48 protein-coding genes, 1 tRNA gene and 1 pseudogene (1 of these 50 running past the window's edge) are annotated in these 57,671 nt (G+C 60.4%); 4 read left to right on the forward strand and 46 right to left on the reverse strand.

Translation table 11 applies throughout. The annotated features are described in order from the left end of the window. From ONB25_01180 to ONB25_01405, 46 genes and pseudogenes are all read right to left on the reverse strand, one after another. On the reverse strand, positions 1–677 hold a 677-nt coding region (locus tag ONB25_01180; protein ID MDZ7391501.1), incomplete at its 3' end, for a formylglycine-generating enzyme family protein. A gap of 218 nt (positions 678–895) precedes the next feature. Continuing rightward, positions 896–1,822 (reverse strand): aminotransferase class IV, encoded by a 927-nt coding sequence (locus ONB25_01185; GenBank protein MDZ7391502.1) that lies wholly within the window; start codon positions 1,820–1,822, stop codon positions 896–898. Between the two features lie 140 nt (positions 1,823–1,962). Then, positions 1,963–7,041 carry a lamin tail domain-containing protein gene (locus ONB25_01190; GenBank protein MDZ7391503.1) on the reverse strand — a complete coding sequence of 1,693 codons (5,079 nt, stop codon included), beginning with the start codon at positions 7,039–7,041 and terminating at the stop codon, positions 1,963–1,965. Between the two features lie 53 nt (positions 7,042–7,094). Then, positions 7,095–8,363, reverse strand: a complete 1,269-nt coding sequence (locus ONB25_01195; GenBank protein MDZ7391504.1) for an adenylosuccinate synthase — start codon at positions 8,361–8,363, stop codon at positions 7,095–7,097. Positions 8,364–8,491: 128 nt separating this feature from the next. Next, positions 8,492–8,830 (reverse strand): STAS domain-containing protein, encoded by a 339-nt coding sequence (locus ONB25_01200; protein MDZ7391505.1) that lies wholly within the window; start codon positions 8,828–8,830, stop codon positions 8,492–8,494. Between the two features lie 33 nt (positions 8,831–8,863). Then, complete coding sequence (gene secF, locus ONB25_01205) at positions 8,864–9,805, reverse strand: protein translocase subunit SecF (protein MDZ7391506.1); 942 nt, start codon at positions 9,803–9,805, stop codon at positions 8,864–8,866. 36 nt (positions 9,806–9,841) lie between these two features. Then, complete coding sequence (secD, locus tag ONB25_01210) at positions 9,842–11,917, reverse strand: protein translocase subunit SecD (GenBank protein MDZ7391507.1); 2,076 nt, start codon at positions 11,915–11,917, stop codon at positions 9,842–9,844. Positions 11,918–12,043: 126 nt separating this feature from the next. After that, positions 12,044–13,594: a citrate lyase subunit alpha gene (gene citF / locus ONB25_01215; GenBank protein ID MDZ7391508.1), complete on the reverse strand. Its 1,551-nt coding sequence runs from the start codon at positions 13,592–13,594 to the stop codon at positions 12,044–12,046. 19 nt (positions 13,595–13,613) lie between these two features. Further along, positions 13,614–14,801, reverse strand: coding sequence for a citrate lyase acyl carrier protein (gene citD, locus ONB25_01220; GenBank protein ID MDZ7391509.1), 1,188 nt, complete (start codon positions 14,799–14,801; stop codon positions 13,614–13,616). A gap of 33 nt (positions 14,802–14,834) precedes the next feature. Next, positions 14,835–15,395, reverse strand: coding sequence for a BMC domain-containing protein (locus ONB25_01225; GenBank protein ID MDZ7391510.1), 561 nt, complete (start codon positions 15,393–15,395; stop codon positions 14,835–14,837). 22 nt (positions 15,396–15,417) lie between these two features. Then, positions 15,418–16,725 carry a 4Fe-4S dicluster domain-containing protein gene (locus tag ONB25_01230; protein ID MDZ7391511.1) on the reverse strand — a complete coding sequence of 436 codons (1,308 nt, stop codon included), beginning with the start codon at positions 16,723–16,725 and terminating at the stop codon, positions 15,418–15,420. Positions 16,726–16,742: 17 nt separating this feature from the next. Continuing rightward, complete coding sequence (locus tag ONB25_01235; GenBank protein MDZ7391512.1) at positions 16,743–18,317, reverse strand: N-acetylmuramoyl-L-alanine amidase; 1,575 nt, start codon at positions 18,315–18,317, stop codon at positions 16,743–16,745. 19 nt (positions 18,318–18,336) lie between these two features. Further along, on the reverse strand, positions 18,337–19,203 hold the full coding sequence (locus ONB25_01240) for a rhomboid family intramembrane serine protease (GenBank protein MDZ7391513.1): 867 nt from the start codon (positions 19,201–19,203) through the stop codon (positions 18,337–18,339). Between the two features lie 15 nt (positions 19,204–19,218). Beyond that, positions 19,219–19,869 (reverse strand): porin family protein, encoded by a 651-nt coding sequence (locus ONB25_01245; GenBank protein ID MDZ7391514.1) that lies wholly within the window; start codon positions 19,867–19,869, stop codon positions 19,219–19,221. 76 nt (positions 19,870–19,945) lie between these two features. Continuing rightward, entirely contained in the window at positions 19,946–20,749 is an 804-nt protein-coding gene (gene thiD, locus ONB25_01250) for a bifunctional hydroxymethylpyrimidine kinase/phosphomethylpyrimidine kinase (protein MDZ7391515.1), read from the reverse strand. 20 nt (positions 20,750–20,769) lie between these two features. Then, positions 20,770–21,786: an AmmeMemoRadiSam system radical SAM enzyme gene (gene amrS, locus ONB25_01255; GenBank protein ID MDZ7391516.1), complete on the reverse strand. Its 1,017-nt coding sequence runs from the start codon at positions 21,784–21,786 to the stop codon at positions 20,770–20,772. Further along, on the reverse strand, positions 21,783–22,340 hold the full coding sequence (locus tag ONB25_01260) for an epoxyqueuosine reductase QueH (protein MDZ7391517.1): 558 nt from the start codon (positions 22,338–22,340) through the stop codon (positions 21,783–21,785). The genes amrS and ONB25_01260 overlap by 4 nt, the downstream gene beginning before the upstream one ends. A 1-nt stretch (position 22,341) precedes the next feature. Then, on the reverse strand, positions 22,342–23,382 hold the full coding sequence (locus ONB25_01265; GenBank protein MDZ7391518.1) for a 1-acyl-sn-glycerol-3-phosphate acyltransferase: 1,041 nt from the start codon (positions 23,380–23,382) through the stop codon (positions 22,342–22,344). A 401-nt stretch (positions 23,383–23,783) separates the two neighbouring features. After that, positions 23,784–26,474, reverse strand: a complete 2,691-nt coding sequence (locus tag ONB25_01270) for a T9SS type A sorting domain-containing protein (protein MDZ7391519.1) — start codon at positions 26,472–26,474, stop codon at positions 23,784–23,786. A gap of 510 nt (positions 26,475–26,984) precedes the next feature. Then, positions 26,985–28,331 carry a TonB family protein gene (locus ONB25_01275; GenBank protein MDZ7391520.1) on the reverse strand — a complete coding sequence of 449 codons (1,347 nt, stop codon included), beginning with the start codon at positions 28,329–28,331 and terminating at the stop codon, positions 26,985–26,987. 49 nt (positions 28,332–28,380) lie between these two features. Beyond that, positions 28,381–28,893, reverse strand: coding sequence for a biopolymer transporter ExbD (locus ONB25_01280; protein ID MDZ7391521.1), 513 nt, complete (start codon positions 28,891–28,893; stop codon positions 28,381–28,383). Between the two features lie 21 nt (positions 28,894–28,914). Further along, on the reverse strand, positions 28,915–29,370 hold the full coding sequence (locus ONB25_01285; GenBank protein MDZ7391522.1) for a biopolymer transporter ExbD: 456 nt from the start codon (positions 29,368–29,370) through the stop codon (positions 28,915–28,917). A gap of 3 nt (positions 29,371–29,373) precedes the next feature. Then, entirely contained in the window at positions 29,374–30,009 is a 636-nt protein-coding gene (locus tag ONB25_01290; GenBank protein ID MDZ7391523.1) for a MotA/TolQ/ExbB proton channel family protein, read from the reverse strand. 65 nt (positions 30,010–30,074) lie between these two features. Next, a complete protein-coding gene (locus ONB25_01295; GenBank protein MDZ7391524.1) occupies positions 30,075–30,443 on the reverse strand; it encodes a hypothetical protein in 369 nt (122 codons plus the stop codon). 10 nt (positions 30,444–30,453) lie between these two features. Next, positions 30,454–33,381 (reverse strand): tetratricopeptide repeat protein, encoded by a 2,928-nt coding sequence (locus tag ONB25_01300; GenBank protein MDZ7391525.1) that lies wholly within the window; start codon positions 33,379–33,381, stop codon positions 30,454–30,456. 3 nt (positions 33,382–33,384) lie between these two features. Next, positions 33,385–34,761: a tetratricopeptide repeat protein gene (locus tag ONB25_01305; GenBank protein MDZ7391526.1), complete on the reverse strand. Its 1,377-nt coding sequence runs from the start codon at positions 34,759–34,761 to the stop codon at positions 33,385–33,387. A gap of 43 nt (positions 34,762–34,804) precedes the next feature. Further along, complete coding sequence (locus ONB25_01310; GenBank protein ID MDZ7391527.1) at positions 34,805–35,824, reverse strand: V-type proton ATPase subunit G; 1,020 nt, start codon at positions 35,822–35,824, stop codon at positions 34,805–34,807. 206 nt (positions 35,825–36,030) lie between these two features. Then, positions 36,031–38,211 carry a hypothetical protein gene (locus ONB25_01315; GenBank protein MDZ7391528.1) on the reverse strand — a complete coding sequence of 727 codons (2,181 nt, stop codon included), beginning with the start codon at positions 38,209–38,211 and terminating at the stop codon, positions 36,031–36,033. Further along, positions 38,196–39,242, reverse strand: coding sequence for a tRNA (adenosine(37)-N6)-threonylcarbamoyltransferase complex transferase subunit TsaD (gene tsaD, locus ONB25_01320; GenBank protein MDZ7391529.1), 1,047 nt, complete (start codon positions 39,240–39,242; stop codon positions 38,196–38,198). The genes ONB25_01315 and tsaD overlap by 16 nt, the downstream gene beginning before the upstream one ends. A 41-nt stretch (positions 39,243–39,283) precedes the next feature. Further along, the gene (locus ONB25_01325; protein MDZ7391530.1) at positions 39,284–40,219 is read right to left on the reverse strand and encodes a CdaR family protein; all 936 of its coding nucleotides are present in this window, start codon (positions 40,217–40,219) and stop codon (positions 39,284–39,286) included. A 514-nt stretch (positions 40,220–40,733) separates the two neighbouring features. After that, positions 40,734–41,477 (reverse strand): DUF3307 domain-containing protein, encoded by a 744-nt coding sequence (locus ONB25_01330; GenBank protein ID MDZ7391531.1) that lies wholly within the window; start codon positions 41,475–41,477, stop codon positions 40,734–40,736. A 2-nt stretch (positions 41,478–41,479) separates the two neighbouring features. Continuing rightward, on the reverse strand, positions 41,480–41,923 hold the full coding sequence (rplI, locus tag ONB25_01335; GenBank protein ID MDZ7391532.1) for a 50S ribosomal protein L9: 444 nt from the start codon (positions 41,921–41,923) through the stop codon (positions 41,480–41,482). Between the two features lie 18 nt (positions 41,924–41,941). Further along, the gene (gene rpsR / locus ONB25_01340) at positions 41,942–42,166 is read right to left on the reverse strand and encodes a 30S ribosomal protein S18 (protein MDZ7391533.1); all 225 of its coding nucleotides are present in this window, start codon (positions 42,164–42,166) and stop codon (positions 41,942–41,944) included. 46 nt (positions 42,167–42,212) lie between these two features. Beyond that, positions 42,213–42,770 (reverse strand): single-stranded DNA-binding protein, encoded by a 558-nt coding sequence (gene ssb / locus ONB25_01345; GenBank protein MDZ7391534.1) that lies wholly within the window; start codon positions 42,768–42,770, stop codon positions 42,213–42,215. A 115-nt stretch (positions 42,771–42,885) separates the two neighbouring features. Beyond that, complete coding sequence (gene rpsF, locus ONB25_01350; GenBank protein MDZ7391535.1) at positions 42,886–43,356, reverse strand: 30S ribosomal protein S6; 471 nt, start codon at positions 43,354–43,356, stop codon at positions 42,886–42,888. A 46-nt stretch (positions 43,357–43,402) separates the two neighbouring features. Further along, positions 43,403–45,436 carry a sodium-translocating pyrophosphatase gene (locus ONB25_01355; protein ID MDZ7391536.1) on the reverse strand — a complete coding sequence of 678 codons (2,034 nt, stop codon included), beginning with the start codon at positions 45,434–45,436 and terminating at the stop codon, positions 43,403–43,405. A gap of 46 nt (positions 45,437–45,482) precedes the next feature. Then, positions 45,483–46,061 (reverse strand): aminoacyl-tRNA hydrolase, encoded by a 579-nt coding sequence (pth, locus tag ONB25_01360; GenBank protein ID MDZ7391537.1) that lies wholly within the window; start codon positions 46,059–46,061, stop codon positions 45,483–45,485. A gap of 25 nt (positions 46,062–46,086) precedes the next feature. After that, positions 46,087–46,713, reverse strand: coding sequence for a 50S ribosomal protein L25 (locus tag ONB25_01365; protein MDZ7391538.1), 627 nt, complete (start codon positions 46,711–46,713; stop codon positions 46,087–46,089). Positions 46,714–46,752: 39 nt separating this feature from the next. After that, complete coding sequence (locus ONB25_01370) at positions 46,753–47,694, reverse strand: ribose-phosphate pyrophosphokinase (protein MDZ7391539.1); 942 nt, start codon at positions 47,692–47,694, stop codon at positions 46,753–46,755. 60 nt (positions 47,695–47,754) lie between these two features. Continuing rightward, positions 47,755–47,826, reverse strand: a tRNA-Gln gene (locus tag ONB25_01375). A 28-nt stretch (positions 47,827–47,854) separates the two neighbouring features. Next, on the reverse strand, positions 47,855–48,154 hold the full coding sequence (locus ONB25_01380) for a SpoVG family protein (GenBank protein MDZ7391540.1): 300 nt from the start codon (positions 48,152–48,154) through the stop codon (positions 47,855–47,857). 64 nt (positions 48,155–48,218) lie between these two features. Then, positions 48,219–49,121: a 4-(cytidine 5'-diphospho)-2-C-methyl-D-erythritol kinase gene (gene ispE / locus ONB25_01385; GenBank protein MDZ7391541.1), complete on the reverse strand. Its 903-nt coding sequence runs from the start codon at positions 49,119–49,121 to the stop codon at positions 48,219–48,221. A gap of 221 nt (positions 49,122–49,342) precedes the next feature. Further along, positions 49,343–49,618 (reverse strand): annotated as a pseudogene (locus tag ONB25_01390) (BMC domain-containing protein). Positions 49,619–49,646: 28 nt separating this feature from the next. Beyond that, complete coding sequence (locus ONB25_01395) at positions 49,647–49,943, reverse strand: BMC domain-containing protein (protein MDZ7391542.1); 297 nt, start codon at positions 49,941–49,943, stop codon at positions 49,647–49,649. Positions 49,944–50,053: 110 nt separating this feature from the next. Further along, a complete protein-coding gene (locus ONB25_01400; protein MDZ7391543.1) occupies positions 50,054–51,742 on the reverse strand; it encodes a M2 family metallopeptidase in 1,689 nt (562 codons plus the stop codon). An 85-nt stretch (positions 51,743–51,827) separates the two neighbouring features. Further along, positions 51,828–52,391, reverse strand: a complete 564-nt coding sequence (locus ONB25_01405) for a manganese efflux pump MntP family protein (GenBank protein MDZ7391544.1) — start codon at positions 52,389–52,391, stop codon at positions 51,828–51,830. Positions 52,392–52,623: 232 nt separating this feature from the next. Here ONB25_01405 and ONB25_01410 point away from each other — a divergent pair, with 232 nt between their 5' ends. The 4 genes from ONB25_01410 to ONB25_01425 all read left to right on the forward strand — a co-directional run. Further along, positions 52,624–53,070 carry an Hsp20/alpha crystallin family protein gene (locus ONB25_01410; GenBank protein ID MDZ7391545.1) on the forward strand — a complete coding sequence of 149 codons (447 nt, stop codon included), beginning with the start codon at positions 52,624–52,626 and terminating at the stop codon, positions 53,068–53,070. Between the two features lie 22 nt (positions 53,071–53,092). Continuing rightward, positions 53,093–55,471, forward strand: a complete 2,379-nt coding sequence (gene lon, locus ONB25_01415; protein ID MDZ7391546.1) for an endopeptidase La — start codon at positions 53,093–53,095, stop codon at positions 55,469–55,471. Between the two features lie 126 nt (positions 55,472–55,597). Continuing rightward, on the forward strand, positions 55,598–57,016 hold the full coding sequence (locus ONB25_01420; GenBank protein MDZ7391547.1) for a UDPGP type 1 family protein: 1,419 nt from the start codon (positions 55,598–55,600) through the stop codon (positions 57,014–57,016). Between the two features lie 23 nt (positions 57,017–57,039). Further along, positions 57,040–57,671 carry the 5' portion of an AsmA family protein gene (locus ONB25_01425; GenBank protein MDZ7391548.1) on the forward strand. The gene runs 2,662 nt beyond the window's last position, so the window shows 632 of its 3,294 coding nt (coding positions 1–632); the start codon lies at positions 57,040–57,042; its stop codon lies off the right edge, out of view.

The raw sequence follows: 57,671 nt of genomic DNA on the forward strand, positions 1-57,671 counted from the left end.
TTCGCCGCTGCCCCAGGACCCGCCACGCCGCGGCCGTAGTACCAGGACCCGCCACGCACCACCCGCCAGTCCCCAGTCCTCGGCGGCCGCAGTTTGCCCCGCCGATAGCGGTCGTACGCCTCCCCATCATACCAATCCGCGCACCACTCCCACACATTGCCCGCCATCTGGTACAGACCCCACGGACTCACACCCTCCGGATACTCCCACACCCCCGCGGTCGTCCCCCCGCCACGAGTGTAGTCGTTCCGGCACCGGCTCTTGTCCCACTCGTTCCCCCATGGGTACTCCCGCCCGTCCACCCCCCGCGCCGCCTTCTCCCACTCCAACTCCGTGGGCAACCGCAGGCCCGCCCACCGGCAGTAGGCCAGCGCATCCTTATAGCTCACGCACACCACCGGGTGGTCCGCCTTCTTTTTGGGAAACGACCGCCCCCGCCACACCGGCTCACCCCAGCTTGCCTTATCCGGCGGGCGGTGGCCGGTCTCCTCGACAAAACGCAGGTACTGCCGGTTGGTCACCGGGTGCAGGGCGATGTAGTAGGCAGGCAGCACCACCGGGAAGGGGCCGCCGCCCTCGTCATCACCGGGCCCCCCGGCCAGGAACTCCCCCTCTGGGATCAGAATCAGCAGGCTGCCGTCCTTTTCGTTTTCGATGAGCAGCGGTGGCTTGTCCATCGTCCTGTGCCTCTTGCTACGACCATTCATGCAAAAACCTCTCGCAAAGGCGCCAAGGGGCCGCAGAGCTACCAGCCTCCCCACCACCCTTCGCGATGCCCCCTCTGCCCGAGCCTGGAGTCCCCCCTGCCCGAGGCTGGACAGTGGCGAAGACCCAGGTCATTAGCCTCCGTGTGCTCTGTGGGGAGCCTCTCCCTGCCCCACTACCCCTGCCGCCGTCACGGTCTAGCGCCCGCAGGGAGCACTTTCTCGTAGAACGCCTCCTGCAGGCGGCGCGTGATTGGCCCCGGCACCCCCGTGCCTACTTGCATCTCACCGATCTGCACAATGGGCGTAATCTCCACCGTCGTGCCGATGAGCATCGCCTCGTCGAACTGCGCCAACTCCGAGCGGGGGACCTCCACCTCCTTGGCAGGGACGCCCAGTTCCTCGCATAGCCGCAACACCACCGCGCGCGTCACCCCCGGCAGGATGAGGTTGGAAAGCGGCGGCGTGTAGAACGTGCCGTCCTTGACAAAGCCGACGTTGCAGTGCGTGCCCTCGGTCATGAAGCCGTCCCGCGCCCACATGGCTTCCACTGCCCCCTGGTCAATGGCCCGCTGCCTGGAGAGCACATTGGGCAGCAGCGCAATGGACTTGATATCGCAGCGCAGCCAGCGGATGTCCTCCTCCAGGATCACCTTCACCCCTTGTTCGATCTCCTCCCAATGCGGCTTGAACGGCGAGGTGCTGATGTACACGGTGGGCGGCGTGCCGGCCGGGGGAAACCAATGCCGCCGCGGACTGTACGCGCCGCGCGTCACCTGCAGGTAGGCAATCGCCTGCTCTTGGTCGTGATTGTTCTCCTCCACCAACCGCTGGATGATGGCCGGAAACGCGCTGAGGTCCGGCGCCTGGATGCGCAGCTCGCGTAGCCCGCGCGCCATACGCGCAAGATGTGCCTCCGTCTGGAAAAAGACCCCGTAGTAACAGCGGATGACCTCATACACGCCATCGGCAAACTGAAAGCCCCGCTCGTAAGGCGGAAGGCAGACCTCGGTTTCCTGCATGTAGTGACCGTTGTAGTAGACGAGCATAAGGGTTCCTTCTTCCAGATCGCCGTCCTCAGCTGCCCGGGCTTTCACACTTGCCGAAGGAGCTGCCATGAGATGCGCATTCGCCCCGCGCGTCGCACGTCTCTTACCGTCAGGGGATGTTCCCCAGCGGGGCGAGGTCAACGGCCTTGTAGATTTTTCACCCTAACGGGGTCTTCGTCACTGCACAAGCCTGCGTCTTCGTATCTGTGCTACAGCCTCCCCGCGAGGACCACCGTGGTGCGCGCAGTCTCTACCACGCCGGCCGAGGCGTTGAGCGCTTCGAGATAGACCACATAGACGCCGATGCGCGCCTGCTGGCCGCGGTCGTCTCTGCCGTCCCAGACTATGGCATTCGTGGCGCCAGTAGGTTGATTGCTGGCCAAGAACCGGACCAGCCGGCCGGTGACATCGTAGATCTTGATGTTGACCGCCGCGGTCGTCATGGGCAGGCTAAACGAGATCACGGCAAAGTCGTCGCGGCCATCGCCGTCCGGCGAGAACGGGGAAGGCGACACGCTGAGCGTGGTGCGTGCTGGCACCACGACGGTGAGGATGCTGTTCGCGCGTCCTGGGGTGGCACCGCTTTTGTCCACGCACGAGCTCCAGTTGGACTTTTGCGCTGAGGGCAGGTTCGGGTTGATCCTCTCCAACGACACACCGCTGCCGCCTCCCCAGCTCTGGTCATAGGCGACGCTATCGATGACTGTGCCTTGGGGGTCAAAGACGACCACTGCATCGCCCGAGGCAGAAAGCGCGGGCCAGGAGGGCACTACCAGGAGCGGGCAGGACGGGGCCAGCTCCCCACTTTTTGCCAGCGAGGAGTCCTGCGCGAGGACCGCAAAGCCGCCAGGAGGCACCACCACCGGTGACCGGCTCACCAGCCGCCGCTTGAGCACATCTGCGTCCGAAAAGTACCACTTCTCTAAGCTGACCGGCGCCTCACTGCGGTTGAACAATTCCACCCATTCGCCCATGCCACTGAGTGGCGAGTACATGATCTCGTTGATGATTAGTGTTCCCCTACCAAAGCCCACCCCCAGTTCAGCCAAAGCAATATCGTTTTCGTGTCTCTGGTCACCAGAGCAGGTCACCCTCGCCGCGATGCGCATGAGCCCTGAGGGAGGCTCGCGCCATTCCACTTCTGCGATCGTGCACTCGTCCGCAAGTAGCCTGGCCAGCGTGACGGGCTCTCCCAGCCGCTCTTCAACGTCGAAAATGGTGTCTCTGTTGGCGTCCCAGAAGAACTCTATCCGCGGTTGCTCTGCGGGCTCCCGCCCCAGGTTACAGACTGTGACGCACATGGTCACGTTCTCACCGGCGCGCGGTTGCTCCGGTGCAAAAACAAGTCCTCCCGGTGGTATGCCCAGGTCTACCTGAGCCGGACTGACGCTGTTTTCGCGGCCAGGGGTGGCACCTTCTGGGTCCGCACTGAGCCGCCAGTTTGCGCTGTCGCCCGAGGACCACTCGTACCGCACCCGCTCCAGGGAGACCCCGGTGCGCATCCCCCAGCGGGAAAAGTAAAGGACGCTGTCAATGACCGTGCCTGCCGGGTCGTAGAGGCGCACCTGGTCCTGGTCGTTGTTCAGCGCCGCCCATCCCTGCTTTACCGTCAGCAGCGGCGCTGGCAGCGCGCCGTACTGGAAGCGGAGGGCGGAGTCGGCCGCCACGATGGCAAAGCCACCCTGGGGCACGTGCACGTGCGTGGTGCCGAAGAGGCGCGGGCCAGAAGTGGCGTCTCCTAACCCCCAACCGTACAGGTCCAACTCTCCGGGGCCGGCATTGTAGAGCTCGACCCACTCGCTCTGTCCAGGGGAGGGGGCATACATGATCTCGTTGACCAGCACCTGACCCACAGGGAAAGCCACGGTGAGGTGCGCAAAGCAGCGGTCGTTTGCGGGCCGCGAGTCACCTATGCACCTTACCTCCACGGCGACGAGATGCACCCCTGGGGGCACGGCGGACCATGGGCAGTGCACCTGCAGGGTGTCTCCTGGCTGCAGTTTACTTATCACCTGCGCCGGTGCCAACCGCTCTTGCACACCGAGCAGCGAATCCGCATCAGCATCCCAGTAAAAGGTGACCTCCACGTTCTGCGCCGGCTGGCGCCCCACGTTGTGGACCAGAGCGGCAAGCCGCAGCGACTGCTGCGCTTTCGGGCGGCTAGGTTCCCACTGCAGGGACCCCGCAACCACTTCCACATCAATGGCCGGCGGGCTGATGCTATTTTCCCGGCCCGGCGTCGCACCTTCCGGCGCCGTGCTCAGGCCCCAGTTGTTCCGGTCCTGGGAGGCCCTATCGTAACGCATCCGTTCCAGGGAGACCCCGCTGCGCATTCCCCAGGTGGAGAAATACTGCACACTGTCCACCACCGTCCCGACCGGATCGTACAGGCGCACCGCGTCGCGGTCATTGTTAAGCGTGGGCCACCCCCCGACCACCGTAAGCACGGGTGCGGGCAAGAGTGGGTGCTGGAAAAGGAGCGAGGAATCAGCCGCCACGACGGCGAACCCTCCCTCCGGAATGCGGCAGTGTGCGGTACCAAACAGTCGTGAGCCAGACGATGCGTCTCCCAAGCCCCAGCGGTAGAGGTCCACCTCCCCGGGACCGGCATTGTACAACTCCACCCATTCCGGCTGCCCTGGAGACGGGGCGTACATTATCTCGTTGATCAGCACCTGGCCCACGGGAAAAGCGACCAGCACGTCCGCAGAAGCCCAATTGTTCCCTGGCCGCTCGTCATTCGCGCACTCCACCGTCATGAAAATGCTGTGTGCCCCGGGGGGAAGTCCCTGCAACCCAAACGTCACGGTGCGGCTTTCGCCAGGTCTTAGCTCCTGGAGTACCTGGGGCACGCCTATGCGCTCTGAGTCCGCCAGCACTGCGTCGCCGTTTGCGTCCCAGTAGCAGCTGACCTCGACCACCGCCACATTTTGGCGGCCTACGTTGCTCACCGCCGCGCTTATGGTCACCGGACTGTATGCACGGGGGACACGGGGGTCCCATTGGAGCGAGCCGGAGACCACCTCCACATCCACGGCCGCCGGACTGACGCTGTTTTCCGCCCCGGGCGTGCCACCGCGAGGATCGCGCGAGGAGCGCCAGTTGCTGGCGAGGTTGGATTGTTCTTCCCACCGGACGCGCTCTAAGGACACGCCAGTACCACCTTCTCCCCACGATGCACTGTAGGCGACACTGTCGATGGTGGCCCCGGTCAGATCGCGAAGAACCACCAGATCAGCGTCATTGTTCAGCGTCGGCCATTTGCTGCCCAGCGTCATCAGCAGGCCGCTGAATTGTGAAAAATCCTGCTTCATCGTCGTGTCTTTTGCCAGGAGCACGTATCCGCCTGCTGGCACCAGGACGTGCCGGTCAACGATGCGCACGGGATTCGCGATGTTCTCGTCACTTATGGACCATTCCCAGAGGTCGACTTCGCTACTGTCCGGGTTGAAAAGCTCGATCCACTCGCTAGCGCCGGCGCGCGGGCGGAACATGATCTCGTTGACCACCAACGTGCCGGCAGGAAATGGCACCCTCAGCTCGCCCGTTGCTGCGTCGTCCGAGGTATCTGGATCGAACACTTCGACCAGCCGAGCCATGATACGGTTCAGTCCGGAAGGCAGCGGCCCCAGCGCAAGACTGCACACCAGAGAGTCGCCGCCTGCCAAGCCGGCCAGCTGACAGCCGATGCCGAGAAGCTCATGCGCCGACGGCTTCGTGTCATAATCCAGGTCGCGGTAGAAAGCCACCGCACCCGCGTCGACATCCAGGAGGCCATAGTTGTACACCCACACCGAGGCGCGCACGGGCTCACCGGGCGAGGGTTGACTCGGAGAGAACTTGACCCCTTCCGGGGCCAGTCCGACATGTCTATCCCGCGGGCGAACGCTGTTCGGCGCATTGGGCGTGCCACCCAGGGGGGCTCGACAAGAGCTCCAGTTCTTGCGGCTATTAGTAGGCCAATCAGGCCTAATCCGCTCCAAGGACACACCTGTCTCACCGCCCCAAGAAGCCGAGTAGACAAGGCTGTCGACGGCGAACCCTGCGGCATCCCAGATCACCACTGCATCGCCGGTGTTATTGAGTGCTGGCCATCCCCGCCTTGGCACCAGCACCAGGCCCGTCATGGTTGGAAACAACGCCTTGATTAGCGAATCCTCGGCGACAATGGCAAATGCACCTGGCTCAAGGTATGTGGGCAACTCGGTGAGCGTCGTTCTGCTGGTGGTGCGCGAATCGCTTAGGGCCCAAAGGCGCAGGTCAATGACATCCTTGCTTCTATTGAAAAGCTCAACCCACTCCGGCTCGCCGGCGCTCGGTCGATACATGACTTCATTGACCACAACCTCGCCTGGCCAAACCCCCACCTTGAGGGTGATGCGCTGCTCATTGTTCTCAAGCACCGTCTCACCCTCCGCCTCTGTCCGCGCAATGAGCAGGTGCACACCGGCCGGCACCTGGTCCCAGGTGAACACTGCGATGGCGCTATCTCCAGGAGACAGGGGAGCGGCAAGTGCAACAGGAGATGCCATCATCTCCCCTTCGGTGCCCACCCCATCTTCGTTTCGGTCCCAGAAGAAGGCCACTTGGCAACTGGGCAGCACAACGCGCCCAGCATTGAGCACTACGGCGGTCACCTCTACCGATTGCCCTCGCCGAACGCGCGCGGGTGTGCAGCTCATCCGCTTGAGCACCACATCCACATTGCCGAGGCTCACGCTGTTGGGGGCGCCCGGCGTCCCACCCTGCACCCGACTATCCGCCCAGTTGTTCAGGTCATCGCCGGCATCCAGATCGATCTTTTCGTCGGAATGACCTGGCACGTTCCCCAAGGTGTAGCGATAGACCGCCACCGTGTCCCCTGCGGCGTTGGTCAGGATAACCGGCTCACGCTTGGTATTTGACCACCCGCCGCTGCCGAACGCACTGTCGTCGATCTTGACTATGAGGGCTTCTGGAGGGATGACCGCATCATAGGTCGTGGAGTTGCCAAAGTAGCTGCCGTCTAAGATGACCGCGTACTGTCGCGGGGCCAAGAGCAGACCCCGTCCCGCATCAACGATCTTGTCCAACTCGAGACTGTCGCCGATGGCCCACCCGGCCAGGCTTACGGTGTCGGTTGTACTCCGGTTGAAAATTTCGACAAATTCGTCGTGGTTCTCATCTGTGGCGGGATCATACATGATTTCTGAGAGGACTACCTGCGCCTGACCCGGATGCGGGACAGCGGCAAGCCCTCCCAACAGGGCAACGAGGGGAAGAATGCGGAAACGATGAGATGCAGCCACTGCTCTGCTCCCCACTTCAGTCGGTGAACGGTAGCTGCCCGCTTCAGCTATGCTCAGCGGAATATGGTCTGTTCTCGACCTTGGCCTATGGATACAATCCGCACTGCGGCGCCAGTCTGTTCTGCAATGAACTCCAAGTAGCGCTGCGCATTGGCCGGCAGATCTCGGTAGCGTCGCACCGCGCCCAAGGGCGTCTGCCAGCCCGGCAATGTCACGTACACAGGCTTGGCCCTGCTAAGAGCCTCGATGTCGGCGGGAAAATCAAAGGTGTGGTCTCCGCCGATGTCATAGGCCGTGCACACTTGGATCTTTTCCATACTGTCCAGCACATCGAGCTTGGTCACGGCCAGCTCGGACACGCCATTGATGCGCACCGCATAGCGCACCGCCACCAGGTCGAGCCATCCGCAGCGTCGCGGCCTTCCGGTGGTGGCGCCGTACTCTCTGCCCAATTCACGCAGACTTTGCCCTTGGGCGTCCGTGAACTCGGTAGGGAGCGGGCCGTTGCCCACGCGGGTGGTATAGGCTTTACACACACCCACCACGCTGTCGATTGCGGTAGGCGGCACGCCCAAGCCCGTGCTGGCGCCGCCACTCACGCAGCTAGAAGAAGTCACGTACGGGTAGGTCCCATGGTCGATGTCGAGAAGCGTCCCCTGGGCCCCTTCAGCCAGAATCCTTTTGCCGTCCGCCAACGCTCGATGCAGGAGCACACCTGTGTCCGTGATCATCGGTGTGACCCGCTCCACAGCGGCAAGGTAGGAATCCAACGCAGAAGAAGACATTGCACCTGTGCCGTAGAGGGCCTCGGTCACTCGGTTCTTGTGCTCGACAAGCTTTGCCAGCTTCGCGCGGAAGTCCTCCACGTGCCGCACATCGCCCACGCGCAACCCCAGGCGTTCCATCTTGTCCGCATAAGCCGGGCCGATGCCGCGCAGGGTGGTGCCGATTGCTCCGGAGTTGTTGCGCTCTCGGACCTGCTCATAGGCCAAATGACAAGGCAAAATGAGGTGTGCGCGGTCGCTCACCCACAGTCTCCCTTCAACGCAGACGCCGTGGGCCCTGAGCATGTCCACCTCGCCTTGGAGCGCCACCGGATCTACTACCACGCCGTTACCGATGACGCACACCACCTTCTCGCGTAGGATACCACACGGCACAAGGTGAAGGACGATCTCCTGGCCATCGACCACCACGGTGTGACCGGCATTAGGGCCCCCGTTGTACCGAGCTACAATATCCGCTTCGGCGCTGAGCAGATCGACGATCTTTCCCTTGCCTTCGTCCCCCCACTGCGTGCCAACAATAACTTTGACGCTCATGAGTCCTCGGCCCTGCTTCTGGTGCCGCGCACCGGGGAGTCATTCACAAGGAAAACTCCGAATCGGCGCCTTGCCGATTCGGAGTCATAACCCACCCGAGTCGCACCCCGAAGCCTCTGTGCTCCGGTTTACGAAAAACTCTGTACCGCTTCCTCTACAGAAGCGAACGTCTCAAAGACGTTGATCACTCTGGTGATGGTCATCAAGCTGCGGATACGCGGGGTGATGCACGCCAGCTTCAGCTCGCCGCCGTTGTTGCGCAAGGTGCTTGCGGCGCTGATAAGGATACCAAGACCTGAGCTATTCATCCACTGCACCTGGGACAGGTCCAGCACCACGTTCTTGGTACCAGCGTCGATAAGCTGGTGGACCTTTTCATTGAGCAGCCCCGCATCTGGCCCACCCATGATTTTGCCCGCCAAAGAGAGGACCGTGACTGCGCCTCTCTTAGTCTCGGCTACGGTCATGTTCTTGTCCTTCCCCGCGATTCGTCAGTGTGTTCAAGCGCGCGCCACTTCTCTGCGCGCCTTGCGCCGCTCAAGCAGCCCCTCCCAGGCCACCACAATGGGGCTCGCGATGAAGATGGACGAGTAGGTGCCGATTGTGACACCCACCAGCAGGGCAAAGGCAAATCCATGGATCACTCTGCCTCCGGCGACAAAAAGCACAATCAACACCAACAGGGTGGTCAGCGCGGTGATAACAGTCCGACTCAGCGATTGATTGATGCTGGTGTTCACGATGGTAAGAATGTTTTCCCGACGCATGAGCTTGAGGTTTTCACGGATGCGGTCAAACACCACAATCGTGTCGTTCAGCGAGTAGCCGACCAGGGTGAGGAAGGCAGCGACCACCACCAGCGAGATCTCCATGTTGAGCAGGGAGAAGATGCCCAAGGTGACCAGCACGTCATGGAAAAGCGCCACGACGGCGCCCACCGCAAAGCGGAATTCAAACCGCCAGGAGATGTACACCAGAATGAGCAGGAGCGAGATGAGGATTGCCAAGATCGCCGCCCTGCGCAACTCGGCGCCAATCTTCGGCCCCACCGACTCGATGCTCAGGACCTCGTGGCTTTTGTCCGGCAAGTCTTTCGCAAGCTGCGTGCGTATTCTCTCTACTACCTGCGCGCCAGTCAGCTCTCCCTGCTCGACGCGGATGAGAATGTCAGTGCCGGCACCGCCACCGCGCAACGATGGAGAGGCTTTTATCTCGGCGGTCCCAAAGCCGATTTTCGCCATGGAGTTGCGAACCTCACCCACACTCACAGACTCCTTGAATTCAAGCACGATCGATGTGCCCCCCAAGAAATCAATGCCGTAGCGCGGGCCCCCATGGGCAATCAACGAGATGATCCCGGCGAGTATCAATACTCCGGAAAAGGTGTAGGCCGCTTTGCGCAGTCGCATGAAGTCGATGGAAGTCTGACCGAAAAGCTGCATCGAATCTCTCCTTTTCTGCCCTGCTGTCACGCACTCTTAGATGCTGAGCTTGGTTATAGCGTAGCGGTCGGTGATATAGTCAAAGAACATGCGTGTGACCACAATGGCGGTGTACATGTTAATGATGAGGCCGATGGACAGAGTGGTGGCAAAGCCTCGCACCGGCCCGCTGCCGAATTGATACAGCACCACGGCGGTGATCAGAGTGGTCACGTTCGAGTCCAAGATCGTGCGGAAGGCACGTGCGTACCCAGCGTCGATGGCCGCCTTTATGGTCTTGCCGGTACGCAACTCCTCCTTGATTCGCTCAAAGATGAGCACATTGGCGTCCACTGCCATACCCACGGTGAGCACGATGCCGGCGACGCCCGGCAAGGTCAGCGTGGCCCGCAGGCCCGCCAAGGCCGCGATCAGGAAGAAGATGTTCAAGGCCAGCGCCACATTAGCGATGACGCCCGACATGCGGTAATAGAAGATCATGAAGAGCACCACCAGCGCGGCGCCTACAATGGCGGAGAGTTTCCCTTTCTCGATAGAGTCCTGGCCCAGGGACGGCCCGACGGTCCGCTCCTCGATCACCTCCACCGGTGCAGGCAGCGCACCGGCGCGCAGCACTACGGCCAGATCGCGCGCCTCTTCGCGCGTAAAGTTTCCTTCGATGCGCCCACTCCCGCCTGGGATGCGTTCCTTGATGCGCGGGGCCGAATAGACTTTCCCGTCCAAGACAATAGCCAGGAACCTCCCCACGTTGGCCCCAGTCACTCGGCGGAAGATCTTTGCCCCCTCGCTATTCAGCTCAAAGTGCACTTCCGCTTGTCCCGCGCGCACCGAGGACTCTCCGCCCCCAAAGGCGACGTCGGCAGTCTTGAGGTAGGCACCCACCAGCTCCGGCTCCTTTTTCACAAAGTAGAGCTGATAGAAGCGCTGCCCTCGCGACACGTACGGCTGCGCACCCCACAGGAACTCCCCGTCTCGCGGAATGATCTTCTGCACCTCAGGCATCTGGAGGATGCGCTTAATGGCGGCAACGTTCTGCTCGGGCACGCTGATCTGATCGGTTCCCTCCACGTAGCGCAATAGGGAGAAGAAGGGATACTCCTCAAAAGTCTGCTGGTCTACCACCACGGTGCTCTCTGGCTGAGCCCCTTTGGCAGCCGTGTCCGCCTTCTCTTCACCGCCGAAAAGCTTGCTGAGATCGATTTCCTGTTCCTGCGCTTTCTTCCCTTCGGGGAGTGTTTTTGCCGTGTCCGCCGCAGCAGCGGCAGATAGCTCTCCCACCCCGCCTTTAGTGCGCATCCGCTTCACGGCCTTGTCGATGTCCTGGAGGAGGGAAAGCGTCACCTCTGGCTCGCGCAAAAGCTTGAACTCCAAGAGGGCGGTGGTGTTGATAATGCGCTTGGCGCGCTCTATGTCCTGAACCCCGGCCAGCTCAATAACGATGCGCTTCTCACCCTGGGGGGCGATCACTGGCTCAGACACGCCAAACTGGTCAATACGATTCCTCAGCACCTCCAGGGTGCGGGCGATGCCGTCCCTGGCCTCATCCCGCAGCTCCTTTATGATGACATCGTCGCTTTGACCCCGCTTGCCGTAGTAACGGTTAAGTGGTATGTTGCGCGCCTTGAACTCTTCTTCCAGCACGTCAAAGAAGTCGCGGTTCTCGGTTCGTGCGCGCTTGTCCACGATGGCCAGAATCTCCGTAAAGCGATCGTCGCGGTCGCGGGCCAAGGTGCGTGCGAGCTGGTGCAGGTCGGCCTCATACACCAGATAAGTCCCACCGACTAGGTCCAAACCTTGACGGAGCGCCTTTGGCTCTAACTTGTCAATCTTGCTCCGCAGGGTAATCAGCTTGGCGCTCAGTTCACGCGCCTCTTGTCGCGCCTCCTGCCCCGCGTTTGCAGTGGCCGCGCTGACCCGCGCCTCAAGCTCACCCACCCGCAACGCGCTGAGCAAATCACCTTGGGCTACTCCGACAAGCTGACTCAAACGAGCGAGATAGGCGTTCTGCTTTTTCTCCAAAGAGCCCACCCGGAAGGTGGGGTAAAGCTGGTATACGGCCCAGCCCAATAGGACCACCAACAGCACAAGCTTGAGCAGGTTCTTCCTGCGCATTGAAAGGTTACCTCCCAGAAACAGGTATCAGTGCCATATTAGTTCTGTGCACCGCGGCACGTGCCGCGCGAGCTTCAAATATAGACCATTCCCACGTAAAAGTCAAACGGAAAAAGGCGTTGCCGCTCACGCTTTAGGGACTAACTGCCGCACCGCGTCGATCACCGTGCCGTCGCGGAACTCGATAAGCGCCACAATGCGGTCGGTGAAGGTAGGCTTCTCCGGCTGACCGGTCATGTCGATGGCCATGCGGTAAAGCTTCTCAATGGGCACGATAGGCAAGGAGCTCCGTTTCAGCCGCTGCAAAAGGTCTTTGCGCCGCGGGTTGATTGCGATCCCACGCTCGGTGACGACGACATCGATCATTTCGCCCGGCGCCGTCACCGTGACCACCTTGTCCACAATGATGGGCACCCGCCCGCGCACAAGCGGGGCAGTGATGATGGTAACCTCAGCGTCGGCTGCATCGGTGAAGCCGCCTATGCCGTGGAGGAGCCAGCCATCCGAGTGTGTGTTCACGTTGACGTTAAAGTCCAGATCGACCTCCGTGGCCCCCAAGACCGAGACCTTCACCATTTGCGCGAAGCACCCCTTCGTGTGGTAGTTGTAAGAGACGAAAGGATTTGTCTCGATGTGCCGCGGGTTATCCCGAAGGGACTGCACGCCAGCGAGGTCAAAGCTTTGTCCGTCAAGGATGAAATGCGTGAGGCCACGGTTGAGCAAGTCGACCATGTATTGCGTGGAGCCGCCCCGTACAAAATCCGCTACCACGTGGGCCCGCGCCATGTGCTCGGCCATGTATTGGACAAAGGCCAAGGAGACCCCACCAGCGCCAGCCTGGAACGAGAAGTGCGGCTCGTACATGATGGCGCTGTCCACCACTAATTGGGCGGCATATTTGGCAATCAGTAGCCGCGTGGGGCTGCGCGTGATCACTGTTGTACCGGAGACGATGCGCGATGGGTCTCCTATGGCTTCCACCTGCACCACATAGTCCACGTTGCCACCTTGAATGGACCATGGGTAGCAGGGGAAAGGCACAAGGTTGTCCGTGATGACCACCACCTTGTCGGCATAGAGCGAATCTGCCAGGGCAAAGCCGAGCGGCCCGCAGGCCGACTTGCCATACAAGCCATTGGCATTGCCGTGAGCGTCCGCCGCCGGCGCAGCGATAAAGGCCACATCGATATGCAGATCCCCGTCCTGGATGGCGCGATAGCGACCGCCATGCGAGCGGAGCACGCAAACGCTGGGCATCTTGCCCAGAGAGCAGGCGCGCCCTACCGGCCCGTTCATGGACCCCTCCACGCGGCGCACTACGCCTTTTTCGATATGGCGCACCAGGGGCTCATGGCAAGGGAAAAGGGCGGAGGGTGCCACCACCAAGTCCTTGAGCCCACGACGTGCCAATTTGTCCATCACCATGTTCACCACGTAGTCTCCGTCGCGGAGGTGATGGTGGAAGGAGACAGTCATTCCGTCCTTGATATCGCAGGCGTCGATCGCCTCGTCCAGGGATTTGAGCAGCTTGTTGCGGAACTGGCTCGCGGCACGTATGGGAGCGCCAGCCGTGCGCCCGCCGCCTTTGTCGGCGTGTGCCCCCTGAAAAGGCCTCAGTTTTCTCCCCTCCACCTCCGTAGGTACCAGTCGGCCAATTGCGTTTTCTACCAGGTCCATACGTCAACCTCGCTTGTGCTCACTCGACCAGGCCCAGGGCTTTTGCCAATTGGAGGGTGCGTCTGGCGCGGGCCACCACAGGGGCATCGATCATCTTGGTGCCAAGGCTAGCCACTCCTGCGCCGCGGCGCTCAGCCTCCTCCAGAGCGGCAATCACCTGTTGCGCGTGCGCAATCCGCTCCGGGCTGGGCGCGAATGCGCGGTGAATCGGCTCTATCTGCGCCGGGTGGATCACGCCTTTGCCCTCGAATCCCAGCGCAATAGCCTCCTCGGTGCTCTTGACCAGGCCCTCCACGTCAGCCACGTCCGAAAACACCGTGTCTAGCGCCTGCACACGCGCCGCCTTGGCGGCCAGCACCAACAGACTCCGTGCCACAAAGCTCTCCTTGCCTTCCACGGTGCGCTCGGCGCCGATGTCTGCACTAAAGTCCTCCGCGCCAAAGCAGAGGGCCACCACGCGCTGGCTCGCGGTGGCAATCTCGTATGCGTTCAGCACTCCACGCGCCGTTTCGATGAGAGGCATAAGCCAGATATTTCGGCGCAAGCGGTGCTGTCGCTCCAGCGCTGCCACCCTCTCTTCCACCTCCACTACGCTGCTTGCCGCCTCGCATTTTGGGATGAGAATAGTGTCTGGCTCCGCCGGGACCACCACTTCGAGATCCAGGGCCCCAAACTCGGTGGCGAGGGGGTTGATGCGCACGATCCGTTCGGCAGCGCCAAAGTCAACCGCCAAAAGGGTATTGCGCACGAGTATGCGTGCGGCACCCTTGTCTTGGGGTGCCACGGAGTCTTCAAGATCTAAGATCACACTGTCGGCGCCAAAGAGTCCTGCGTTGAGCATGAGGTCAGGGTTGTTGCCGGGCAGATAGAGGCGGGTGCGCCGCAAACGGTCCTTGGCCACTTGCCTGCGCGGAGCGCGTCGCGGCGGCCACACGCCGGGTCCGGCCACCGGAGAGAGCGCCCTCACCGCCGCCTCCACCCGCGCCATGATCACATGGTCCAGCGCGCCCTTGTCGTCCACCTGCACATGGGCATGGCGCACGCCCAACTGCTCCAGAGTCCCAACAACCGTGCGCCGAATCTGTTCCCCAAATGTGCCCAGCACTGAGCTTTGCAGGTCAATTCTGATGCCGCCCCTGCGGCGCATAGTCAGCGTGAGCAGGAGGTCGCTTTTGTCGCTTCGTCCAACCTGTACCTGTTTTTCCATAGTCGCGTCTCTCGCTCCTCAGATCACCGCCAGTCATAGCAAGCTTCGGGCTAATTCCGGTTTGGGAGCCGGGATGACGACAGTGCGCATCAACAGTCCTTTCGGCTGCACCACGGCAGCACCTGCCTGGACTGCGGCGCGCGCCGCCGCCACCTCGCCGGTCAGGGTCACAAAAGACTTGCCCCCCAGCCCTACGGCCAGACGGACCTCGATGAGCACCACCTTAGCTGCCTTGGCGGCCGCATCGGCTGCCTGAATGCTGGACGCCACCGAAAAGGTCTCGATGATGCCCAGCGCCTCCACCTCGTCTACCGCGGAGGTGGCATTGATGGCAGGGAACACACCGGGGTGCACGCGCGGCAGGACCATCTCGTCCACTACCGTTTCGGCGCCTCGGTCCACGCCGGCCCGCACGCTGCTGTGCACCGCCGCCACATCGCCACGCACCAGGCAAATGTACTTGCCAGGACAGACGGTCTTGGCCACCAGCAGCTCCACCTCGCTCACCTTAAGCATGGCGTCGGCCGCTTCGATCCCCACCGCAATGCTATTGAATTCAACCAGCCCAATACAGTCTTTCGCCACTTCCGCCATCGCAACTCCGGTTTAGTTCCACTCACTCCGTGGCGATTGTCACCACATGACTGTCGACCTGGACTACGCGACCTGAAACTGAGGCGTGCACACATGCGCCCAACTCGTCGCGCAAGACCTGGCCAACGAGTTCTCCTTCCCGCACCTTTTGCCCAATTGCGACCACCGGTCGCGCCGGCGCGCCCGCATGTTGCTTCAGAGGAATATGCACCTGTCTGGGTACGATCATCGTTTCGCAGTAGCGCGCTGGTCGGTAGTAGGGTGTAAGGTCAAAGCGCGCCATCAGGCGGTGTGTGGGGATTCGGCCGGTCCCCACAGGGACACGCGGCTGGACTGTCCGCTGCCGCGGTGCCATCGTTCCCAGGCTGCGGAGGTGTTCTTTTACCGCGCGGTTGACCATCCGCGGTGAGAGCCCCATGGGACAGGCGTATTCACAGGCCCCACACTCGGAACAGAGCAGTGCCATCCTCGCCACCTTGGTGTCGGTATGCGAGCCCAGTGCAGCGGCCCGCATCACCCGATGGGGCTCCAGCCCGTGCCCCAACAGGTAACGATTGCAGCTCTCGGTGCACAGGACGCACTGCGTGCAGGCAGATCGCGCGTTCCGCAGCTGGTGCTCGAGCCTCTGGCTGCGCTGCTGGACGTACACGTGCTGCCTGGGTAACACAATGACCGCTGCAGTGGTCTTGGCAATGGGGGTTGACGAATCTTCCGTCAGGCAGCCCATCATTACGCCGCCAAGGAAAAACACCGGATCCTCACACATCACACCACCGCACACGGGTAACAGCTCGCGCACAGGCGTACCGATGGGCACCCGAACCACCCGCGGTTCCGCGACGCACCCGCCGACGGTCAGCGTCCGCTGTGTGACCGGCGTCCCATCCCAGGCCGCGGCCACGTTCCGCAGCGTCTCGACGTTTTGCACCAGCACACCCACCTGAACGGGGAGTCCCCCCTCGGGCACCAGTCTCCCTGTGGCAATGGGTACTACCTCGTGCTCGTCTCCGGCTGGGTAGCAGTCCGGCAGCTTTACCACTTCCACGTCCGCAGGCAGTTCCTTCGGCAGCAGTGCCAGACTTTTGCCCTTGATGGCAACGAGAAGTTTCCGTGCGCCAGTTGCCTGGGCCACCAGCCGTAGTCCACGCACTACACCCGGCCACTCGCGGCTGATCACCTCCTGGTCATTGCACAAAAGCGGTTCACACTCGGCGGCATTGGCGACCACGCATTCCACCTGGCAAGCGAGTTTGCGGTGGGTGGGGAAGCCCCCGCCGCCTGCGCCTACCACTCCTGCGGCAAAAACTCTGTCAGCCAACGCGCCCGCCACGCCTCAAGCCCTCCGTCTCAGCGCTGCTTTGCATCCAGAGTGGTGGTTCGGTGGGGCTCCGCTGAAACGGGCATCTCGTAAAGTTCCTTAAAGCGCTTGATCCCCTCAAAAATACCGCGCGCAATCCGTTTCTGTTCAGCCCTATCGCGCAAAACCTTCTCCTCCTCACGGTGGGAGATGAAACCTATCTCCACCAACACGCTTGGCATAGAGGCCCCCACCAGCACGTAGAATCCCGCCTGCTCCACACCCAAATTGGGCCTCTGCGTCCACCGAGCAAGGCCGTTCGAGATGAGACCTGCCAGCTCTTCGCTCTCCCGCACGAATTCATTGTGGGCCATGGCGGCAAGGATGAAATTCGGGTTACCGAAATCACCGTAGCCGTTGTGCATCGACTCATACTCTTTGATCACTTCGTTCTCCCTGCGGGCCACTTCCAAGGCCTCTTCGGTCTTTGCCGGGCCAAGGATGTAGACGGAGAAGCCGCGCACTGTGGGCCGGCGGTGGGCATTAGCATGAACGCTCACAAATAACTTACCATTGTGGCGGTTGGCAAGAGCTGTGCGTTGCTTGAGGGTGGGATAGGTATCGCCGGTCCGGGTCATATACACCGTCAAGCCCAGCTCATCCTCCAGCATGGCTTTTAGCTCTTTGCATGTAGACAACACCACATTCTTCTCGTAGAGGCCCGTCGGCCCGATGGCGCCGGGGTCCTTCCCGCCGTGTCCCGGGTCCAGCACCACCGTGTCGATGCGCCACTTTTCGCGCGCTGCCCGGAGACCAGCGATGAGGTCTGTAGAAAGCGTGTCCTGCGTGGGCAGTGAAATCCATACCTCGGTCTGTCCTTCTGGGAAGAGCACCTCACGCTTCTTCGGAATGGACCTCAGTCGCAGCGCCAATCGCGCCACCTCAGAGGAAAGCTGCGATGCATACCACTCCCTCACCTCCTTCGCCCTGTCCTCCAAATAGGCGGAGGAACTGTCCACCACCCCTCCATAAAAGTCGATGTACAGCCATCCGTTTCCGGTAAGACTCGTATAGACGTCCGAACTGGCGAACCGACGGGTGCAAGTGACGCGTACTAACATGCCATTCGCCTTGGATTCCACCACGGCCCCAAGGACAACTGCTCCTTTGCTGGCGATGGTCAAAAAGCGTCTCTGTTCGTCCCACTTCACAAGCTCGGGAGACGAGTCCGCCAGCACCTCCACAAAGTACGGCAACGGCACGTACAGTTCCCCACCCTGCAAGAGGGTTTCCACTGGCATTTGCCGCACCCTACTGCCTATTACCACGAAGCAGTTGAACGGTGAGACCGTCAATTCACGTGTGCCCACGTAGGCCACTGCCTTGTTGGCCTTTTCGCTCTTGACGACGCGGCCGCCGAGCGTGGCCACCAGCTCTGCGAGGGGGACATAGGTGCATCCGTCCTGCACGAGTGCCGGGAGTTCCCGAGCACTTGTGCCGTCCTCATACCGCACCCGCACGCTCTGGGGGTCTCCAGGCGAAAGTCGCACAGGACAAGAAAAAAGTGCCATGGCGATTAATGCCCCTACCATGGCACGCCTGATCGACGCGCGACTCAGCCTCAAGTGAGCCACCCTCACCCTCTCACTCCTGCGTCAGATAGCGACTGGCCTGCTTGAGTTCTTTTTTTTCCTTCGGCGTAAGCCTCTCGTACCCAACTTCGTTGATCTTGTCAAGGAGCATATCCACCCGCCGACGATAGTGCTGCATGCGCTCCCAACGCCGCCTCTGGGCTTCGGCCTTCCTGCGCCACCACCAGCGCCTCAGGGACGCCAGCGGGTTGCCAAATACCCTGCCCCGCCTGAGGTATAGATACCCGACCACCATGCCGCCCAGGTGGGCAAGATGAGCAATGCCGCCTTCCCGCCCGAAAAGGCTGCCAATGCCGCCGAGGAGGGACATGCCACCAAACAGGAGCACCAAGTACTTGGCCCGCACCTGGATGGGCAGCACAAAGAACAGAAACATGGTAATCACGCGCTCAGGAAACAGAAGCCCATAGGCCATGAGCAGGCCATACACCGCCCCAGATGCCCCCACCACCGGCAGCACCGAGCGGTGAAGAAACAGTACATGGAACAGTCCGGCACCCACCCCGCAGGTGAGATAGTAGCTGAGCAAGCGCCGCGCTCCCCACACTCGCTCGAGCTCCGAGCCGAAGACCCACAGGAAGAGCATGTTGATTAGGATGTGGAGGAGGTTCCCATGCAGGAACATGTAGGTGAACAGTTGCCAGACCCACCCCTTCCCCACCACCCAGGCAGGAACCAGAGCCAACACTGCTTCCACGGGGGATATGCGTACCGGGGATACAACAGACGGCTGCAGCACCGCGTTGCCCACCTGCTGGAGAAGAAACATGCCAACGTTCGCAGCCAGCAGCCATTTGACCGCTGACGGCATAGCCGTCATCGCAAGGCCAACCCGCGATGTCCACCGGTCCTCATACATGGAGCGCAAGACCCCTTACCACAGGCCCATGGTCACGGTCACGCGGGCGCCAATGCCGGAAAGGTCCACTTGCTCCCACACCGGCAAGCCGGCGGGTGTCTTGGTACGGTTGCGCGACACTTCGGCGCTGGAGTAGAAGATCTCACCGGTCATGTCCGAACGCCGCCCCAGCCTGAACATTATGCCTCCGCCCACCTGCCAAGTGAAGCCGCTATAAAACCGCGTCTCCGAGACGCCCTGCGCAAAGTTCTGCTCCTTGTTCCATAGGAGCTCATACCCCAGGCTGCCGCGCAACAAATAGGCATGCTGGCGGCTGGCGCGCATCTTCACCAGCAGCTCGGCAAGCAAGGGCAGGATGGTCGTATTGTAGTCGACTTCCTTTTGCACGGTTGTCTCGCTAAGCCCGCTCTCGTACTCCGTAGTGGCCACTTCGCTTGTCTTCACATAGTGCCGACGGAACAGATCGGCCGCCACACCGATTGAGACAGCCTCATCAACCTCCGCACCCAGCGAAGCGCCAATGGCGAATCCAGACTTGGCATCCTTTGGGTTCAAATATCCGACCCTCACGCCCAACTCCTTGCCCCGCTGTGCCGAAGAGCTCGCCGGACAAAGGGTCATGGCGGCCCCAACAAAGAGCGCGCAGACAGCCCAAGTGCCCTTCATGATAAGGCCCTCCTCGATTGGGTTGAGCAAAGCACTGAAAAAGGGTACAAATATCCCAGGAAAAAATCAAGGGAAATCAAGGCACTGGCGCCTGGCCTCGCTCCGGCTGCACAAAATGGTTGAGGCCAGCGATACCCTTTCCCAATGGTTCTGCGCCAGCGATAGCAGCGGTTACAAAGGCTTTGGCCCTGCGCACCGCCTCAGCCAATGGGTGCCCCTTGGCCAAACCCGCGGCAATGGCTGCGGAAAACGTGCATCCGCTACCATGCGTGTGTGGATTGCTCAGGCGTTCGCCAGTCAGTACCACCATAGAGTGCCCGTCGAAAAGCACGTCCGTGGCATCGTCGCGCAAGTGGCCACCCTTGATCACCACTGCCGAGGCGCCCAGGCCAGCGATCCGCTCGGCAGCGCGCTCCATGTCGGCGACGGAGGAGATGGGCATCCCCGCAAGGGTCTCAGCCTCCGGGATGTTGGGCGTCACCACCCTCGCCAGAGGCAGAAGCTCCTCCACCAAAGCCGTGCGCGCCTCCGCCCGGAGAAGAGGCTCACCGCGCTTGGCCATCATCACCGGATCCACTACTAAGTTGGGCACCCGGTAGTGGCGCAGCTGCCCAGCCACCGCCCGCACTATCTCAGCATTGGCCAACATGCCGGTCTTTGCCGCGTCAGCGCCTATGTCTGAGAGGACGCACTCCAGCTGCTTCACGACAAAATCCGCAGGTACCTCGAACACTCCGTGCACACCAAGCGTGTTTTGTGCAGTCAAGGCCGTGATTACCGACATCCCGTACACCCTGAAGGCGGCGAAGGTCTTCAAATCCGCCTGAATCCCTGCTCCGCCTCCCGAATCAGAGCCCGCAATGGTCAGTACGCGAACCATTCATTCCTCCGGCTTTTTCCCTACGCCAGACCAAGGCCGTGAATGGGGGCACCGCACTGCGCACAGGCTCCATCCTTGAGGCGCCGGCTTCGCACTGAGAACCCATAGCGCTCAATGACCTTAGCACCGCACCGGTAGCAGTAGGTGTGCTCGCCCTCATCGCCCGGCACGTTGCCACTGTACACGTAGTAAAGCCCTGCCTCAAGCCCAATCCTGCGTGCGCGATGGAGAGAGTCAAGGGGCGTCGGGGGTAGTTCGGTCATGCGGTACTGCGGATAGAAGCGCGTAACATGCCAGGGCGTCTCTTTGCCCAGTTTCTCAGCGATAAAGCGGGCAATCCTGCGCAACTGATCCTCCTTGTCCACATGCGTGGGAACCAGCAGGGTTGTCACCTCCACCCAGATGCCCAACTCCTTCATTAGACAGAGCGTCTCCAGGACGCTCTCCAGGTCTCCACCCACCACTTTGCGATAGAACTCCCGGTCAAAACCCTTCAAGTCCACGTTGGCCGCATGCAGCACCCCTTGGAGCCGGCGCAAAGGTTCAGGAGAGATAAACCCATTGGTCACAAAAACGTTCTTGAGACCATGCGCCACCGCAGCTCGCCCACAGTCTTCTGCGTACTCATAGTACACGGTCGGCTCCGTGTAAGTGTACGCGATTGTCCGGCAATCGGTCCTGAGGGCCGATGCGACCACCTCCTCTGGGGGGAAATCCTCTCCTGCGATGTGCCCGGTGGCGCGGGGCATCTGCGAGATGTCGGCATTCTGACAAAAGCGGCAGCTAAAATTGCATCCCACCGTGGCCAGCGAAAAGGATCGCGAACCAGGATAGACGTGGAAAAGCGGCTTTTTCTCGATGGGGTCAACGTGCACCGCGATGGCCTTCCCGTAGACGAGCGAATACAACGTCCCCCCACGGTTCTGGCGCACGCCGCAAATACCCGTGCGACCGTCGTGAATAGTACACCGGTGCGGGCAAAGCTCACACCGCACCTTTCCGCCTTCCAGCTTGGTGTAGAAAAGCGCCTCTTTCATCTGGCCTCCCGGCCCCTTTGGCTAAAGACGCACCCGCAATAGTTCTGCCGATAGAGCCCCAGGGCACGGCTCAGCTCGATGCTGCGCTTGAAGCCGTCCTGCTTCTTAAAGTTGGCGGCCAGGAATGCTACTCCGTAGCGAGTCGCAATTTCTTGGCCCAAGGCACAGATCACGCCTGCATCCTTGTGAGGGCTCACGGTGAGCGTAGTCGCGAAGGTGCCGATGCCGCGGCGCACCGCCTCTCTGGCAGTGGCCTCCAGACGCATAGAGAAGCAGACACTGCAGCGCCGCCCTTTTTCTGGCTCCTGCTCCAAACCTCGTACCGCCTCGAACCAGGCTGTCTGGTCGTATGGGCCGACCACCAACTCCACCTGCATAGCCTCTGCCACCTTGCGCATCTCTTGCGCGCGCAGTTCATATTCTGCAGGGGGATGAATGTTCGGATTGTAGAAAAAGACTACAACCTCCCACTCGGGTTTCAGCCGCTCTATAGCCACTGTGGCATCGGGCGCACAGCAGGCCAGCAGCAGGATGCTCCGGCGCTCGGAAAGCATGTCATGCCTCCCCGAGTGACATGATGCGCCCCATGAGGTATTCGCCGGCTTGTTGAAGCTGATCCGCGGCGAAGGGCAAACGGAACGGACGCCCTACCGTCAACGTCACCTTGTGGCGCTGCAGGTGGCTGTCCCAGCGTGGCAGCACCTCGAAGGAGCCACGGATGCGCACCGGGACGATGGGCACACCGGCCCGCACAAGAAAGCGGACCGTCCCCACCTTGGGCGGCAAAGCTCGACCGTCCCACGTGCGTTCACCTTCCACAAAGATTCCCACCGGCTCCCCTGCCTGTAACACGCGGAGGGCATTCCGCACCACAGAAGGGTCAGTTTCATGCCGGCGCACCGGAATGACCCGCAGCTGGCGCATCACCCAGCAGGCGGCGCGACTCTTGAATTCGGTGTTCTTGGCCAAATACGACACTTTGCGCGGCAGCAAGGTCAAGGTAAAGAATGAGTCAAGGTACCCCTCATGGTTGATTACAAGGACAAAGGGGCCCTCTTTCGGGATATTATGGCGCCCGTGCACGCGCACCGCAAAAAGGGCGCCCAACACCAACCCTCCCAGCATTTTGACACAGGCGTAGAAAAGCCTGGAAGTGAATGGCTCATGCACTGCCGGAGTAACGGATGCCGGTCGCACCAGGTTCCGCCCTTCCGGCCGCACGGGCCAGGAGAACGTGACATGGGGCTGAAACTCGACAATCTGCTTGCCCCCGTGCCCTTGCCAATAAGAGCGCAATGCCTGGCGGCACAGGTACTCATACTTCAGCGGGCTTTCTCTGAGAAAACGCACCTGAAAGTAGCGCTGTCCCCGGACCTTGAAAACAAAGTTGCGGGCGTCTGTTGTCACACAGGTAATCTCCTGCCAGGGAAAGCGCCAGTGATGCTCCTCGCCCAGGAATTGTAGACCTTCCTTAGTCAGCACGACTTTGCCCTTGTCTACCGGGACGACCTGCTCCAGCTCGGCCCGTACACCAGCGCCAGTCGAATACCGTCCGGCCGGACGGGCTTGTAAGAGTGTTGCTTCCTGGCTCACCATGCAATTGCTCTCGTCGCCGCCACGTCCGTTCCGGGTCCATGGGAGGGTGGGCAGGTCTCGCACTTTGGCGAACCAATCCGCGCAGTCCCGAAACCTCCCGTCCAGTCCCAGGAGTCGCCCACGGCGCACAAAAGTCGCGCCGCAGTGCGTACAGGTCGTCCTGCCCTTCCTGGTGTAAAGAGCATCGATGTGTTGGCACGCGGGGCACGCGTAAAGAAGGTCGCCAATCATAGTTTCACCATTGCCCGTTGTTCCTCCGGACGGCAAACACCGCTTTGCCCAAGGAACTCCAGTTGTGAAAGGTGAGCACGCCGGGTTTGCGTCCGTGTTCTTTCAATAAAGAAGCTACAAAACCCCACAACACAATGCAAGCTAATTCTTCGTTCGCACACACTTCCGGCTTACCGCAGGCGCACAAGCTTGGTGCAGTGCGTCCGGTTCCCAACCCGAGCGCGAATCAGGTAAACGCCCGAAGGGAGATCATTCCCCAGCGTGTCCTTTCCGTCCCACTGCAGCCAAGTAGCACCTGCTTCCAGGTACCCTTGCGCTAGCACTTTGACGCGCCTCCCCAGCACGTCGTAGACCGCCACTTCGACTTTACAGGGCTGCGCGACGGTGAGCATGATGTGTGCGCCGCCTCTCGCCGGGTTCGGGTGAATGGATATCGCTTCACCCCGCGCTTCGCCACCGGCCGAGACCTTGATGGGCACCAAAAGCACCGGGCGTGACGGATCATTGGTGGTAACAACTAGCCGCGCCCGCGCCTCCGCTTCCGCGCTGCACGAGAGGGTCAGCAGCGTACGAGTTCCCTGCGGTACCGCACCCTGGCTCGGCTGCACCGTGAGCCCTGGTGCCGACGCGTTCAGCCGAAGGAGGGCGAGGTCACTCTCGTCGTACCCGCTTCCCACAGGTGGCCAGGCGACCATCCGCTGTTCCTGGGGCCTGCCGCCAAACCGCTGGGCAAAAAAGCCCAACCTGGGCCACCCTTTTTCCGCAGTTTCTAAGACCGGCAAAGCAATAGATGCCTCCATAGCCAGACACGGCTCCCCTTGGGCATCACAACCGAACGCGTGCGCCACGGTGATTGCAGGTTCGGCAAACCAACGGGGGCCCTCGGTGACCCCCACGGACTGACTACTCGCAGTGATGCTTACACGAGGAGCTTGGGGATCAATTCTTAATTGAATCCCCACGAGGTACTCGTCTCCCTTGGTCAAGAAATACCACTCTTGCCGTACATAGAGCCGAGTTTGGTCGTTCTTCAGCCTCACTGTTCCCAGTCGCTGGTCGCCCTCCACAAGAGTGACCTCTGCTGCATCCCACCAGCGCAGCGGGTCCAAGCCGTGGGGCACGATGTGAGCAGGCGGTGACCATAACTCGGTGGTATTCGTCGACTCCGGAATAAGGTGGGTCTGAAAGAGAAGTAGCCCTTCTCCGTGATTGGTAAGCGTGAGGCGCTCGCTTGCGCCCTTTGCCCCACTTGGGTGCACCTGCACTTGTGCAGGCATCAGCTCCGCTTTGGGCTGTCCTTGCACCGCTGAAGCGAACCAGCCCCGCGCGGGTAACCGCGCGGTCCGACCTGAGGCATCGGAGGCAACGAGGTAGTACAACAGGGTCGTATCGACCGATTCTGCGCGAAGCGATGCTCGCCACCACCCGTGGCCCAAGGGTTCCAATGGCGTTGTGGCGAAGCCCAGTAGCGTGTCCCGCGTGCTATGCACCACCACCTGTTCCACGCGGTGATCGTCCTCCACTGCGCACTCCACCGTCATAGGCACCTGCGCGGCGACGACCGGCGGAAGCAGATGGGTCTGCCCGAATCGTGGCGGCTCATTGGGAACCTCCACGTCCACAAAGAGCGTGTCGCCCTTCTGCCCAACTATGTGCAGCGAAACGCCGGTGTTTTGGTCCTGGATCAGACTGTCGTGCGTGCCTGGCACCAAGCGATAGGCATGAGAACTGGGATTGGTGCGCGGCCCAAAGTGAGCGCTTGATGCTGAGCCCAGGCGGAGCTGGAAAAAGTCAGCGGAGGAGCCGGTGTAGTCGGGCGAGATATCCAACGAATCCAGTCCGGCGACCGGATCAGGCCTTCCGGCCGTCCACATGCCCGCGGCGCTCTCCACGTCCCATATCTCGGGCCCGCTTTGCGGGAGCCCATCGTCCACCTTGATGTGCCACACCAGAAGGCCCCGTCCGGCGTAGGCCGAATCGTAGTCGCTTCCCTGGTGGTTGCACACCCAGAAATACTGGTTCGGCGTGGCAAATACGCGCAGTACTGTTCCGCCCTTGCGCACGTCGCCCATCGCCACGCTCCGGGCGGTGTCTGTGACGTCCACCACCTGCGCCTGATCCATCCACCCTGCACGGTGCAGATTCTCCACACACAAGGGCACCAGGCGATGGACTTTGCTGTCCATAAGGCAATAGTCGCCAAAGTGCTTGCGACCCACCGATGGCGGGTGCACAAAGCCGAGGAGATGGGCGTACTCATGAGCCACAAGCCCAAAGAACATATCCTTGGGCTGCAGGTCCACCACAATACCCGGGCCATCGTAGGGGGCCCCTGCTGCACACGGGAGCATTGCCATGCCGGAGATAGCCGGCAGACAATCTTGGAGAAACGCCAGAATCACCGCACCGCTTCGCTCCAAGGCGCCAGGGTGGTCTTGAGCCACCGCAAGGAGAACATCTCTACACAGGTATGGCAGGTCTTTACTCGGCTCAAACTGGGCATAGGGGCCTTGGGCAAAGTAGCAGCCCCCGCCTTGTCCTGGGCGCAACAGGGTGCAAAGCTGGGGCCGGTGTCGCCCCCCTGACATCTTGGCAAAATAGTCGGAGAAAACCACCTCCAGCTCTCGCCAGAAAGCCGGCACCACAGTATCTCCCTGGTCGGGAAAAGCCACGTACACCATTGAGACTGAGGCGCTGTCGTGACTCGCCAAGGAGTAAGGCGCATCAATCTGCTGGCACACCTGTCCACGGTGGGCGGACTCACCTCGCTGGGAGAACCAGTCGCCGTCGAGCCAGGCAATGAGGGCAGAAACTAGCACCGCCCTGCAGCTCAGGGTGTAGAGACGGTCGCGCCTTCTCATATGGAGGAGCAAACGGAAAGAAGTGAGCCCTGCTTGACTGGCGGCAAAAGGAGAAGAATGGGCCGCACACCGACACAGCTACGATGCCGGCCGTGTTTGCCCAAGGGGTTACGGCGCATGGCTTGCCGATAGCAGCAAGAACCGGTTGAGTCATCGAGCGGCCGGAGCGAGGTCGGCTGCCCTAAAGGTGTGCTAAGCGTGTGTTCGGCCTCCAGCACCGGCATATCCCTTTCACTCTGGGGCCAGGGCATGGCCGCCCCTCCCGAGCTCAGCCTGGCAGAAGCAGGGTGCTGTTGCTGCTGAAAGTTTTGCATGCTGGAATGTCCGCCGCAAGATCACAGGCGAGGAGGGTCCTTAAGGCAACGACGAAGTCCAGTTGGACGAACAAATCCCTCGCCCGTAGGCATGTCTCTTCGGACACCGACAAAGGTGGAAAAACGCGCATAAGGTAGGCCTCGTGCGGGGAAGTGCGCCCGCGCGCCGAGGGCAACCTTCAGAATCCGGCTGCCCTTAGCTCTCGCGATAGAAGACAAAAGGATAGTTCACGATCACCGTGCCGCTCTCGATGGGGTCAAACCGCCACCTGCGGACTGCGTTCACCAGCTCGTTGATGAACTCTCGGTCGGTGATGGTACTCTCCACCACTTCTACCTTGCTCACTAAGCCGCTGGCCGTGATGGTGATATCCAGGCTGACCTTGCCCTGGAGATTGGGGTTGCGCTTGAGGTACTTGTTGTAGATGTAGGTGATGCGCCCCATATTGGCGCTCACCACAGCCCGCAGTGCCTCCGGGTCACGCCGGCCACGCGCTTCCTCACTGCCAGTGACGGTGGCGGTGCGCTCGACGGTGACAGTCCCCTCCTTCTTGAGCTGCACGCTGGGCACACTCGCGTCCAAGTCCCCGAGGAGGTCGTCGATGCCGCCGCTCTTCGTTGCTTCAAAGAGCTCTTCGAGGCCAGCACCTTTCCCCTGGGTTCCTTCCCGTCTTCCCACCCTAAGGTCGCTCTCACCGGCCACGGCAACCAATTCGTGCACCAGCCCCTTGTCCATTAGGATATCCACCAGGGTGCCACTCCGACCTCCCTCGCCGGTGCCAGAGATCAGTCCCAAAAGCCCCTTTGTGGTGACGGTCCGCGCCTCGGCTCCCCCTCCGCCGCCTCCCCGGCGAGCTGCTTCGGAGGTTCTCTCCGCTTCTTCCGCTTTGGGTTTCTCGGCAGTAGACGGGGCGGCCGGGCCACGCGCACTCTCTACCACCGGCTGGACCTGCGACCGAACGACAAAACGAGCAAAGCGCTGCGGCACTTTGTCCAGGTCCACCGGTTTTCGCTCGGTGATGGTCATTCCGCTCAACTGCCACACGGTGAATCCCACAACCAGAAGTAGACCGCTCAGCACCAGCTTGAACAGCGGCTCCTCGGTGAGGCTCTTGAGCAGGTTGCGCGTGAGCGAGAACTCCGTGGGCGGCGCCGTCACGGGCACTTTGACCCGTTCGCAGGCGAATTCCACCCGCGCCGGGCCCACATACAGGCAGCCCTGTTTTCCTGCGCTCAAGGGCAGAAGGTAGGAGGTGCCGCGGCGGGGTAGAAGGCCATGCTTGACCAAATCGTGCACTTTGAGCCGGGAGTCCTCGACCCAAACCTCACCTTGGACAAAACCTTGAATCTGCGCGACGAATCTTCCATTCAGCCACCCTAACAAGACATGCCGCTCGGGCACTCCTTCGCTCCGCACGACGACATCGTTTGCTGAGGCACGCCCAACGGTAAGACGTTCGCCCTCCCCTAACACGCGCTGAGCGGCGCCGTCGCCCTGGGTCACTTTGATCTGCAGCTGCTCAACGATTCGCTCTTTCGCCATCTCTTGCACACCACCTCATCCAACCCTGGCCACCTGCACTCCTGCCCATCTACTCTGCACGCAGCACCGCCAGGTTCATGTCATTGTAGCCCATCCGCCCGCAAGTCACCATCACACGCTTGAGCAGCTCAAAAGGCGTACTTTTGTCCCCTTGAATGGTGATGTTGCCAGCAAAGGTGCTCACCGCGCCCAGTTGCCCAATGCCTTCGGTCAGCGCACGAAGGTCCTGCAACTCTTTGAGGAGAGACGGGATCACCAGCTCCCCCCTTGCGAGGACTTCTGCGTTCCGCGCGATGGGGCGACCGTCCAAAAGGATCCACTCATGCGTAATGGCCACGATGGAGGTGGTCTTAGGCGGCAAGGTCGCAGTCGACTCCGGCAGGCGCAGGTCCCGCGCAATGGTCATAATCTGCCCTTCGGCCGAATAACTTTTCAGCAAGAAAACCAGCAAGATGGTGAACATGTCTATCATGGAAGTGAGGCGCAACGTAAAGCTTCCCGTGCGCCCGCGCCTGCGTGGCGGCAATGGCTGCCATCGTGCCGAATCCTGTGACGAGAACATGGAACCACCCACGGTCATAGTTCAGCCCGCCAGCGAAATGTTGGGGAACCCCGCCTCACGGCAGGTGTCCATCACCTTGACGATCACTTCATACAGAATAGCGGAGGCAGGCGAGATGACGATATCTTCGCTCTCCGGATACCTGGCCTTGACCGCCTTGAGCTGCGCTGCCAACCCCTTGTAATCGAACGCTCCACCCAGCTTAGGCAGTTTGGGATGGTTCATGTAGGGGCTGTTGAGCTGGAAACCGTCCTCTTCCACTGCCAGGATATTCAGGATGGCCGGCTTGTCTTGCGCCGCTACTCCACCCTTACGACCGGCAGCGGGCAGAGAGAGTTCCAGTACGGCGATCTTGACAAACACGGCGGTCAGAAGGAGAAACGGCACCAGAATCAGGAAGAGATTCATGACGCCAATGATGTTGACGTCCGCCTCGCCGCGAGTGCGGCCCCGCCCAAGTGCCGCTTTCAAGTTCATTGCCTACTCCCTGCCCGAAGTCACGCCGTGAAAAACGCGCGCCACACTCTCGTTGATCTCGTCGATCAACCCGTTGGTCTTCTCCTGCAGGTAGCCGTAGGCAAGCAGACAGGGAATGGCCACAATGAGGCCGAAGGCGGTGGTATTCATGGCCTGCGAAATGCCCACCGAAAGAAGCTCCGCCTTTTGTGCCGCCTCAGCTTGGGCGACGGCCTGGAAGGAGACAATGAGGCCAAAAATGGTTCCCAGCAACCCGAGCAGCGTCGCGACGTTGGCAATAGTCGAGAGGTAATGGGTGCGTTTCTCCAATTTGGGCACCTCTACCAACGCAGCCAGTTCGAATGCGCGTTGTACCTCCTTTTCGCCGCCGCCGTTGTGCAGTTGCTCCAGGCCGGCCCGGACAATCCGCGGCAGGGGAGCATCCGAACGTCGGGCATAGTCAATGGCGCGGGCAACGTTTCCGGAACGGACCAGCTCCAAAACCCGGCTGACAAATGCGCCGCTATCGATCCGCGTTTTGAACGCCAATACGATAATCCGCTCGATCGCTATCGCATAGCCGAACACCATCGCCAACGCGATGACGTACATGAACGGCCCACCGTGCTTAAAGAATGCGGCAATGGTCTCCAAACTCACTTCCTCCTCTTCTTTCCCATACCAGCCTCACCTGCCCAGCCTTTTGGTGCTGGTGGCAGATACACCTACCAAGGAATGTAGTCGAGCGCATGACGGTTGAGCGTCTTGCGCACCGCGTCTCGTTCAACAGGACGGAAGATCTCCTGAAAAAACGAACGGTCAATGCCAATATCATCCACACGCGGGTCGCTGCCCGGCACAATGAAGACAGCCTGCGGTTTTTCCAGACGTCCCAGCACCTCTATCTTGTTCACGAATACTTTCACCGCATCCTCTACCACTGAGGGGTCGCGGCTAGTGGCCTTCTGTTCCACGTCGGAGACGAGCTTGTTGAGTTTGTCCTCGACGGGCTTTTGCTGTCCCCAGGCTGGCACTGCACCGAACAACACTACCACCAACAGCAGAGCCCCAGCACACAAGCCTCGTGTACGCAACCGCATCTCCCTATCCCTTATTCGTCCCCGGCCTCTGTCCAGGTGCAGAGCCGTCGTCCGTTTGTAGCCCAGCGTCCGGCCCCAGCTCGATGAGAAGAGCTTGCAAGCGCTTGCGACTTTGGGCAACCCATTCATTGTCGATGTTACTCTCCTCGGCGCGGCGTACGTTGGCGCGGTAAGTCTCAAGGGCCTGCAGCTTGAAAGGCTGTGTCGTTTGCACCAGTTTCTCATCATACACCAGCCGTTCGTCTGGGGTCAGGTTGTCAGGCCGGGGAGACTCCAGGAAGGCACGCACGAACTCCTCGAATGCCAGGCCGATACGATAGGAAGCCGCCGTGGCCCATTCCGCCACCTTGTACTTGGCGGCATCCTTGTAGGCCTCAAGGACGCGCTTTAGCTCATCGCGCTTCCGCACCAGATTCCTCTCCAGGGGCGGTACGAGCTGGATGCGACAATAGTCCTGAAAAAGTATTTCACCGATCATGAACTGAGCATGAGCAGGCACGTAATCATCCACGACTTCACCGCGCAGGATGTAAGAGTTGTACTGGGCGATGGTTCTCGCAAAGGCCTCCTGGGCTGCTCGGGAGTCGCCCTGCTTAAACGCCATGTCGCCGATCTTGAAAAGTGCCTCCACGTGTTCATTGGGCTCTACGCCACTTAGCGCCACATAGCGTTCATAGACGCGCCGGGCAGCCGCCCAGTCCTGGAGATTCTCGTAGCAGGCTCCCGCATTGAATAACGCCCTCGCCAAATAGGTGGAGGTGGGCGCAACTTCGCCCAGGCGAACAAAATCTTGCGCCGCCTCCTGCCACTGCCCCATGCTCTGCCTCAGCACGCCCGCGCGGAAAAGGGCCTCGTCCACCAGTTTGCTGCGCGGATACGACCGAGGAAGGTCCTCGAAGAGCTGCACCGCATTTTCCGTCGCCCCGCTCTGTTCGAACAGAGCGGCGGCTTCGTACAGGGCGCGCTCCGCCACTTCCGGGTCCCGCGCGGAGCCCGCAAGGCGCGCAAATGCCGCTGCAGCATCCTGCAATCGCCCCTGACCTTTGAGCGCCTCTGCCGCCTTGAACCGGGACGACGCCACCATTCGCTGGGCCCGCTCCACATAGTCGGCAGAATCAGCATATGCCGTGGCAAGTCTATTGTACCACGCTTCCGCCTCCTCGTACTGCCCACTCTTGAACAGAGACTGGGCGATCATCGTAATGGCCTGGGCGGTGTACGGACCACGTTCGGGAATCTCGGCTACCTTTCGGTAAGCCTGAACCGCCAACGTGAAGCTTCCCAATTGATACAGGGTTTCGCCCAGTTTCATCAGCACCTCAGCCCGTTTCGGGCTCTGGGCGAGAAACCGCTCAAAGTCGTTGCACGCTTGCACCAGATGGGCCTGAGCGGGGTGTGCCACTCGCACGGGCTGCATGACCCCCGAGCCAAGGAAATCGTCAATATAGGCAGTCATCGAGTCGGCACGCACACCACCTTGGCAAAGTTGGTAGTAGCATAGTATGCGATTGTAGGCCGCCTGCTCCTTGAAGCGCTCGTCCTCATAGTTGGTCATGCACTGGTAATAGGCCTCTGCCGCTCGTTCAAAGTCCCCCACTTCGTACAGGCACTCGGCCAGGAGAAAGTTGACCTGAGAAGCCTTGTCACCATGTGGGAACTTGCTGAGGTATTGGGAAAACCTGTCGATAGCCAGACGGAAGGTGCGGACCTGGCGCTGCTCCTGAGCTTTGGCATGGTAGTACGTGCCCAACTCGAAGAGCGCCTCTTGCGCCAGTCGCAAGGCATTGGTGCGGATCTCGCCCTCCGGGTACTGGGCAAGCCATGCACTTCCGGGCCCAAAGTTGGCAGCCAGCACCTCGCGCGCCTGATTCGCCTTCTCCTCCTCCCCAGCCCGCTCATACGTCTCCACAATGCGCTTGTAGAGTACTGGCGCATCGTGATAGAAGGGAAAGACCTCGAGCATCGTTCTGTAGGTTTCAATGGCCTCGTCGTAGAAGTTACGCGCATTGTAGATGTCGGCCATCTTTAGAAAAATCTGGATCGGATAGTCGCGGTCCTGTTTGGTCTGGAAGAAGGCCCGAGCCTTGGCCGGGCCGCCGAACTCGGTGAAGGAGGCGGCGATGTATTCAATGGCCTCTCGACGCAGGTCAGCCTTGTTCTTGTTCCCTCCCGCAACGCGACTTCCGGACGCAATCGCCCGCGTTTCCTCAATCAAGTAGACAAAGCTGCTTATCGCGTTGGCGTAATCGTTAAGGTTGTAATAGGACCAGCCCAACTTGTACAGTCCCATCTCGAAATAGGGGCTATCCCACTTGTCGAGAAGACGGCGGTAATGAGTAATGGCCTGTTGGAATTCTCGACGTTCGAAGTAGTATTCGCCCAAACGAAAATCGGCCTCCGGTACCAGCGGGCTTGTTGGTGCCTCCGCCAGGAGACGATCGAAATATTCCCTGGCCCTGTCTCGATTTCCCTCGTCCAGATGACTCATCGCCAGGCGATACAGCACGCGGTCTTTGAAGTCGATGGTGGGGAAGAGGTCGAGGAGCTTGGTCGCTATGGCGATGGTCTTCTGCAGATTGATGCGTGGCATAGTGGGCGGAGACGGCAGAAGACCTTGGTCGTATTTCGCCATGTCCGCCTCGTAGACGGTCATCTGTCGCTGAAACTCCAGATCCGCCTTGCGGGCGTAGAGTTCGGCCAATTGGAACATCACCGTGGGGGTGAACTCAGCCCGCGGGTACTTCGCAAGAAGGGTTTCGTTCTCGCGAATCGCCTCGTGCAGACGCGCCTCCTCGATGGGGGAGATCTGGCCCTGGGTCACTACTTGCGCCAAAGCGCCAGGAGTCCCTCCCACCTCCAGGAGCAGTGCGATGACCAAAGCCCCACCAAGTTTCACCCTTTGGTGCCAGTGCCTTGTCCGTAGCCCTGTCATGTCCTAATGCTCCGGCCCACCAGGTCGTCCTTGAGCTCCTCCCGCCGTACCTTTGAGGAACAAAGCCCGCGACTTTCCATATTCGGCGTAGGCACGCCAACTTTTGCGTTCCATCTTTAGACTCAGGTTCTCACGCAACGCCGCGATGGTGGCATGCATTTCCAGGAACCGCCGGTGCTCCTCCACTATACTCTCCAACAGCGCGCGTCGCGTCTCATCGAGCCGCGCCTTCTCTTCCTTGAGGTATGGTGGCAGCCTGGGCCCGCCACCCACGTGCATTGCGTCCAAAAGACTCGCCTCCAACAGCAGCAGGTCCTCGCGCAGGCGCTCGACCTCCTTCTCCTGGGCACCCAGCAAGTCGGTCAATTGTTGCACTAAAGTGGACAGGTTGTCCTCTTCGGGAAACAGTTCAATGATCTTATCATAGACTTTTACTGCGTCATCAAACAGGCCTAGTTGCAGGTAACAACGCCCCAGCAAAAATAATGCCTCTTCGGTCTTCGGGTCCTGGGGGTGGCGGGACACGAGGGTTACCAATGGTCGCACGGCCCCCTCATAGTCGCCCATCTTCACCGAGGCCCAACCCCGCGCCAGCAGTGCCTCCGGGTAGCGACGGTGCTCGGGTGAGACGGCCGCAAAGTACCCCCGGGCCTCCTTGTAGTAGCCGAGCTCGTAGTAGAGATAACCCAGTGTCAGGCGCCCCTCGTCCACGATTGCGCGCCGCTCCTCAGATACTATCGGCAACGAGACCAATTTGCGAAAAACGGCCACCGATTTGGTGACACGCTTCATCTTGAGCAGCGAGAGCCCCACCGTGTACAGGCCGTAGCCGTAATAGTCGCTGCGAGGGTCCAGGTTGAGCAGGGCCTCCAGCGCGCTGGCATAGTCTTTTATGTTATAGTAGCTCTGGCCTGCGTAATAGCGAGCCTCATCGTCCACGTCCACCGGTCGCGGTGCCTGGAGGATGGCCTCGTACAGATGGAGACTTTCCTGGTATTTCCCCTGTTTGTAGGCCGTCTTTTGCAAGCCCAAGAGCCCCTTCGCCAGGAGAGGACTTCCGAAATAGTTCTTGACCAAATAGGTGTAAGTGGCGGCAGCGGCATTGTAAAGCTCCATCTCGTAAAGGCAGCCACCCAATAGGAGAAGCACCTCATCTATTCTCTTATACTCCGGGTAGTAATCCAAAACGAGCGCAAGGTCCCGTGCAGCCTGCCAATGTGATCCCGACTTGATGCGGTCTTTGGCCTCGCTCAAAAGCCGCTCCGCAATCCGCTCCATCTCCCGGTCTGCAGCCGGCTGCTGCGCCTCCACCGGCGCCGAATTCCAGGCGGCTATCACCACATAGACCGCCACTGCTATGTGCCATGCACCTCTGGACACCAGGGCTCCTCTCGGCTTTGCCCGACATTTCGGGCCCGGCTTGCTAAGGCTTCTCAGGCTTTTCCAATTCCTTTTTCATGGCCTCCATCTCGCGGGCAGCCTGCTCGCGTCGTTGTCGCAGGCGTTCGGCCTCCCGTTGAGCCTCCAGCTGCCGGAGCCTGGCCTCGCGTGCCTTTCTATCCAACTGGCGGAAGACGGTGAACCTGCGTGAGACCCCAACTGTGACCTTCCAGTCTGCGTACCGCTTATGGAACTCGTCCTCCACCTCGGCCCGCCGCGTCAGACTTACGTCCAACGCCAGATCACACACCAGCGAAAACGGGCCCAAGAAGCGGAGCCCCTGAGTCAAGCGTTGTGAATTCTGGTACCACCTTACAGAGGAGTTGTTCAAGAAAATCTCGCCCGTGTACTCGGTGAAAAGGTACGAGGAGCGTACGGGTACCTTGATGCCCACACCCATGAGAACTTGGTCAACCCGGGCGGTAAAGAAGCGATCAGTAAGGTCGTGATCGAGGTATCCCACGTTCACATGTGCCTTCAGGGGAGCGACAGGAAATGTGCGCCAAAGGTCAAAGGTGGCAATTCCCATGAGTGCTGCCGCCGTCTTTCCCGATGAGTAGGGCTCGAAGGGGACGTTGTGATACTCTGCCGTGGGCAACACGACCATAGGATACACCCCAACCCGCACGCTGTTCCACCTGAACGGGACCACCTTTAGCCCCAGCCTGGTGTCGCCCGGCATCGGCGTGAGCTGCTGGCCGTCATCCTGGTAGAGCGCCATACCCGCCGTGAGTTCGAACGTCTCCGACAGGGCGAAGGTCAGACTGGCATTGAGCGTAAAGTCTTTGACGAGCATGGAGGCGTTATCGCGCGCCTCGACAAAGCTCAGACCATGCGCGGTGACGTTCAGTTGTCCTGGGACAATCGCCTCTGCCGACTGCACGCGCAACAGGCCAGTGCCCCCAAGCATTGTCGACTGCGCAGACGCCGAAGGGGCTACGCCCATCAACACCGCGCCAAGACTCACCCCCAGAAGTATGTTCGCTTTTGACCTCTTCTTCATGCAGAGATCCCTTCGGCTGCCATGCATCTTTCCCTTTTGCGAGGGCCCGCAAGAATGGTAGTGCTGCGCCATTGTGGCCTCGTACCGGGTGAACCACGATTTTTAAATTTACACCCGCCCTGCCGCATTTGCAAGCCCTTTTTCGGCCCACACCTCATGCGCCCGTCAACATTGTGTTCAGCGTTCAGACATTCGAGCCCGTGCTCTCACACCATTCCCTTCCGGCGGCGCAAGAACCACTCCATGCCTAACAGGATGACGATAAGCCCGAGGATTGTGCTACTCGCCCAATAACGAAATTGTACCCGCCTCTCCTCCCGAGCAGGATTCAGAGCCAAGCTTTTCAGGAGCGGCGAAAGGTCATTCCACAAAGACAGCGCTCCTCCCGAACGCTCGGCCATCTGCTGCAATTCTTCGAGGTTGGAGGCTGTGTTGAGGAATTCGACGCTCCAACGGGTGACACTAAAATGGCCAGTATCAGCCAAAGCCTGACCCAACGGGACGACCGCATTGGCAGTAAACCGGTAATCCCCCTCGACACCAGCGATGAGCTTGCATTCATAGCGGCCAGCACCTACCTCTTCTAGTGTAAGCGCGCGAGTCGCCTCAGGGCCCGTCACCTGGACTTGAACTTTGGCTCCCTCTTGAGGTCGGAAATCGGGCGTGTACACTTGCGCAGAGAACAGAATTGGTTCCCCGCTTCGGTACAGCTGTCGGTCCGTCCTGACGCGCAACTGCCTGTGCTCTTCGCGCAGTGCAAGCCACCGGACAAGGTTCTGGACGAATTTGGGATAGACGGAGTCGTCACCCCTCACGCCCCACATCATCAGATGCCACCGCCAGAAGCCGGAGGCAAACAGGGCAACCGCTCTGTGCTCCGGTGTCTCTCGAGCGACGATGAGGGGCACCTCCTTGCCACGGGCTCGTGGGGTGGGCTGGCCCACCGCGAGCACTATGCTGTTGGGCCAGAGGGGCACCTCATAGTAGCGAGAGGGAACCGGCGGAAGCTCTTGCCACGCTGCAATGGCTGCCTGCGCGCTCTCCTCGACTGCTAACAGCGGGTGCGCGACACCCGAGGGCAAGAAGACGCTTCGCATCTCAACGGGGCCCACCTGCGGGGCCCGGCGCATAGGCAAATGCTCCCACAATGGGTTCAGCCGGGAGAACTCGAGATCCTCGCCGCCTGCCCAAAACAAAGGGAGGTTCCGGGAACTCAAGGCCTCACTCACCGCCTCCATTACCGTGGCCCCAGTTCCGGCCACCGGGAAATCAAGCAGGAAGAGGCAGTCGGCTTGTTGCAATGCATGGGCCACGCCGTCGGGGGTAGCGCGGTAGAAGCCGTCGCCACGCCGACAGATGTAGACCTGGGCTTCTACACTGGCATCGGCCTCAAGAGCTCGGGCCAGAAAGGCTGCGTCGTGGCTGGGCCTGCCCGCTATGAGGACCACTTTGATTTTTCCTGGGAGCGTCTTGACGACAAATTCGGCCTGGTTGTTCTCATAGGTCAGCTCACCGGCAAGATGCGAGGCCGAAACCACATACCGCTCCACCCCAGGAGCCTCCGGCTTGAACCGAAGGGTGACCCGCGTCTCGGGCTGCCGCGCCTCCAGTTGCACGCTCGTGGCATCAAGTATAGCCCCTCCTCTGCGCAACTCTATATTGACCTTTTCCATGGCAAAACCATGGTTCACCAACCGCACTTCCACCGGTACCTCGGTGCCCACATAGGCAAAATCGTTGGCTATCGCGGAGCGGAGGACCAAGTCTTGTTGGGGCTTGCTACTACCCACGGCGACGGGAAACAGAGGCACTGGGCTCTTTTCGCCCACCCGGGTCAGAGGTTCACCCATGTTTGCTGCACCGTCGGTCACAACGACCACCCCTGCGAGTGGCTGCCCGCGCAACTGCGCGATAAGCTCCTGTACCGTCTCCTCAATGTTTGTACCGAGGCCTTCGAAACGCAGCGTGTCCTGCCCTGGTCGAAATTCGCCCCCCAAGCCTGTGGAAAAGCCAAAGAATGGCATCCGTGCCTTCCTGGCGAGTGATAGAAGCCGTGCATCTCCCAACACCGCTGCGACCTGGGCGGGCCGGCTCCCGCTATCGTCTGCCAGGGCCATGCTCGCCGATTGGTCGACGAGCACCGGCAAGAGTGGCTTTTGTTCTAATGAGATGACACAAGTCAGCACAGGCTGAAACACGAGCAGGACCACCGCCACAAGGCACGCGGCGCGCAAGACAAGAAGCGTCCTCCTCACGAGGTTCGACACAACGGGGTTGGTCCGGCGATAGATAAAGACCGCTCCCGCAGTGGCGAGCAGTATGGCCAAAAGCAGCACCAAGAGGTTCCCTGCCAGCTCAATGTTCACGTGGCTTAGGGCGCGGTGCATGGGTTGTGCCTCGATAGGGTAGCTTCTTCTTCAAAGCCGAGAGTGAGCGCAGGCTCGGGACGGAGTTCATCAGCCGCGCGTTCGCCGCGCTCAATGCGGGAGAGCCCGGCGCGCGCGATCATCGCTGCATTATCTGTACACAGCTCCTGCGGCGGCACATAGAGCCGGCACCCTTGGCTCTCCGCCTCCGTTTCCAGTGCCTCGCGAAGAGCGGTGTTCGCAGCAACTCCACCGGCCAAGCAGATAGTGCGCATATGCCATTTCGCCGCCGCTGCCATTGTCTTCCTTACTAGGACGTCTACTACCGCTGCCTGGAAGCTCGCGGCTATGTCTGGCAGTTGCCGGCGCGCCTCCTCCTCCCCGAGGCCCTGCACGTAGTACAACACCGCCGTCTTAATCCCGCTGAAACTGAAGTCAAGATTGCCTTCCTCCATCATTGGCCGGGGAAAGGCTATAGCATGCGGGTTGCCAGATTCTGCCAGATGGGCAAGTGCTGGCCCTCCAGGGTACCCTAACCCCAATACGCGAGCGACCTTGTCAAAAGCCTCTCCCGCGGCGTCATCGATGGTTCGCCCTATGGTGCGGTACCGTCCCTCCGCCTCCACTATCACCAGCTGAGTGTGGCCTCCGGATACAATCAAACAGAGAAACGGCACCGGCGGCTTTGCCTGGCCGAGAAAGTTGGCAAAGATGTGGCCCTCCAGGTGATTCACCCCGACCCAGGGAATATTTAGGGCGAGGGCCATGCTCTTGGCCACGTTGAGTCCCACCAGGATAGACCCGGCCAGCCCCGGCCCGTAGGTGACCGCAATTGCCTCTAGGTCGCGTGTCTGAAGGTTGGCCAGGTCAAGCGCGTGTCTGATAACCGGAAGGAGCAGGCGCATGTGGGCGCGCGAGGCATACTCAGGGACCACACCCCCATACTCGCGATGAATGCCTTGCGAGGAGATGACGTTGGCCAGAATGCGGTCGTCATCCACGACTGCTGCGGCACTATCGTCGCAGGACGTTTCGATGCCTAAGATGCGCATAGGTTTTGGAGACGCTCGAAGCTGCGAGGCTGCCGGTGGGTTCAGCGCTCAAGCACGACTTTGAACCGTTGGGGTGATACATCCCGCCAGCTCACTCCCTCTGGGGTTTCGATCACCGCGGGAAAATCAACCTGCTCGGGCGAGGCAGGAAGTCTCCACTCCACGTACGCCGTGATCTGCTCGGCGCTCACCTTCGTCACCACATCGACCCCGCCCTCGATGGTCAGCGTTAACTTTGGGGGAACGACAAAGGCCCTGTATCCAGGGGGAATGTTGCGCGCTTGTACGGGAATATCGTGCATCACTCGCTCCATGAGCTTCTGCACGTCTGCCACCACTAGTACCTCGCGCCGGTTCACGGTAAGCTTTTGGTCCACCGGCTCCTCCAGCGGCACGCGCACTCGCACATCACGCGTCGCCCGAGCAAACTGACGGCTCTTTGTAGCCCATCGCTCGACCGTGCGCACCAGCGACTCCGGCCCTGCCACGCTTACCGATTCGGGCTCCACATGGACAGCTCCGACTACGGCATAACCGTTCAGGGGTTGCACGGTGACCTTAGGCTGCACCGGGATCGTGCGCTCCACGCGAGGTTCTAATACCAGGAGCGCCTCCTTAGGAGAGAGGACCTCCAACACCTCGATTCTGCCCCCATAGTCTGCCATTGTCACGTCCGTAACCCCCAAGGGGATGCGGTGGGTACCACGCCCCAGATTGGCATTGACCGTCACGGCAAAGTCGCGGCTGATGCTGATAGCTATAAGGGCGCGCCCCTGACCTCTGACGCGCACTCGTACGCTGAGGGGAGGGTCGTTGCCCAAGGTGAGGCCAGGAGTGATGCCCACGACCCGCAGTGGCACGTCGAAGACCCAGTCGTAGTAGTTCTCGGTCTTGACGTAGAGCCACAGCACCAAGGCGAGGACAAGCACCACGCCGGCAATCCTGTAACGCCTAAGCAGTGCGCGCGGTGCAACCACAGTTCTAGCCGCTCCATACTCTCCGTGACAGCTCCCGGCCGTCGTTGTCCGGGGCGGTGCCGATCAGGGAGATGCTATTTCTGAGAGAGGGTCGGAGCTTTGCCAATACTTATCTCGCCGTTGTCGATCCTGATGTTAAACCCGCACTCGGGATTGGAGCAAATCCAGGCCTTGTACATGATCGAGGCCCCCTCCCGTCCATAATCGGACAGCGGCAGCAGAACCCCTCTTCCGCACTTTTGACACGCCGGAAATGCATTCTCCATGGTCAATCCCTCTCCTCACGTTTGTAATTACCGCCCATCCCTCAGGCGCCTGCACCCAGACGCCCGGAGGACCTCACCATGTGCTGCATCGTCGACGGCACCTACCAGAACTCGCCCGACGACACAATGGCCGGTACACCAAGATAGTCCCCAGAGTGGAGATCCGGCGACTGGCTGTGAAGGAAAGTAGTCCTCAGCCCCTGGCCACCACGGAGGCATGTATGGCGGGCGTGACTATGCCCGTCGGGCTACCTGCCAACAAGCAGGCGAGCACCTACCCCCATCACCAAGCAAAAAACAATGCCCGCCAGTGCCTCTACCGTGGCTGCGCTGTCGTGCAGCCCCCGGCGCCAGACCCAACGCCCTACGATCGCCACCAACGCAATCATTCCCCATTCCCCCACATAGGCCCCTACGGTACCCAACGCCCGTTCCACATATCCAGGCACACGCACCAAGTAAGCCGGAAAAGGCGCTGGGTCCTCGCGTCGCCGCCCACCTGGTAGCTGCTGCAAATAGTAGATGAGCGGCGCCGCAGCAAACGAAGCCACCAGCACCGCCGTTGTCACGATGACGGCGGGCAGCGGAATTAGCAGCCAACGCAACGAATCAGCTGGCGTGGGTGGTCCAGCGAATCGGCAGCAGACCAACACTGCCCCTATGATGCCGACAATGTGCAAGGCCTGGTCCCCGAGGAATAAGCCGATCGTCTCCTTGCCCCACCTCTTCCGCAGGACCCCCTTGCTCCAATCCAGCAGCAGGTGCCACGCCGTCACCCCCGCAATCACTGTCCATATCCGCGCATCGGGAACAAAGGGCAGCAACACTGCCACCATCGTTATTCCACAGATCCCCACGTGGAGAAGCACGCCCCACGCGCTCGTGACTTTGAGCCGGAAGACACGATCCGTCTGCAAGACGAAGTCACCAACCACATGGGCGAGCGCGATCAGCCAGAGAAGGTGCATCATCTCCGGCTGCAGAACTGGCACGCTTAGGCCTTCACCACCCACACTTTGACTTTCGCTTCAATCTCTGGATGCAGTTTGATCGCGACGTCGTAGATGCCGAGTGCCTTAATGGGCTCTTCTAAGAGGATCTTCTTCTTGTCGATATCAAAGCCCTTCTCCTTGAGAAGGTCAGCAATAGTCTGCGAGGTTACCGAGCCGAAGACGCGATCCTCTTCACCCACAGCCACGGTGGCCGTGCACGAGACCCCATTCAGTTTTTCTGCCAAAGCCAGGGCGCCCTTCTTGGCTCGCTCGAGACGTTGGGCATCCAGCTTCTTCTGCTCATGATATGCCTTCAGGTTACTCGGTGTAGCTGCAAGAGCTATGCCGCGCGGCAAGAGGTAGTTTCGGGCATAGCCAGGCTTTACCTCCACCACGTCACCTGCTTTACCCAGCTTTTCGTGGTCTTGCTTCAATATCACCTTCATATCGTGTCCACCGATTTGCTACCGTGTGATCTCTGCCACAAAGGGGATGAGCGCCAAGTGCCGTGCCCGTTTCACTGCTTTGACCAGCTGCCGCTGGTGGCGCGCACACGTTCCTGAGGTTCGGCGCGGAATAATCTTCCCCTCGTCAGTCGTGAAGCGCAACAATCTCTTGTCGTCCTTGTAGTCGATATAGACAATCCCTTCCTCGCAGAAACGACAGATCCGTTTCTTTCGCTTCAGCATGCACAACTCCCTCGTTAGGTTCGCAGGGCGCCTGAGCGCCCATCGGTCACAATTTCAAGCCTCGATACCCAAAGTCAAAGTCGGTTTCGCCGACGTCAATCTCCTGGCGGTGTTCTCGCCGGTGCTGGTTCTCCCCCGGGCTGCGCCGCCCTCCGCCTGATGACAAGGCTTGCCCCGAAGGGTAAGCTACTTCCAGTACTCTCTCCTCCGGTTCGGTAATGTCCGCAGTATCGGGGAAATCGGCCCCTTCTTCACCTGCGCGGCGGTTGAGAAATTGGATACGCCGCGCTTTGATCTCTACCACGTTGCGGGTAGTACCGTCTTCACTTCGCCAGCTGCGGCTCTGGAGCTCGCCATCGATGAGCACGGCACTTCCCTTTTTCAGCGTCTCATAACAGCTTTCTGCCAGTTTGTACCATGCGACCACCCCCACGTAGCAAACGTTGTCCCGCCACTGGCCAGTGTTGTCTTTGAACTTCCTGTTGCAGGCGATGTAGAAATTTGCCACAGGAGTACCATTCGTTGTCTTGCGAAAGGTAGGATCGCACGTCAGGTGACCGGCAATAATCACAGTATTGATGTCTGGCATCTTCAAGTCAACCATACATCATCACTCCTTCGCGGTAAACGCAGCATTCCAAAGAACAAGGCTGCACGTATCGCCTTTATGACCCCGGCCACTCCGTTCACTTCAGCCAGCTTTTCAGGGAAGAGGGTCGTTATGAGGCATCTTCGGGGAAATCGCCTTCGGGCACATCCTCGCCCTCTGCCACCGGCCCTAGTTCTTCTCCTTTCACCTCCTCAGCAATCAGCTCACCTTCGGGCGCCTCCAGCGGTATAGGAGCGGCTGTTGGCGCGGTACCCATCTTCTCCTTTCTGAGCGCCTCAGCCTTGAGAGCCTGCTTGTCCAGCGCGATGGTCAAATAACGCAAGATCGCCTCATTGAGTTGGTACTCGCGCTCCAGCGCGCGGATAATCGAGCCCTTCCCTGCGGAAAACCGAATGTGCACGTAGTAGCCGTACTGCCTCTTCTTGATCTCATAGGCCAGCCGTCTCTTCCCCCAGCGTTGCACCTCCAGGATTTGTCCGCCATTGACGGAAATGAACCGCTCGAACTTCTTGATGATTTCGTCGATCTCCCCGCCTTTGAGCTGCGAGTCGATCACAAAGGTGGTTTCGTACTGCCTCAAACTCTGTACCTCCTTGTCGTTAAGTGCAATGTATCCAGATATGCCATCACACGAAAAGCGGCACGCACACCAGAGCAATGATGGACATCAGTTTGATGAGGATGTTGAGCGATGGGCCGGCCGTATCCTTGAAGGGGTCGCCAACCGTGTCCCCTACGACGGACGCCTTGTGCGCGGGTGAACCTTTACCACCGAACTCGCCGGCCTCGATGTACTTCTTTGCATTATCCCATGCGCCACCCGCGTTTGCCATCAGGACAGCGAAGAGAAACCCTGTAACGATCGCCCCGGCCAGGAGGCCTCCCAGCGCCTCTGGCCCGAAAACTAAGCCCACCGCCAGTGGTGCCCCCACTGCCAAGGCCCCGGGCAGTACCATCTGTTGGAGGGCGCGACGAGTACTGATGTCCACACATCGCCGGTAGTCAGGCTTGGCCTTCCCCTCGCGCAGGCCCACGATTTCCCTGAACTGGCGGCGCACCTCCTTGACCATCTCATAACCAGCTTTGCCCACTGCATCCAAAGCAAGCGCGCAGAAGACCACAGGGAGCATGCCGCCGATGAACAGGCCGATGAGCGTCTCCGGATCCTGTAAGCTCATGGACAACTCAACACCCCGCGCCTTGAGGGCCTGACCGTAAGCCCAGAAGAGGGCAAAGGCTGTAAAAGCCGCCGAAGCAATAGCGAATCCTTTGCTGATTGCGGCGGTGGTATTACCCACACTGTCCAGGGCTTCGGAGCGCCGGCGCGCCTCTTCACCGAGCTTGGCCATCTGCGCCAAGCCGGCCGCATTATCCGTGACGGGACCGTAGCCATCCACCGACAACACGGCACCCAAGCTTGCCAACAATCCCACGGCCACCATTCCCAACCCGTACAGCCCGCCGAAGCGATACGCGACAAAGATCGCCACTGCGGCGATGAGAATAGGGATGGCAGTGCTGAGCATTCCCACCCCCAATCCCGCCAGGATGTTCATCGCGGCGCCGCTTTCCGCCGCTCGCGCAATCCCTCTGACCGGGCGATTTCGATCCGAGGTGTAATATTCGGTGCTCAACCCAATGAGCATGCCGCCCACAATGCCGGCCACAGTCGCATAGTAGACACCCACGTTGCCCAACTGCCACCGCACCAGGAAGTATCCACCCACTATCACCAACCCCACCGTTACCCACATGCCCGTGTTGAGAGCCATCCGGGCCTTGTGGGTCTGCTGCTGGAACGTGTCATCCCTGCCCTCGCGCCAGCGGACAAAAAGGGAGCCAATCAGGCTTGCAAGGATTCCCATTCCGGCAAAGAGAAGGGGCAGGGTCGCGCCCTTGGTGCCGTAAAGGCTGACGCCAATGGTCATAGCGCCGACGATGGAGGCGATGTTCGATTCAAAGAGGTCGGCGCCCATGCCAGCTATGTCGCCCACGTTATCGCCCACGTTGTCGGCGATCACCGCCGGGTTGCGCGGGTCGTCCTCCGGGATGTTTTCTTCCACCTTGCCCACAAGGTCGGCGCCCACGTCAGCCCCTTTTGTGTAAATGCCTCCCCCCACGCGTGCGAACAGCGCCACCGAGCTGGCGCCGAAACTGAACCCAGCCACGGTATTGACGACACCAGGCAGATCACCGCCCAACGCCCAATGCAGAACGGCCAGGGTCAGCACCAAGCCCAGGGCGCCCAACCCGACGATGGTGAACCCAAGGACGCTTCCGCCATTGAAAGCCACCCGTAGGGCACGCCCGATACTGTAGGTGGCTGCTTGCGCCGTAGGGGCGCTCGCCCGAGTCGCCGCGCGCATGCTGAGCCACCCTGCCAACCCAGAACAAAACGCCCCTACCAAGAATGCCCCCCCAGTGAGAGGCTTGATGAACACGGCCAGCAGCACGGTCGCGCCGATGACGAAAAAAGAGAGCCACGTGAGCTCCCGCCGCAAGAATGCCATGGCCCCATGTCTTATGGCACTGGCGATCTCCACCACCTGCTGCGGCCCCATATCCTGTCGCCTCACGGCCAGGTCATAGACCCATGCAGCCACGAGGCCGATACCCCCGGTTGCCCCTACAAGCACCAACGTCAGCGTCCAGGCGTCCACTGGTTCGATCTCTCCTTGCTCGCTCTGCTCCGCACCACCGTGAACCCTAGTACTCTGGGTTGAACTGGTTCATGGCCTCTGCGATCGAGGCGGTGACGAAGGTTAGACACGCTTCGACGGCGCGTTCGATCACACCCTGCAGTGCTTGCCACTCCTCCCGGCTAAATTTGGACAACACATAATCGACCATCTGTCCAGGCGGAAAATGGGCACCGAGACCTACGCGCAGACGCGCAAAATGTTCGGTACCGGTATGAGCGATGACCGAAGCCACCCCGTTGTGCCCACCGTCGCTTCCCTTGGCTCGGAGCCGCAGTCGCCCAAAGGGGAGGTTGACGTCGTCGTGGACGATTAGGAGTGCCTCAGGCGGGAGCCTGTGCTGCCGCATCAAAGCAGCCACCGCCTGACCGCTGTTGTTCATGTAGGTGAGCGGCTTGGCCACTACCAACCCCACACTTTCCACCTCTGCCTGGGCCAAGACGTAGAGGCGGGTCTTGACCGAAAACCTGGCGCCCACCCGCTTGGCCAGTGCATCTGCTACCAGGAAGCCTACATTGTGGCGGGTCCTGGCATAGGTGCGGCCGGGGTTGCCCAACCCGATAACGGCCTTCGCCACCTCTCCCATCTTCTCCCACGCAGCCCAGGAAGGGCTATTGCTCCTCCTTTTCGCCTCCCGCTTCTGCCTCCTCCTCGGCTGCCAGGGCTTCGGCTGCGGGCGCCTCAGCCACCTCGCGGGCCACCGTCGGGGCAGTAACCGACGCCACCGACAAGGCCGGGTCGGTCAGGATATGCGCACGCTCAAGGACAATATCCCGCACGTGGATGGATTCGCCTACGGATAAATTGGACACATCAACGTCGATATGTTCCGGGAGCTCATCAGGAAGTGCCTCAACCTCGATCTCGCGCAATACCTGCTGCAGAATGCCACCGCCTACCTTCACCCCTTGCGGCACACCAACCAGGCGCACCGGCACCATGATACTGACCTTCTGGTCCATCCTCACTCCCAGGAGGTCCACATGCACCGGCACGTCACGCAGCGGATCAAACTGCACCTCGCGAATCACGCACTTGACCCCCTTACCGTCGACTTGTGCGTCCACAATGTTGGCATCACTCTGGAGTACCGCACGCAGTGCCTTCTCTTCCACGGCTATCGGTACCGAGTTCTCACCACCGATGTAGTAAATACCGGGGACCATCCCCCGTCGGCGGAGCTGCTTGGCTGCCTGTTTTCCAGTCTTGTCGCGCTTCTCACAAATCAATGTAACCATCGTCGAGGCTCCATACGTAAAGTACCATTCCTCAATCCATCAATTGACACTAAACAACTTGCTGATAGAATCCCCCTTATGGATGCGCTCGATCCCCTCGGCGAACACATCGGCCACGGAAATTACCCGCAGCTTATCAATGCGCTTTTCCGGCGGCAATGCGATAGTATCGGTCACCACCAAGAACGTCAGGTCGGACGCCCGGATGTTATCGATAGCGGACCCCGATAAAACCGCGTGGGTGCAGAGCGCGTAGACCTCCTTGGCTCCCCGGTTCTTGAGAAATCTCGCAGACTCGCACAGTGTGTTGCCGGTGTCCACAATGTCATCTACGAGCATCACGTTCTTTCCTGCCACATCGCCGATAATAGTGTGGACTTCCGCCACATTCGGCCGCGGGCGGCGCTTGTCTACAACTGCCAAGGGCGCGTGGAGGCGACGGGCATACGCGCGCGCAATTTGGATGCCACCCACATCCGGCGACACAATCACCAGGTCCGGAATGCGTAGGTTCTGCACGTACTTGCAGGCCACCATGGCGGAGTAGAGGTGATCTACAGGGATGTCGAAGAAGCCCTGGAGCTGCGGCGCATGCAGGTCCATGGTCAAGACGCGGTCAGCCCCGGCAGTGGTCAAGAGATTCGCCACGAGCTTGGCCGTAATGGCCACCCGCGGTTGGTCCTTGCGGTCCTGTCGTGCGTAGCCAAAGTAGGGGATGACCGCCGTAATGCGCTTAGCCGAAGCGCGTCGCGCCGCGTCGATCATCACTAACAACTCCATGAGATTCTCGGCAGGCGCGTTGGTGGGCTGAATCAGAAAGCAGTCGGCGCCGCGAATGTTCTCCTCGTACTTGACCCAAATTTCGCCGTCGCTGAAACGTTTGCGGGTGATTGCCCCGGGCTTGACACGAAGGCACCGACAAATCTTCTCCGCCAGCGGCACATTTGCTGAACCATAGAACACTTTCAACTTCTCGGGCATACCGGCGAGCTTCCTTTTCTCCAACGCCTTGTGACCTATCCTGTGCCGTTGCACCATTAGCTGGGGCGGGAGGATTCGAACCTCCGAATGCAGGAACCAAAGTCCTGTGTCTTACCGCTTGACGACGCCCCAGTAAGACTCCGTTCCACCTAGTCCACCGTCAACGCAGCTCCGGCGGAAGCTGGTCTTCGGTCAAACCTTTCTCTTCCATCAACTTCTTGCGATACACAGCCAGAACCGTCTTCTCGAGGTACTCCCGAAACTCGGGCGTGACGGGGTGGGCAATGTCGCGGTAGGTGCCGTCTTCAGCCTTGCGGCTGGGCATGCTCACAAAATAGCCCGTATTGCCGTGAATCACTTTCATACCCCGCACGACGAACACGTTGTCAAACGTGACGTTGACGAACGCTTTCAGCCTCTCCTCCTCGCGGAGGGTAATTGAGACCTCGGTGATTTCCATGTGTAGCTCCTGGGTGCCTCGTTCGCGGCCGCGACCGAATGCCACCCTCCCACGGAAGTGGATTCTACGCGGTGCTCAGCTGTTCGGCTATGGCCTTCGTAATACCCTCGCAACCCCATCTGATTGGTCGTACAACGAATGCGAGGGCCGACTTGGCCACCCTCAGTCGGGCCTGCAGGGCCCGATCTCGGCGCGCAAAGAGCCCAAACACAGCACCGCCGCTGCCTGATAAGCTACAATAGAAACTCCCCTCCTGCGTCAGCTCTGCTTTGAGCGTGGCGATGGAAGGATAAGCGTCAAAAACGACTTGCTCAAAGTCGTTGCCCAAGATGCTCGGCCACCGCGCGCGGTCAGAGAGCTCCTCTGCAAGGCTTGAAAATGTACTACATTTCTGGCTCTTTGTCAAGTCAAATTTGGCCGCGCTGTAAGCCCATCTTGTAGATATTTCGACATTTGGCATTGCCACCACGCACCAGTAGTCATCAGACAGCGCCACCGGAGTCAAGCGCTCGCCTCGCCCTTCCCCTACTGCTGTGCCCCCCAGGAGGAAGAATGGCACGTCCGAGCCAAGCGTCGCTGCCAGGTCCATTAGTTCGGCTTGTTTCAGCCCTGTGCCCCAAAGCACGTTAAGTGCGGCCAGCACGACCGCGGCATTGCTGCTGCCACCGCCCAGTCCTGCGCCTACAGGAATGCGCTTCCGCACGTTGATGCGGACGCCGTGGTGGCACCCGGTGGCTTGCTTGAGTGCCGCAGCCGCTCGCCAACAAAGGTTCTCTTCACCTTTTGCCACCGAGGGGTGGTCGCACAGCACCTCCAACTGATGCGGCTGCGTCTCCAGCACCAGTTCATCGGCCAACGACACCTGCTGGAAGATGGTCCAGATGTCATGGTAGCCGTCCGCCCGTTTTCCCAAAATGCGCAAGCCGAGGTTTATTTTGGCGTAGGAACGCAGCCTGACTACTCGCATGGTGCACAATTGAAAAAGGCCTCACGGGACCGTGAAGCCTTGTCTCACACGCCCAGGGCTCGCCGCAGCTCGGCGAGCAATGTTTCCCTGTCTGCCCTTGAGACTGCCCTACCGTGAATAGTGACCCCTGGAGTTTCGCGCGCCAGCTGCCTGAGCTTGTGCACGGGCAGCTCCTCAAGCCGCTCTTTGGTCCAGGTACTGTCTGCCGCAGGAGGTGGCCCCTGGCTTTCATAGACGATCAGTTCTGTATCTGGATGCGGCCGCGGGATCACGTGCGTGGCAACCAGCTCTCCTACCCGCGCAGCAGCCGCCTGCCCGGCCGCTACGGCCGCGCGCACTGCTGCCACTTCGCCCACCACCTTTACCACCACCAGGCCACCGGTGCTCAGCTCCTTACCCACCAGGCGCACACGCGCGGCTTTCACCATCGCGTCTGCCGCCTCGATGGCCCCCACAAGACCCCTAGTTTCGACCAAGCCTAAGGCTCGTTCATCCATGACCGTCACCGACGCTCGCGGTGGTCGATTACTCAGTGACCTCCACGTTGGGGCGCTTGGGCAAAATCATCTCCACGTCTGCATGTGGCCGCGGAATGACATGGACGGAAACCAGCTCCCCCACCTTTTCCGCTGCTGCCGCACCGGCATCCACTGCCGCCTTCACCGCCCCCACGTCGCCGCGGACCATCACCGTCACATAACCGCCGCCCACCTTCTCTTTGCCGATGAGCTGCACCTTAGCCGCCTTCACCATCGCATCTGCCGCTTCGATGGCACCCACCAGGCCCTTGGTCTCGATCAATCCCAGGGCATCGAGCGTCATAGACTCCTCCGCTTGTTGCATCATCAACGTTCCACCGTGTCGCAGGCTAAGTTAAGAAATCTTTGCCTAATTGTCAACCCATTTTTCCTCCCACTCCCTCGGTAGTGAAGCTACGGTTTGGCGAACTGCTCGGCAAAATACGCTGCCGTGAGCGGCTGCCCAGTGGCCCTGGTGATGAGGTCATTCCAGTGGTACAGAGTCCCCGGCGCGAAGATGTGCTTCTTCAAGAAAACCCCCACTCTCCGCTCTCCCACGTATCCAACCTCGCTGCCCGCTGGGCGCTTAAGGACTTTGCTCACCAGGCTGTGATGCAATTGAGAGGCCATGAGTTCACCCAGCATGTAGTTGTGGTAATAAACAGGGGATGAGGAGAAGTGGATTTTGGCGGCCCAGTCTGGCGCATCCCTCCGCTCAGGCCGGTGAACCAACTGGTACCTCTCGACCAAATCCCACCATAAACGGTTGAGGTCTTGATCCGGATCGCGATACAGTTCCCGCTCGAAGTTGACCATCACCTGGCACCAGCGGCAGAAGACCAATTGTTTCAGCCGAGTACTCTCGTTCATGGCGTCCTGGATTGCCTCGCGCTGCTGGTCGCTAAGGCCCAACATCCCCTGAACCCACAACGGATTGAACGCCAAACGGCCAAAAAACTCTGCGATGCCCTCAGTGGTGAAGGCCTGGGCCGGTTCCCGCAGCACGTAGGGCAGCCGGCGGTCAATGTAGACGTCGTAGACAGCGTGCCCAAGCTCGTGGAGCATGGTATCCATCCAACGGGCGTCATTGCGCACGTTGGCCAGGACGCGCACGTCGCCCTCACGATCGATGTCGGTACAGAATGCATGTGGATTCTTCCCAGCCCTCTCATAGAGGTCGCTCCGTGCCAGCACTGAATCCACCTCTAGCCCTAACCCGGCAAAGAAGGTGCGTGCCAGCCGCACCACGTCTTGTTCCCGATAGTAGCCGTCAATGTCGAACTCGTAAATCCGCGGTGCCTCTTGGAAAAACGGGTCGTGGTAATGCCATGGCCGTAGCTGCTCCGGGCTGAGGCCGTACTGGGCGGCCAAGATAGAGTCCACCTTGGCCTTGAGGCGGCGAAAAGGCTCGTCGGTCAACTCGGCCAGCTCTTGGAAAATGGTCACCAACCCTTCCTCGTCTAGTTCCGCCAGCTCCACCGCCATGGAGTAGTAGTTGGGGAAACCAAGGCGCCGTGCCGCCTCGTTGCGCAGCTTGACAAGACGAAGGAGGTCAGGCGCGACCTTGCCACCCACCTCTTTGCCTGCCTCCCACGCCCGACGACGCTGCTCGCTATCGGTGGAGAGGCGCAGGATATCAGCAATGTCGTTGGTGCTGACAGGTTTACCGTCCATTACCGGCTGAAAGGTGTTAAAGGTCTCTTCCACTCTGGTGCTGAGGCGAGTGATCTCTTCGAGCAAGTCGGGAGGGATCTGGTTGGCGAGGTATTGGTTATAGAGCAACGTCACCTGGCGCGCTAAGCGCGGATCACGCACCTGCTTCGACTCTTTCAACGCCTTCACCTTGGCAAAGGCTGCGGTGTCCGACAGCACTCGCCGAAGAGCAAGCTGATATTCCGCGTACAGCTGGTACGAGGCCTGGTCACCGGTCACGTTGGCCTGCCAGTACGCCAAGTTCATGGCCTTTTCCAGCGGCTGTACCGCCTGCACGTGTGCCTCGATGAACGCGCGTGCTTCTCCGTCCAGTGTAGGGCGGCCACATCCAGCCGCCAACCCGATCATGGCTCCGGCCATCATAAAGAGGACTCCCTTTTCTTTCCGCATAGAATTACCTCCACGGTGCCAGACCTTACCCACTTCTGCCGTCCACATCGCGGCCATGAGTAGACTGCGCGATGGTCCCTCCCCCTCATATTCCTCGCCCCAGGTGGGAGACCACGATGCGGATGGCCACTGCCAAAAGAATCAGGGCGCCCGCTACCTGTGCGCTCCGGCCAAAGAACTTGCGCGTCGTGTGTCCAACCACACCTCCTATGCCGCTGAGCGCAAAAGCCACTACTCCGATGATCCCGCTAGCATATAACACCGGCATCCTCAATACCGCCAGGGACAGACCTACTGCCAGCGCATCGATACTGGTTGCCAGTGACAGTAAAACCAGCGAAAGCCCTCGCGTAGGGTCGTTTTTCGGGAGCTCTGCAGGACGCCGGCTCTGGTAGAGCATGTGCCCAGCTACGCCCGCAAGGAGCGCAAAGGCCATCCAATGGTCGTAACGCCCGACCCAACTGCTGACCACTTCGCCGATCCCCCACCCGACCAATGGCATGAAGAACTGGAAGAGCCCAAAATGAAACGCAAGGCGCAGAATCGTGCGTGCCCGCCATGGGTCGAGAGTAGCGCCTATTCCCGCAGCTACGGCGGTCGCGTCCATGGCAAGGCCAAGGGCAATGATCGCTACCGTCACAAGTTCCATGTCCACTCACAGTGCGTGCCCAGCTCAAAGGCCACAGGACGCACCTCACCGTGTCGTTTTCCTTCCCGAGTTCGAGATTTTGAACCGGGCAAATATACGAATTCGCCCAAGCAATTGCAACCAGAGAATGGTCCAGGCCTCTGCCCGGGGCGAAGTTTGTGGTTGAAAATCATGCCCAAGTTGCATATATTATCAGTGGTTCGATTTGCGGTTATCACTGGAGGAATCAAGTATGCCGACCGGGATAAGGCTCGCCGGTGCGCAATTTGCCGAAGGGGGCGACGAGCCAGGCGTCAGACGGGGGGTAATCTTGACCAAGAACGTGAGCTACTGGGTCAGTGACCTGGGGTGGAGTCCCAACACCGACATTTTCGAGACCGAGCAGGCACTTGTGATCCGCCTGGAGCTCGCCGGGGTACAGCGCGACCACATGGAGATCACCTTGCGGGAAAACACGCTCACCATACGCGGGTATCGGCACACCGGGCACCAGGCGCAAAGGGTGTACTTCCATCAGGCCGAGATCAGCTACGGGCCCTTCGAGAAGGTTCTCGTTCTGCCGGAGCGCGTGGTTCCCGGAGCCATCGAGGCGCGCTACCGCGAGGGCTTTTTGGAGATCACCATCGACAAGAATGAGGGGAGCCTGCACCAGGCACGTGAGGTGCAAATCGAAGATTGACTAACCGGAGCATGACATTTCCATGACGGAACAGGACAACAACGTCATTCCTGAATCGCCGGCCAAGATCGAAATACCAGATGAGTTGCCGGTTCTGCCGCTGCGCGACACTGTGGTTTTTCCCTTTGTGGCCACGCCACTCATCGTGGCCAGGAGGCCGTCGGTCCAACTCATCGACGATGTGCTGAGTGGCAACCGGCTGTTGGCGCTCGTGGCACAGCGCAAGCCGGAGCTGGAGGAGCCGCGCCCCGAGGACATCTACACGGTCGGCACCGCAGCCATTGTGCTGAAGATGCTCAAGTTCCCCGACGGGAGCTTGCGGGTCCTGGTCCAGGGCATTGAGCGGGTGAAGGTGTTAGAGTACACCTCCTCTGAGCCCTACTATCGGGCGCGCATCAAGGTGGTGCGCGAATCCTACCGACCGAGCACCAAGATCGAAGCGCTCATGCGCAACGTGCAGATTCAGTTCCAAAAGATCGTCAGCCTGGTTCCCCACCTGCCTGATGAGCTGCAGGTGGTGGCAATGAATCTCCAAGACCCCGGGCGGCTGGCGGACCTGGTGGCCTCCAACATCAACCTTAACCTGCAGGAAAAGCAGGAGATTTTGGAACACGCGGATGTGGAGAAGCGCTTAGAGCGGCTGACCGTCTTTCTCACCCGGGAGCTGGAAGTTCTGGAACTGGGCTCCAAGATCCAAAGCCAGGTGCAGAGCGAGCTGGGCAAGAACCAGCGGGAGTACTTCCTGCGGGAGCAGCTCAAGGCCATCCAGCAGGAGCTGGGCATCGGCGACGAGCGCTCAGCCGAGATAAACGAACTGCGCAAGGCCATTGAAGAGGCCAAGATGCCCGAGCAGGCCTACAAGGAGGCCATGCGCGAACTGGACCGCCTGGCAAAGATGCAACCCGGTGCGGCCGAGTATACCGTCTCGCGCACCTATATTGATTGGCTGGTCTCACTTCCCTGGTCTATTTCCACCGAAGACAACCTGGACATCGAGGCGGCGCGCAGGGTATTGGACGAGGACCACTACGATTTGGAAAAGGTCAAAGAGCGCATCCTGGAGTACTTGGCGGTGCGCAAGCTCAAGCCCGATTCCAAGGGGCCGATCCTCTGCTTCGTTGGCCCCCCAGGGGTGGGCAAGACCTCTTTGGGCCGCTCAATCGCCCGGGCGCTGGGCCGCAAATTCGTGCGCATGTCCTTGGGCGGGGTGCGGGACGAGGCGGAGATTCGCGGTCACCGTCGCACCTACATCGGCGCCCTGCCAGGACGGATCATCCAGGGCCTGAAGAATGCGCGCGCAAACAATCCGGTCTTTATGCTCGACGAAGTGGACAAGATCGGGGCAGACTTTCGGGGCGATCCCTCCTCTGCCCTGTTGGAGGTATTGGACCCAGAGCAAAACTTTTCCTTCTCCGACCACTACCTGGAGGTCCCATTTGACCTTTCCAAAGTGATGTTCATCACCACGGCCAACGTGCTTGACACGATTCCCCCTGCGCTGCGCGACCGCATGGAGGTTCTGGAGCTGCCAGGTTACATCGCCGAGGAGAAGCTGCAGATCGCCTTCAAGTATCTCATCCCCCGGCAGATCGAGGAGAACGGCCTCAAGCCCAAGCACATCACCTTCACCCGTGCGGCGGTGCGCAAGATCATCCAGGAGTACACGCGCGAGGCAGGCGTGCGCAACCTGGAGCGGGAAATTGCGTCCATCTGTCGCAAGGTAGCCAAAGATGTGGCGGCCCACGGCGACACGAAGCACATCGTCACGCCCGACAAGCTGCAGGACTACCTTGGCCCGGCCAAATACTTTTCGGAAGTCAAAGAGCGCACCAGCGAACCTGGGGTAGCTACTGGGCTTGCCTGGACCCCCGTGGGCGGCGACATCCTCTTTGTCGAGGCTACGAAGATGCGCGGCAGCAACAAGCTGACCCTGACCGGACAACTGGGCGAAGTGATGCGCGAATCAGCCCAAGCCGCGCTCTCCTACGTGCGCTCCAGAGCGGCCCAGCTGGGCATCCAGGAGGATGTTTTTGAGAAATACGACATCCATGTGCACGTGCCGGAAGGGGCAATTCCCAAGGATGGCCCGTCGGCAGGAGTGACCATCGCCACCTCGTTGGTGTCGCTATTGACCGATCGGCCCATCCGCAGCGATATCGCTATGACGGGTGAGATTACCTTGCGCGGCAAAGTGCTGCCCGTGGGAGGGATCAAAGAAAAGGTGCTTGCCGCCCGGCGTGCAGGCATCCGTCATGTCATTCTCCCCCGCAAAAACGAAAAAGACCTGGCAGAAATCCCTGAGGAACTGCGCAAGGAAATCACCTTCTATTTCGTGGACACCATGGACCAGGTGTTGGAATTGGCCCTGCGGAAGAACGGGCGCCTGCGCTCGCGCGGCTGAGCAAGCCCAAAGCCGCAGTGCGTGCAACAGGGCTGTTTCCGCACAGCCCTTTTTGCTTAGCACCGTTTGCAATAGTGGCTCATTTTCCGTATTTGTCCTGGCAGGAAAGGACGGAGGCAACATTTCGTGGTGCGCGTCAACTATGAGGAGTTGAAAGGGCGTTTTCTTCAGGCGGGGCAGGGACACGTGTTTAGGTTCTGGGACACGCTTGACCCACAGAGGCAGGAACAACTCCTTGCCCAGGCGGCCAGCATCGACCTCGACCTGATGGAAGAGCTTTGGCGGCGGTACATACTGAACCCACGGGCCCGACACTTTTCCGGCACTCTGGACCCGCCCGACGTCATCCCTCTCCCACGGACACCGGAACAGCTGACCCGCGCGCAGGAAGCTCGTGTGCGCGGCGAGGAGGCGCTGCGGGCAGGACAGGTGGGCATAATTCTGGTTGCCGGAGGACAGGCCACGCGCCTTGGCTACCCTCACCCCAAGGGCACGTTGCCCATCGGCCCCATCTCCGGCAAAAGCATATTCCAGTTCCACGCGGAGAAAATCCTGGCTCTCAGCAGGCGCTACCAGCAACGCTTGCCCTGGTACATCATGACCAGCGAGAGCACCCACGCCGCCACCGTCGAGTTCTTCGAGCGGCACCATCACTTTGGGCTGCCTGCCCAAGACGTGCGCTTCTTTCCCCAACAGATGCTCCCTGCCATGGACGCCCAGGGCAAGTTCTTCCTGGAAGCCCCCCACCGCATCTTCGTCAGCCCTGACGGCCATGGCGGTCTCTTGCGCGCCCTTCATACCAACGACTGCCTGCGCGATATGCAGGAGCGAGGCCTTAGACTCCTTTTCTACTTCCAGGTGGACAATGTGCTTATCAAGATCTGCGACCCAGTCTTCCTGGGCTACCATCTGGTGGAACAAGCAGAGGTTTCCGCTAAGGTCCTCCGCCGCCGCGACGGCCTGGAGAAGATGGGCATAGCTGGAAAGGTTGATGGCCGCGCCGCAGTGATCGAGTACAGCGATTTCCCTCTTGCCGAGCTGACGGCAACGCAAGAAGATGGCAGCCTGCGCTATTGGGCAGGGAGCATCGCCATCCATGTGTTCAATTTGGACTTCTTGCAGCGCCTCCAGAGCTCAGGGTTCCGCCTCCCGTACCACGTGGCAGAGAAAAAGATACCTTACCTCAACGAGGAGGGGAAACGGGTATACCCCTCCAAAGAAAACGGGTACAAGTTTGAGCAATTCATCTTTGACGTGTTGCCCCAAGCAGAGCGTGTGGTGTTCATGGAGGTGGCAAGGGAGGAGGAATTTAGTGCGGTCAAGAACGACAATGGCCTTGATTCACCTGCCACTGCCAAGCGGGACATGATGCGCTTGTGGGCCCGGTGGTTAGAAGCAGCGGGATGCAACATCAGGCGAACTAAGGACGGTGACCCAGTCCAACCGGTGGAGATAAGCCCATTGCGGGCCCTGGAGGCAGGAGATCTGGCTGCCTCTTTTCCTCTTCCTCGTGTGTCCGAGGGCCCGCTGCTCTTGGAGGCCTGACCGGTGCGGCAGCATTCGTGAAAATGACCACGTCACGCGCACACACGTCTCTTCCCCGACGACGACGCTGGTTCTTGCTTGTCGGCGGCACGCTCGCTTTGTACTTGCTGCTGTTGGCAGCCGGGTTTGCCCTGCTCCAGGCCCTTCTCCCCTCAGAGAGGGTAAAGCAGGCTGTCATTGCCACCTTAGAATCACAGCTCGGACGCAAGATCGCAGTTGCTGAGGTGCGCGTCAATCCCTTTTCCGGCATCACGTTGCATCAGGTAGAGATTCAGACACCCGTTGGGGCCGATACGTTCGCGTTCCCGGCTCGCGCAGCCAAGGTGGAACGCGTCAGACTGCACTATCGGCTGCTACCACTCTTCAGGCGTCGCGTTGAGATAGATGAGATCAGCCTTCATGAGCCACGCCTGGACCTTGTGTTCGCAGTCCGCCAGAAGCCAGCCGGTTCGGTCCGGCGGGCTGAACCCGAGTACCAGCGTGCCGACTCGGTGGCTCGCACGGCCTCGGCCCTACCCGTTGCGTTGGACCTACGCCGGGTGGAGATTCGCCAAGCGGCGTGTACCGTGACAATAAGGGGGGACAGCTCCGAGATGGCGTTTGGCCTGGAGGGGCTGAGCTTTGCGGCCGCAGGCCTGCGCGTACCGCGTCGCGA

The sequence above is a fragment of the candidate division KSB1 bacterium genome, assembly GCA_034506335.1.
In the GTDB taxonomy this organism is placed as follows: Bacteria; Zhuqueibacterota; Zhuqueibacteria; order JANLFK01; family Oleimicrobiaceae; genus Oleimicrobium.

What these genes read in the sequence shown, in the direction of transcription:
- ONB25_01240 (MDZ7391513.1), bottom strand. Translation starts at nt 19,203, where the DNA reads ATGTATGAGGACCGGTGGACATCGCGGGTTGGCCTTGCGATGACGGCT.
- ONB25_01405 (MDZ7391544.1), bottom strand. Translation starts at nt 52,391, where the DNA reads ATGGAACTTGTGACGGTAGCGATCATTGCCCTTGGCCTTGCCATGGAC.
- pth (MDZ7391537.1), bottom strand. Translation starts at nt 46,061, where the DNA reads ATGGGAGAGGTGGCGAAGGCCGTTATCGGGTTGGGCAACCCCGGCCGC.
- ONB25_01410 (MDZ7391545.1), top strand. Translation starts at nt 52,624, where the DNA reads ATGCCGACCGGGATAAGGCTCGCCGGTGCGCAATTTGCCGAAGGGGGC.
- amrS (MDZ7391516.1), bottom strand. Translation starts at nt 21,786, where the DNA reads ATGAAAGAGGCGCTTTTCTACACCAAGCTGGAAGGCGGAAAGGTGCGG.
- ONB25_01200 (MDZ7391505.1), bottom strand. Translation starts at nt 8,830, where the DNA reads ATGACCGTAGCCGAGACTAAGAGAGGCGCAGTCACGGTCCTCTCTTTG.
- ONB25_01300 (MDZ7391525.1), bottom strand. Translation starts at nt 33,381, where the DNA reads ATGACAGGGCTACGGACAAGGCACTGGCACCAAAGGGTGAAACTTGGT.
- ONB25_01270 (MDZ7391519.1), bottom strand. Translation starts at nt 26,474, where the DNA reads ATGAGAAGGCGCGACCGTCTCTACACCCTGAGCTGCAGGGCGGTGCTA.
- ispE (MDZ7391541.1), bottom strand. Translation starts at nt 49,121, where the DNA reads ATGCGAGTAGTCAGGCTGCGTTCCTACGCCAAAATAAACCTCGGCTTG.
- citD (MDZ7391509.1), bottom strand. Translation starts at nt 14,801, where the DNA reads ATGGAAAAACAGGTACAGGTTGGACGAAGCGACAAAAGCGACCTCCTG.
- ONB25_01280 (MDZ7391521.1), bottom strand. Translation starts at nt 28,893, where the DNA reads ATGTTCTCGTCACAGGATTCGGCACGATGGCAGCCATTGCCGCCACGC.
- rpsR (MDZ7391533.1), bottom strand. Translation starts at nt 42,166, where the DNA reads ATGCTGAAGCGAAAGAAACGGATCTGTCGTTTCTGCGAGGAAGGGATT.
- ONB25_01275 (MDZ7391520.1), bottom strand. Translation starts at nt 28,331, where the DNA reads ATGGCGAAAGAGCGAATCGTTGAGCAGCTGCAGATCAAAGTGACCCAG.
- ONB25_01185 (MDZ7391502.1), bottom strand. Translation starts at nt 1,822, where the DNA reads ATGGCAGCTCCTTCGGCAAGTGTGAAAGCCCGGGCAGCTGAGGACGGC.
- ONB25_01285 (MDZ7391522.1), bottom strand. Translation starts at nt 29,370, where the DNA reads ATGAACTTGAAAGCGGCACTTGGGCGGGGCCGCACTCGCGGCGAGGCG.
- ONB25_01365 (MDZ7391538.1), bottom strand. Translation starts at nt 46,713, where the DNA reads ATGGTTACATTGATTTGTGAGAAGCGCGACAAGACTGGAAAACAGGCA.
- secD (MDZ7391507.1), bottom strand. Translation starts at nt 11,917, where the DNA reads ATGCGCAGGAAGAACCTGCTCAAGCTTGTGCTGTTGGTGGTCCTATTG.
- ONB25_01260 (MDZ7391517.1), bottom strand. Translation starts at nt 22,340, where the DNA reads ATGCTTTCCGAGCGCCGGAGCATCCTGCTGCTGGCCTGCTGTGCGCCC.
- ONB25_01265 (MDZ7391518.1), bottom strand. Translation starts at nt 23,382, where the DNA reads ATGGTGAGCCAGGAAGCAACACTCTTACAAGCCCGTCCGGCCGGACGG.
- ONB25_01315 (MDZ7391528.1), bottom strand. Translation starts at nt 38,211, where the DNA reads ATGCACCGCGCCCTAAGCCACGTGAACATTGAGCTGGCAGGGAACCTC.
- thiD (MDZ7391515.1), bottom strand. Translation starts at nt 20,749, where the DNA reads ATGGTTCGCGTACTGACCATTGCGGGCTCTGATTCGGGAGGCGGAGCA.
- ONB25_01225 (MDZ7391510.1), bottom strand. Translation starts at nt 15,395, where the DNA reads ATGGCGGAAGTGGCGAAAGACTGTATTGGGCTGGTTGAATTCAATAGC.
- ONB25_01380 (MDZ7391540.1), bottom strand. Translation starts at nt 48,154, where the DNA reads ATGGAAATCACCGAGGTCTCAATTACCCTCCGCGAGGAGGAGAGGCTG.
- ONB25_01370 (MDZ7391539.1), bottom strand. Translation starts at nt 47,694, where the DNA reads ATGCCCGAGAAGTTGAAAGTGTTCTATGGTTCAGCAAATGTGCCGCTG.
- rplI (MDZ7391532.1), bottom strand. Translation starts at nt 41,923, where the DNA reads ATGAAGGTGATATTGAAGCAAGACCACGAAAAGCTGGGTAAAGCAGGT.
- ONB25_01310 (MDZ7391527.1), bottom strand. Translation starts at nt 35,824, where the DNA reads ATGAAGAAGAGGTCAAAAGCGAACATACTTCTGGGGGTGAGTCTTGGC.
- ONB25_01395 (MDZ7391542.1), bottom strand. Translation starts at nt 49,943, where the DNA reads ATGACGCTCGATGCCCTGGGATTGATCGAGACCAAGGGCCTGGTGGGT.
- secF (MDZ7391506.1), bottom strand. Translation starts at nt 9,805, where the DNA reads ATGCAGCTTTTCGGTCAGACTTCCATCGACTTCATGCGACTGCGCAAA.
- tsaD (MDZ7391529.1), bottom strand. Translation starts at nt 39,242, where the DNA reads ATGCGCATCTTAGGCATCGAAACGTCCTGCGACGATAGTGCCGCAGCA.
- ssb (MDZ7391534.1), bottom strand. Translation starts at nt 42,770, where the DNA reads ATGGTTGACTTGAAGATGCCAGACATCAATACTGTGATTATTGCCGGT.
- ONB25_01245 (MDZ7391514.1), bottom strand. Translation starts at nt 19,869, where the DNA reads ATGAAGGGCACTTGGGCTGTCTGCGCGCTCTTTGTTGGGGCCGCCATG.
- ONB25_01195 (MDZ7391504.1), bottom strand. Translation starts at nt 8,363, where the DNA reads ATGAGCGTCAAAGTTATTGTTGGCACGCAGTGGGGGGACGAAGGCAAG.
- lon (MDZ7391546.1), top strand. Translation starts at nt 53,093, where the DNA reads ATGACGGAACAGGACAACAACGTCATTCCTGAATCGCCGGCCAAGATC.
- ONB25_01400 (MDZ7391543.1), bottom strand. Translation starts at nt 51,742, where the DNA reads ATGCGGAAAGAAAAGGGAGTCCTCTTTATGATGGCCGGAGCCATGATC.
- citF (MDZ7391508.1), bottom strand. Translation starts at nt 13,594, where the DNA reads ATGGACCTGGTAGAAAACGCAATTGGCCGACTGGTACCTACGGAGGTG.